This is a genomic window from Thiomicrorhabdus sp. 6S3-12 (assembly GCF_017571475.1).
GTDB lineage: Bacteria > Pseudomonadota > Gammaproteobacteria > Thiomicrospirales > Thiomicrospiraceae > Thiomicrorhabdus.
Window position 1 is genome coordinate 1 of record NZ_JAGETW010000001.1, and the last position, 57,671, is coordinate 57,671.

54 protein-coding genes (1 of these 54 running past the window's edge) are annotated in these 57,671 nt (G+C 49.8%); 29 read left to right on the forward strand and 25 right to left on the reverse strand.

Features of this window, described 5'->3' with window-relative positions; genetic code table 11:
* The 3 genes from J3999_RS00005 to trpB form a co-directional block, all read left to right on the forward strand.
* The coding region (locus tag J3999_RS00005; RefSeq protein WP_208125786.1) for an energy transducer TonB at positions 1 to 621 on the forward strand (621 nt) is incomplete at its 5' end.
* 77 nt (positions 622 to 698) lie between these two features.
* Positions 699 to 1,136, forward strand: coding sequence for a SufE family protein (locus J3999_RS00010; protein ID WP_208125787.1), 438 nt, complete (start codon positions 699 to 701; stop codon positions 1,134 to 1,136).
* 153 nt (positions 1,137 to 1,289) lie between these two features.
* The gene (trpB, locus tag J3999_RS00015; RefSeq protein WP_208125788.1) at positions 1,290 to 2,486 is read left to right on the forward strand and encodes a tryptophan synthase subunit beta; all 1,197 of its coding nucleotides are present in this window, start codon (positions 1,290 to 1,292) and stop codon (positions 2,484 to 2,486) included.
* Between the two features lie 99 nt (positions 2,487 to 2,585).
* Here the strand turns inward: trpB and J3999_RS00020 are convergent, their stop codons facing one another.
* The 5 genes from J3999_RS00020 to gatC all read right to left on the reverse strand — a co-directional run bounded on the left by J3999_RS00020 (position 2,586) and on the right by gatC (position 8,065).
* A complete protein-coding gene (locus tag J3999_RS00020; RefSeq protein ID WP_208125790.1) occupies positions 2,586 to 3,161 on the reverse strand; it encodes a DUF1294 domain-containing protein in 576 nt (191 codons plus the stop codon).
* 545 nt (positions 3,162 to 3,706) lie between these two features.
* Positions 3,707 to 4,603, reverse strand: coding sequence for a protease HtpX (gene htpX / locus J3999_RS00025; RefSeq protein ID WP_173285711.1), 897 nt, complete (start codon positions 4,601 to 4,603; stop codon positions 3,707 to 3,709).
* Positions 4,604 to 4,851: 248 nt separating this feature from the next.
* Complete coding sequence (gene gatB / locus J3999_RS00030) at positions 4,852 to 6,285, reverse strand: Asp-tRNA(Asn)/Glu-tRNA(Gln) amidotransferase subunit GatB (RefSeq protein ID WP_208125792.1); 1,434 nt, start codon at positions 6,283 to 6,285, stop codon at positions 4,852 to 4,854.
* 21 nt (positions 6,286 to 6,306) lie between these two features.
* Entirely contained in the window at positions 6,307 to 7,764 is a 1,458-nt protein-coding gene (gene gatA / locus J3999_RS00035; RefSeq protein WP_208125794.1) for an Asp-tRNA(Asn)/Glu-tRNA(Gln) amidotransferase subunit GatA, read from the reverse strand.
* Between the two features lie 13 nt (positions 7,765 to 7,777).
* Positions 7,778 to 8,065 (reverse strand): Asp-tRNA(Asn)/Glu-tRNA(Gln) amidotransferase subunit GatC, encoded by a 288-nt coding sequence (gatC, locus tag J3999_RS11940; RefSeq protein WP_208125796.1) that lies wholly within the window; start codon positions 8,063 to 8,065, stop codon positions 7,778 to 7,780.
* Between the two features lie 467 nt (positions 8,066 to 8,532).
* Between gatC and J3999_RS00045 the strand changes: the two genes are divergently transcribed.
* The 10 genes from J3999_RS00045 to J3999_RS00090 all read left to right on the forward strand — a co-directional run bounded on the left by J3999_RS00045 (position 8,533) and on the right by J3999_RS00090 (position 18,558).
* The gene (locus J3999_RS00045; RefSeq protein WP_173285719.1) at positions 8,533 to 9,579 is read left to right on the forward strand and encodes a rod shape-determining protein; all 1,047 of its coding nucleotides are present in this window, start codon (positions 8,533 to 8,535) and stop codon (positions 9,577 to 9,579) included.
* A 58-nt stretch (positions 9,580 to 9,637) separates the two neighbouring features.
* Complete coding sequence (mreC, locus tag J3999_RS00050) at positions 9,638 to 10,525, forward strand: rod shape-determining protein MreC (protein ID WP_208126467.1); 888 nt, start codon at positions 9,638 to 9,640, stop codon at positions 10,523 to 10,525.
* 37 nt (positions 10,526 to 10,562) lie between these two features.
* Entirely contained in the window at positions 10,563 to 11,069 is a 507-nt protein-coding gene (gene mreD / locus J3999_RS00055; RefSeq protein ID WP_208125797.1) for a rod shape-determining protein MreD, read from the forward strand.
* Positions 11,070 to 11,082: 13 nt separating this feature from the next.
* Positions 11,083 to 12,945 (forward strand): penicillin-binding protein 2, encoded by a 1,863-nt coding sequence (mrdA, locus tag J3999_RS00060; RefSeq protein WP_208125798.1) that lies wholly within the window; start codon positions 11,083 to 11,085, stop codon positions 12,943 to 12,945.
* Positions 12,942 to 14,066 carry a rod shape-determining protein RodA gene (gene rodA / locus J3999_RS00065; RefSeq protein ID WP_208125799.1) on the forward strand — a complete coding sequence of 375 codons (1,125 nt, stop codon included), beginning with the start codon at positions 12,942 to 12,944 and terminating at the stop codon, positions 14,064 to 14,066. Before mrdA ends, rodA begins: the two co-directional genes overlap by 4 nt.
* A gap of 172 nt (positions 14,067 to 14,238) precedes the next feature.
* Positions 14,239 to 15,450, forward strand: a complete 1,212-nt coding sequence (locus J3999_RS00070; protein WP_371811824.1) for a D-alanyl-D-alanine carboxypeptidase family protein — start codon at positions 14,239 to 14,241, stop codon at positions 15,448 to 15,450.
* A gap of 196 nt (positions 15,451 to 15,646) precedes the next feature.
* Positions 15,647 to 15,931 (forward strand): YbeD family protein, encoded by a 285-nt coding sequence (locus J3999_RS00075; protein WP_208125800.1) that lies wholly within the window; start codon positions 15,647 to 15,649, stop codon positions 15,929 to 15,931.
* 9 nt (positions 15,932 to 15,940) lie between these two features.
* Positions 15,941 to 16,582 (forward strand): lipoyl(octanoyl) transferase LipB, encoded by a 642-nt coding sequence (lipB, locus tag J3999_RS00080; protein ID WP_208125801.1) that lies wholly within the window; start codon positions 15,941 to 15,943, stop codon positions 16,580 to 16,582.
* Between the two features lie 74 nt (positions 16,583 to 16,656).
* Positions 16,657 to 17,685, forward strand: a complete 1,029-nt coding sequence (gene lipA, locus J3999_RS00085) for a lipoyl synthase (RefSeq protein ID WP_208125802.1) — start codon at positions 16,657 to 16,659, stop codon at positions 17,683 to 17,685.
* Between the two features lie 15 nt (positions 17,686 to 17,700).
* A complete protein-coding gene (locus tag J3999_RS00090; RefSeq protein WP_208125804.1) occupies positions 17,701 to 18,558 on the forward strand; it encodes an Hsp33 family molecular chaperone HslO in 858 nt (285 codons plus the stop codon).
* Between the two features lie 112 nt (positions 18,559 to 18,670).
* Here the strand turns inward: J3999_RS00090 and yaaA are convergent, their stop codons facing one another.
* From yaaA to J3999_RS00130, 8 genes are all read right to left on the reverse strand, one after another.
* Complete coding sequence (gene yaaA / locus J3999_RS00095; RefSeq protein WP_208125806.1) at positions 18,671 to 19,447, reverse strand: peroxide stress protein YaaA; 777 nt, start codon at positions 19,445 to 19,447, stop codon at positions 18,671 to 18,673.
* Between the two features lie 90 nt (positions 19,448 to 19,537).
* Positions 19,538 to 19,795, reverse strand: coding sequence for a cell division topological specificity factor MinE (gene minE, locus J3999_RS00100; protein WP_208125808.1), 258 nt, complete (start codon positions 19,793 to 19,795; stop codon positions 19,538 to 19,540).
* A 2-nt stretch (positions 19,796 to 19,797) separates the two neighbouring features.
* On the reverse strand, positions 19,798 to 20,613 hold the full coding sequence (minD, locus tag J3999_RS00105) for a septum site-determining protein MinD (RefSeq protein WP_208125811.1): 816 nt from the start codon (positions 20,611 to 20,613) through the stop codon (positions 19,798 to 19,800).
* A gap of 49 nt (positions 20,614 to 20,662) precedes the next feature.
* Positions 20,663 to 21,403 carry a septum site-determining protein MinC gene (gene minC, locus J3999_RS00110; protein ID WP_208125813.1) on the reverse strand — a complete coding sequence of 247 codons (741 nt, stop codon included), beginning with the start codon at positions 21,401 to 21,403 and terminating at the stop codon, positions 20,663 to 20,665.
* 269 nt (positions 21,404 to 21,672) lie between these two features.
* Positions 21,673 to 21,930 (reverse strand): hypothetical protein, encoded by a 258-nt coding sequence (locus J3999_RS00115; RefSeq protein WP_208125816.1) that lies wholly within the window; start codon positions 21,928 to 21,930, stop codon positions 21,673 to 21,675.
* A gap of 71 nt (positions 21,931 to 22,001) precedes the next feature.
* Positions 22,002 to 22,709 (reverse strand): pseudouridine synthase, encoded by a 708-nt coding sequence (locus J3999_RS00120; protein WP_208125818.1) that lies wholly within the window; start codon positions 22,707 to 22,709, stop codon positions 22,002 to 22,004.
* Positions 22,710 to 22,718: 9 nt separating this feature from the next.
* Complete coding sequence (gene murU, locus J3999_RS00125; protein ID WP_208125820.1) at positions 22,719 to 23,426, reverse strand: N-acetylmuramate alpha-1-phosphate uridylyltransferase MurU; 708 nt, start codon at positions 23,424 to 23,426, stop codon at positions 22,719 to 22,721.
* On the reverse strand, positions 23,423 to 24,520 hold the full coding sequence (locus J3999_RS00130) for an aminoglycoside phosphotransferase family protein (RefSeq protein ID WP_208125823.1): 1,098 nt from the start codon (positions 24,518 to 24,520) through the stop codon (positions 23,423 to 23,425). The genes murU and J3999_RS00130 overlap by 4 nt, the downstream gene beginning before the upstream one ends.
* Before the next feature lie 57 nt (positions 24,521 to 24,577).
* On the opposite strand from J3999_RS00130, the gene J3999_RS00135 reads away from it, so the two are divergent.
* From J3999_RS00135 to J3999_RS00160, 6 genes are all read left to right on the forward strand, one after another.
* A complete protein-coding gene (locus J3999_RS00135) occupies positions 24,578 to 26,935 on the forward strand; it encodes an LPS-assembly protein LptD (RefSeq protein ID WP_208125824.1) in 2,358 nt (785 codons plus the stop codon).
* 9 nt (positions 26,936 to 26,944) lie between these two features.
* Entirely contained in the window at positions 26,945 to 28,264 is a 1,320-nt protein-coding gene (locus J3999_RS00140) for a peptidylprolyl isomerase (RefSeq protein ID WP_208125825.1), read from the forward strand.
* Between the two features lie 116 nt (positions 28,265 to 28,380).
* Positions 28,381 to 29,358 (forward strand): 4-hydroxythreonine-4-phosphate dehydrogenase PdxA, encoded by a 978-nt coding sequence (gene pdxA, locus J3999_RS00145; RefSeq protein ID WP_208125826.1) that lies wholly within the window; start codon positions 28,381 to 28,383, stop codon positions 29,356 to 29,358.
* Between the two features lie 5 nt (positions 29,359 to 29,363).
* Positions 29,364 to 30,194: a 16S rRNA (adenine(1518)-N(6)/adenine(1519)-N(6))-dimethyltransferase RsmA gene (gene rsmA, locus J3999_RS00150; protein ID WP_208125827.1), complete on the forward strand. Its 831-nt coding sequence runs from the start codon at positions 29,364 to 29,366 to the stop codon at positions 30,192 to 30,194.
* An 8-nt stretch (positions 30,195 to 30,202) separates the two neighbouring features.
* Positions 30,203 to 31,078, forward strand: coding sequence for a symmetrical bis(5'-nucleosyl)-tetraphosphatase (locus J3999_RS00155; protein ID WP_208125828.1), 876 nt, complete (start codon positions 30,203 to 30,205; stop codon positions 31,076 to 31,078).
* 112 nt (positions 31,079 to 31,190) lie between these two features.
* A complete protein-coding gene (locus tag J3999_RS00160; RefSeq protein WP_208125829.1) occupies positions 31,191 to 31,826 on the forward strand; it encodes a hypothetical protein in 636 nt (211 codons plus the stop codon).
* Between the two features lie 3 nt (positions 31,827 to 31,829).
* Here J3999_RS00160 and J3999_RS00165 read toward each other — a convergent pair whose 3' ends face one another.
* A complete protein-coding gene (locus J3999_RS00165) occupies positions 31,830 to 32,132 on the reverse strand; it encodes a BolA family transcriptional regulator (RefSeq protein ID WP_208125830.1) in 303 nt (100 codons plus the stop codon).
* A gap of 167 nt (positions 32,133 to 32,299) precedes the next feature.
* On the opposite strand from J3999_RS00165, the gene J3999_RS00170 reads away from it, so the two are divergent.
* The gene (locus J3999_RS00170) at positions 32,300 to 32,818 is read left to right on the forward strand and encodes a DsrE family protein (RefSeq protein WP_208125833.1); all 519 of its coding nucleotides are present in this window, start codon (positions 32,300 to 32,302) and stop codon (positions 32,816 to 32,818) included.
* 74 nt (positions 32,819 to 32,892) lie between these two features.
* Here J3999_RS00170 and J3999_RS00175 read toward each other — a convergent pair whose 3' ends face one another.
* On the reverse strand, positions 32,893 to 33,690 hold the full coding sequence (locus J3999_RS00175) for an ion transporter (RefSeq protein ID WP_243755213.1): 798 nt from the start codon (positions 33,688 to 33,690) through the stop codon (positions 32,893 to 32,895).
* 173 nt (positions 33,691 to 33,863) lie between these two features.
* Between J3999_RS00175 and J3999_RS00180 the strand changes: the two genes are divergently transcribed.
* The gene (locus J3999_RS00180) at positions 33,864 to 34,115 is read left to right on the forward strand and encodes a 2Fe-2S iron-sulfur cluster-binding protein (RefSeq protein ID WP_208125838.1); all 252 of its coding nucleotides are present in this window, start codon (positions 33,864 to 33,866) and stop codon (positions 34,113 to 34,115) included.
* A gap of 123 nt (positions 34,116 to 34,238) precedes the next feature.
* Here the strand turns inward: J3999_RS00180 and J3999_RS00185 are convergent, their stop codons facing one another.
* Positions 34,239 to 35,201: a PstS family phosphate ABC transporter substrate-binding protein gene (locus J3999_RS00185; RefSeq protein ID WP_208125840.1), complete on the reverse strand. Its 963-nt coding sequence runs from the start codon at positions 35,199 to 35,201 to the stop codon at positions 34,239 to 34,241.
* 339 nt (positions 35,202 to 35,540) lie between these two features.
* On the opposite strand from J3999_RS00185, the gene J3999_RS00190 reads away from it, so the two are divergent.
* Positions 35,541 to 37,112 carry an inorganic phosphate transporter gene (locus tag J3999_RS00190; protein ID WP_173285771.1) on the forward strand — a complete coding sequence of 524 codons (1,572 nt, stop codon included), beginning with the start codon at positions 35,541 to 35,543 and terminating at the stop codon, positions 37,110 to 37,112.
* A gap of 135 nt (positions 37,113 to 37,247) precedes the next feature.
* Here the strand turns inward: J3999_RS00190 and phoR are convergent, their stop codons facing one another.
* The 6 genes from phoR to J3999_RS00220 all read right to left on the reverse strand — a co-directional run bounded on the left by phoR (position 37,248) and on the right by J3999_RS00220 (position 44,852).
* On the reverse strand, positions 37,248 to 38,540 hold the full coding sequence (gene phoR / locus J3999_RS00195; RefSeq protein ID WP_208125842.1) for a phosphate regulon sensor histidine kinase PhoR: 1,293 nt from the start codon (positions 38,538 to 38,540) through the stop codon (positions 37,248 to 37,250).
* A 5-nt stretch (positions 38,541 to 38,545) separates the two neighbouring features.
* Complete coding sequence (gene phoB / locus J3999_RS00200) at positions 38,546 to 39,250, reverse strand: phosphate regulon transcriptional regulator PhoB (protein ID WP_208125845.1); 705 nt, start codon at positions 39,248 to 39,250, stop codon at positions 38,546 to 38,548.
* 30 nt (positions 39,251 to 39,280) lie between these two features.
* Complete coding sequence (phoU, locus tag J3999_RS00205) at positions 39,281 to 40,012, reverse strand: phosphate signaling complex protein PhoU (RefSeq protein ID WP_208125847.1); 732 nt, start codon at positions 40,010 to 40,012, stop codon at positions 39,281 to 39,283.
* 21 nt (positions 40,013 to 40,033) lie between these two features.
* Entirely contained in the window at positions 40,034 to 40,852 is an 819-nt protein-coding gene (gene pstB / locus J3999_RS00210) for a phosphate ABC transporter ATP-binding protein PstB (protein WP_208125849.1), read from the reverse strand.
* Between the two features lie 83 nt (positions 40,853 to 40,935).
* Positions 40,936 to 42,573, reverse strand: coding sequence for a phosphate ABC transporter permease PstA (gene pstA, locus J3999_RS00215; protein WP_208125852.1), 1,638 nt, complete (start codon positions 42,571 to 42,573; stop codon positions 40,936 to 40,938).
* An 11-nt stretch (positions 42,574 to 42,584) separates the two neighbouring features.
* Positions 42,585 to 44,852 carry an ABC transporter permease subunit gene (locus J3999_RS00220; RefSeq protein ID WP_208125854.1) on the reverse strand — a complete coding sequence of 756 codons (2,268 nt, stop codon included), beginning with the start codon at positions 44,850 to 44,852 and terminating at the stop codon, positions 42,585 to 42,587.
* 405 nt (positions 44,853 to 45,257) lie between these two features.
* On the opposite strand from J3999_RS00220, the gene glnA reads away from it, so the two are divergent.
* On the forward strand, positions 45,258 to 46,664 hold the full coding sequence (gene glnA, locus J3999_RS00225; protein WP_208125855.1) for a type I glutamate--ammonia ligase: 1,407 nt from the start codon (positions 45,258 to 45,260) through the stop codon (positions 46,662 to 46,664).
* Between the two features lie 138 nt (positions 46,665 to 46,802).
* Here the strand turns inward: glnA and glnE are convergent, their stop codons facing one another.
* Both glnE and J3999_RS00235 read right to left on the reverse strand, forming a co-directional pair.
* The gene (glnE, locus tag J3999_RS00230; protein WP_208125856.1) at positions 46,803 to 49,541 is read right to left on the reverse strand and encodes a bifunctional [glutamate--ammonia ligase]-adenylyl-L-tyrosine phosphorylase/[glutamate--ammonia-ligase] adenylyltransferase; all 2,739 of its coding nucleotides are present in this window, start codon (positions 49,539 to 49,541) and stop codon (positions 46,803 to 46,805) included.
* Complete coding sequence (locus tag J3999_RS00235; protein WP_243755214.1) at positions 49,538 to 50,362, reverse strand: class I SAM-dependent methyltransferase; 825 nt, start codon at positions 50,360 to 50,362, stop codon at positions 49,538 to 49,540. The genes glnE and J3999_RS00235 overlap by 4 nt, the downstream gene beginning before the upstream one ends.
* A gap of 222 nt (positions 50,363 to 50,584) precedes the next feature.
* On the opposite strand from J3999_RS00235, the gene J3999_RS00240 reads away from it, so the two are divergent.
* The 3 genes from J3999_RS00240 (at position 50,585) to fliL (ending at position 52,844) form a co-directional block, all read left to right on the forward strand.
* Complete coding sequence (locus J3999_RS00240) at positions 50,585 to 50,923, forward strand: P-II family nitrogen regulator (protein WP_173285786.1); 339 nt, start codon at positions 50,585 to 50,587, stop codon at positions 50,921 to 50,923.
* Positions 50,924 to 50,940: 17 nt separating this feature from the next.
* The gene (locus tag J3999_RS00245; RefSeq protein ID WP_173285787.1) at positions 50,941 to 52,188 is read left to right on the forward strand and encodes an ammonium transporter; all 1,248 of its coding nucleotides are present in this window, start codon (positions 50,941 to 50,943) and stop codon (positions 52,186 to 52,188) included.
* Between the two features lie 200 nt (positions 52,189 to 52,388).
* A complete protein-coding gene (gene fliL, locus J3999_RS00250) occupies positions 52,389 to 52,844 on the forward strand; it encodes a flagellar basal body-associated protein FliL (RefSeq protein WP_208125857.1) in 456 nt (151 codons plus the stop codon).
* Positions 52,845 to 52,874: 30 nt separating this feature from the next.
* Here the strand turns inward: fliL and J3999_RS00255 are convergent, their stop codons facing one another.
* Complete coding sequence (locus J3999_RS00255) at positions 52,875 to 53,309, reverse strand: hypothetical protein (RefSeq protein ID WP_208125858.1); 435 nt, start codon at positions 53,307 to 53,309, stop codon at positions 52,875 to 52,877.
* A gap of 94 nt (positions 53,310 to 53,403) precedes the next feature.
* Between J3999_RS00255 and J3999_RS00260 the strand changes: the two genes are divergently transcribed.
* The 3 genes from J3999_RS00260 to J3999_RS00270 all read left to right on the forward strand — a co-directional run.
* A complete protein-coding gene (locus J3999_RS00260; protein WP_208125859.1) occupies positions 53,404 to 54,201 on the forward strand; it encodes a flagellin in 798 nt (265 codons plus the stop codon).
* A gap of 189 nt (positions 54,202 to 54,390) precedes the next feature.
* Positions 54,391 to 57,162, forward strand: a complete 2,772-nt coding sequence (locus J3999_RS00265; protein WP_208125868.1) for a valine--tRNA ligase — start codon at positions 54,391 to 54,393, stop codon at positions 57,160 to 57,162.
* Positions 57,140 to 57,671, forward strand: partial view of a TIGR04211 family SH3 domain-containing protein gene (locus J3999_RS00270; protein WP_208125870.1) — the 5' portion only. Its footprint extends 203 nt past the window's final position; 532 of the gene's 735 nt are visible here — the first part of the coding sequence; its start codon is at positions 57,140 to 57,142; its stop codon lies off the right edge, out of view. Before J3999_RS00265 ends, J3999_RS00270 begins: the two co-directional genes overlap by 23 nt.

Genomic DNA, 57,671 nt, shown 5'->3' on the forward strand with positions numbered 1-57,671 from the left:
CCGGAACCTAAGCCGGAACCTAAGCCGGAGCCGGAGCCTAAGCCGGAGCCTAAGCCGGAGCCTAAGCCGGAGCCTAAGCCGGAGCCTAAGCCGGAGCCTAAACCGGAGCCTAAACCGGAGCCTAAACCGGAGCCTAAACCGGAGCCTAAACCGGAGCCTAAACCGGAGCCTAAACCGGAGCAGGAGACTCAACCTCAGCCGGAACCGATTTCTGAACCTATTGAGCCAATTGAACCGCAACCGGTCACCGCTCAGACGGCAGCGCCAATTGCCACCCCTGAACCGATGCCGCCAAAGTTCAATGCGCAGCAGATCGCCTCAGCCGAAAATGTTTATTTGCAGGCGCTGCGTCAGAAAATCATGCAATACGCGCAAGACACATACCCGCGTCGCGCCAAACGTCGACACTGGGAAGGCGAAGCTCTAATCAGTTTCACTCTGTATGCAGATGGCCGCATTACCGATTTGAAGCTGGTTAACAGTTCAGGGCGAAACATACTCGACGAGGCCGCCCTATCGATCATTACCGAGAAAATGCGCTCACACTTCAAAGCCTTTCCGGAAGCGATCGGTCGCGACAGCTGGGAAATACGCGTTCCTGTCAGCTACGAGCTGCGCTAAATCAAATCAGTGCTGAATCAGCCCGGCCGTTAAAAATTTGCTAAACTATGCCTTTTTTGAATTCGCAGGAAAAAGACATGGACTTTACTGTGCCGAGCAAAAGCATTGCCGAAGTACAAGAAGATCTGGTAAAGCGTTTTACCCACTTTGCCAATCCAAAAGATCGCTATCGCTATCTGATCGACATGGGAAAAACCCTACAGGGAATGGATGAGAGCTTTCAAACCGAAGAAAATCGCATCCACGGCTGCCAGTCGCAGGTATGGATTCATATTGAAGAAAACGACGGCCGCCTGTTTATGCAAGCCAAAAGCGACGCCGCCATTGTCTCCGGCTTGATCGCCCTTCTTCTGCGCGTCTATAATGGACGAACCCCGGAAGAGGTCGCAACGGCGCCTTTGGAGTTTCTTGGCAAAATCGGCCTGTTGCAACAGCTCTCGCCAAACCGCTCTACCGGCCTCTACCATATGATCAAGCGTATTCAGTCTGAAGGCAAAAAACGCATCGCGGCTTAAACGTCGAAGCCGCAGCTCCCGGCTGCGGTCAACTTTTCCTACATTTCCGTTAAAAAAACCGCTCCCGGGCTTCATCCGCTCAGAATTTATCGGTATGCTTTTAATTCGACCTAAAAGGCATCATCAGATAATCAAAAAAGGATGGAGAATCGAATGTCCTACTTAAAAAACAGTCCGAATGCAGAAGGCTATTTTGGCGAATTTGGCGGTGCATTCCTGCCACCGGAACTTGAACCACATTTTGCTGAAATCAATAAAGCCTATCAGGAGCTGGGACGCTCAGCGGACTTTCTGAATGAACTGAAATATATCCGTAAACACTATCAGGGACGTCCGACACCGGTTTATTATGCGCATAACCTGAGCAAGGAAGTCGGCGCGCATATCTACCTGAAACGTGAAGACCTTAACCACTCTGGTGCCCACAAACTGAACCACTGCATGGCTGAAGCGCTTTTGGCCAAACATATGGGCAAAACCAAATTGATCGCCGAAACCGGCGCCGGCCAACACGGTGTGGCACTGGCGACAGCTGCGGCCTATTTCGGCATGGAGTGCGAAATCCATATGGGCGAGATCGATATCGCTAAAGAAGCTCCGAACGTCACGCGCATGAAACTGCTCGGCGCAACTGTTGTTCCGGTCTCTTTCGGCGGACGCAGTCTTAAAGAAGCTGTCGACTCCGCATTCCAATCTTACGTTCCACAGGCTGATACGGCGCTCTTCGCCATCGGCTCGGTTGTCGGTCCACATCCGTTTCCGATGATGGTTCGCAACTTCCAGTCGGTTGTCGGTCATGAGGCACGCGAGCAATATCTTGAGATGGCCGGAGAACTTCCGGATCAGGTCGGCGCTTGCGTCGGCGGCGGTTCCAACGCCATGGGAATGTTTGCCGGCTTTATCGAAGACGAAAGCGTCGGCCTGAACGGCGTCGAACCGCTAGGTAAAGGTACCAAGCTGGGTGAACATTCGGCCACCATGACCTACGGAAAACCAGGCATGATTCATGGCTTTAAGTGTCTGCTTCTATCGGATGAGGAAGGCAACCCGGCTCCGGTTCATTCGATCGCATCCGGACTGGATTATCCCGGTGTCGGCCCGGAACACTCCTATCTGAAGACCTCCGGCAAGGTCAACTACCATGCCGTAACGGATCAAGAGACTTTGGATGCCTTCTATAAACTATCACGTATGGAAGGAATTATTCCGGCACTGGAAAGCTCGCACGCGGTTGCCTGGGCAATGAAACACGGTCAGGAAAATCCGGGCAGCACCATTCTAATTAACCTGTCGGGACGCGGCGATAAAGACATCGACTATGTCGCCGACAACTTCGGAACCGGCGAATAAGTTCTTTAGCACAGGTGGCGCTTACAATCTTCTTTGTAGGCGCTTACCGCTAAGCAATATTCAATTCTTTACAGCCGGCTGAAAACAATCAATCCATTTTTATAGAATCTGATTCTGTGAAATCAGATACAGCATGCCTAAATTGAGTACAACACTCAACCAAAAGCCAATTCTAAACGATAGCTTTTTTGTCTTATGTCGATAGCGCTGCTGCGCCAGGATCGCGCCAATCCAGCCGCCCGAAAAATCGATAAGATGCAACATATTCTCAGGCAATCGCCAAGCGTTTCGCTGCGCGGCGTCTTTGTCATACCAATAAAAACTAAAAGACAAGAGACTCATCAGTACATAAACGGGCACAACCCAAATCGTCACCAGGCCACTTGCAAGGAGATAGATCATTACCAATGAAAACAGTGCGATAAAAGCAAACCAAAAATAGTTTATGGAAACGCCCTTGTTCTGCTTAAGGTAAGCACCATAAAGAATCGCATTTTGCGCGCATGGCCGCCCCTGTTTATCACGCCCGACAACAAAACTGATTTTTTGCCCCTGCATGGGACGCCAATCGAATTCGTTAATATGTATAAACAATTCTCTGCCATTGCCATCGGGCTTTACAAAACCATAACCCTTTTTCTCATTCCACTTAATAATCTTTCCGGTCAATCTCATCAACAACACCGCCTGTAGATTTCAATAAGCAAAATCTACCATTAATTCAGCCGGCAAAACGACAAAAACTACACTCAATAAAAAACCCCGCCAAGAATACACTTGCGGGGTTGTTTGCAGCCGGTTTATACCCAGCCGGCGAATCCGAATCGGTAACGATTATTGAACGCTTAGAATTGGAGCAACAATCTGGTTTACCAGAACAATTGGAGCCACCAGCAACAGAGCGCCAATAATGCCGTATTTGATCCATGAGCTATTTTTTCTTGTGTTATTTTCGATGTTGTTAGACATGTCAAAACTCGCTTGTCAGTTTAAAAAAGCGACAATATATAACATTCATTTATAAAACATTATTTGATTTACTTATTAGTTACTAAAATAATTATATACCCTGACTATCGCTACCCGTTTGACTGGATCTTTAGTCAGTAACTTTATAAAACTGGCGCAAAATTAGAAATAAAAAACCCCGCGAAGGCAGACCTTGCGGGGTTTTCCGGAAGAATCGGTTTCCACCGATCCTAATCAATCCGTATTACGGATTAAGCAACTTTAAGCTGATCCTGAGTGGTCGCTTCCAGCTTGGCGATACGGTCGTTCAAATCAGGGTGCGATTTGAACAGATCACCGAATGAAGACGGTGCCGCAGAGATACCGAATGCCGCCATCTGGTCAGGCAACTGTCCAGGCTGCATAGTCTGCAGACGACGCAGCGCCGCAATCATATTCTCTTTACCGGCCAGGTAAGCGCCGCCGTTATCGGCATGGAATTCGCGGTAACGCGAGAACCACATAGCGATAATGCTGGCCAGAATACCGAACAGGATCTGCGCCACGATATCGGTAATGATAAACGCCCAGCTATGGCCTTCTTCTTCGTTTTTAAGCACGACGCGGTCAACCACATAAGCGACGATTTTCGCGAAGAAGATAACGAAAGTGTTCAAAACACCTTGTAGAAGCGCCATAGTAACCATATCACCGTTGGCAACGTGCGCCACCTCATGACCCAGCACAGCTTCAACTTCGTTACGCTGCATAAAGCGCAACAGACCGGTAGAGACAGCAACCATGGAGTTGTTTTTGCTCATACCGGTCGCAAAGGCGTTCGGCTCAGGAGAATCGTAGATCGCAACTTCCGGGCATTTGATGCCGGCTTTTTCCGCCTGACGACGAACTGTCTCGACCAGCCACTGCTCATCAGCATTACGCGGTGTCTCGATAACTTGCGCACCGGTGGTCATTTTCGCCATCCACTTCGACATTGCCAAAGAAACAAAAGAACCGGCAAAACCGAAAATCAGGGCAAACATGAACAGGTTACCCAAATTCAGGCTGGTTCCCTGCATATAATTACCGACCCCCAAAAGGTTCAGCATAATCATTGCAACTGCGATGACCGCAATGTTTGTTAACAGAAATAAACCAATTCGCTTCATGAAATTCTCCTTAGCCGTTGGTTATGAACTCACTTATCAAGAAATATGTATGACTAATATAAGGTTTTTCTATAACCTTTCAAGCCTTTTGAACATTATTATCTGCTGATTGTACCGATTCGGCGGATTTTAGCGAGTATCAAGAGTGACAAAATCCGCTTAAACCCTGACAAAATCTTGAAGCAACAAAAAACGGGGTGACGCCAAAGCAATTCACCCCGTTTCATCGATCCGTTACGACATCTAATTTAGCTGCTCAGTTTTTCCTTCAACAGCTTATTAACCTGTCCCGGATTGGCCTGTCCGCCGGACGCTTTCATCACCTGACCGACAAAGTAACCCATCATCTTCTCCTGACCGCCTTTATAGGCTTCGACCTGAGAAGGATTATTGGCCAGCACTTCGTCAACCATGGCTTCAATCGCACCGGTATCGGTAATCTGCTTCAAACCTTTGGCTTCGATGATCTCATCGGCGCTTCCTTCGCCTTTCCACATGGCATCAAACACCTGCTTGGCGATCTTACCGGAGATGGTATCGTCCTGAATGCGGTTAATCATACCGGCCAGCATCTGTTCACTGATCGGAGAATCCGCGATATCCAGACCCGCTTTATTCAGCGCCCCCGCCAGATCAGACGTAATCCAGTTGGCACAGACTTTAGCATCCTTGCCACCGGTGTGCTCCAGCAACGCTTCGAAGTATTCCGCCATGGCACGTGACGAAGTCAGAACACCGGCATCGTACTCGCTCAGCCCCAATTCAGCCACATAACGCGCACGTTTGGCACCCGGCAGTTCCGGCATGGTCGCACGTACGGCTTCAATATCTTCGTCGGTAATACGCACCGGCAAAAGATCCGGACAAGGGAAATAACGGTAATCGTTAGCTTCTTCCTTAGTACGCATTGAACGCGTGGTATTGGTTTCCGAGTCGTACAGACGCGTTTCCTGAACAACCTTGCCGCCGCTTTCGATCAGGTCGATCTGGCGCTCGATTTCAAACTCGATCGCTTTTTCGATAAAGCGGAAAGAGTTGATGTTTTTCAGCTCGGCACGCGTACCCAACGGTTCACCCGGACGACGTACCGATACGTTGGAGTCGACACGGAAAGAACCTTCCTGCATGTTACCGTCACAAATCCCCAGGAAAGTCACCAGTTCGTGCATTTTACGCGCGTAAGCGACCGCTTCCTGCGCCGAAGACAGATCCGGTTCGGAAACAATTTCCAATAGCGGAGTACCGGCACGGTTCAAATCGATCCCCGTCATACCCGGCACGATACCATGATTCGATTTACCAGCATCTTCTTCCAAGTGCGCACGGGTCACACCGATGCGTTTGGTTTCGCCATCGATTTCAATATCCAGATACCCCTTGCCGACAATCGGATAGTCCATCTGCGTGGTTTGGTAACCTTTCGGCAAATCCGGATAGAAGTAATTCTTACGGTCAAAGACCTGTTTCTTACCCAGCTCGGCGTTCAGAGCCAACCCCAGAGCAATTCCTTTTCCGATTACCGCGTGGTTTACCACCGGCAACATACCCGGCATACCTAAATCTACCGCGCACGCCTGGCTGTTTGGAGCCGCACCGTAAGCGATTGACGCGCCTGAAAAGATTTTCGACTTGGTGGTCAACTGAGCGTGAATCTCAAGACCGATCACAACTTCCCAACTCATTTATATTCTCTCCCTGCGCGCTTATTGGTACTGTGCTGGCGTTTGCTTATGCCAGTCAGTGACTTGTTGGAATTGGTGCCCGATATTCAGCAGTTTCGCTTCCGAGAAGTAAGGCCCGACAATGTGCAAGCCTACCGGACGACCGTTGGCAAAACCGGCCGGAACCGACATGCCCGGGAAACCGCCAAGGTTAACCGGAATGGTATAAAGGTCAGCCAGATACATGCTGGTCGGATCATCGGTTTTTTCACCAATATTAAAGGCAGGCGTCGGCGCTACCGGTCCCATAATGACATCACACTGTTCGAAAGCATTCGTGAAGTCATCACGCACCATGCGACGCAGACGCTGTGCTTTCAGATAGTACGCATCGTAGTAACCCGCCGACAGCGCATAGGCACCGACCATAATACGGCGCTTAACTTCGGCACCGAAACCTTCGGCACGCGAACGTTTATAAAGATCCTGCAGATCGGTTGGGTTTTCGCAGCGGTAACCGAAACGTACGCCGTCGTAACGCGACAGGTTGGAAGAGGCTTCTGCCGGAGCCAAAACATAGTAAGAAGGTACCGCCAGATCTTTATTTGGAAGACTCACCGGAACAGTCGTCGCGCCAAGTTTTTCAATTTCAGCGATCGCGTCTTTAACGACCTTCTCAACTTCCGGATCCAGACCTTCACCGAAATATTCGGCAGGCACACCGACCTTAAGACCTTGCAGTGAATCACCTAGATTCGCGGCAAAGTCAGGGCGTTCCATATCCAAACAGGTTGAATCACGACTATCAAATTCAGACATCGCATTTAACATCCACGCCGACTCTTCCGCCGAACGTGACATAGGCCCTGCTTGGTCGAAACTGGATGCATAGGCGATAATCCCGAAACGCGACACGGTTCCGTAAGTCGGCTTAATTCCTGTAATCCCGCAGAAAGACGCTGGCTGACGAATCGAACCACCGGTATCGGTACCGGTCGCCATAGGCGCCAGATTAGCCGCAACAACCGCTGCCGCACCACCGGAAGAACCACCCGGAACCGCATTCAGATCCCAAGGATTTTTGGTCGGACCGTAATAAGAACTCTCTGACGATGAACCCATCGCGAACTCATCCATATTGGTTTTACCTAGAATAGGCATACCCGCTTTTTTCAGCAAGGTAACAACATGAGCATCGTAAGGCGCGATAAAATTATCCAGCATTTTCGACGAACAGGTCGTTTTAACGCCGTCGGTACAGAAAATATCTTTATGCGCGACCGGAATACCGGTCAGAACGCCGGCGGTACCGTTTTTCAAACGCTCATCCGCTTCGCGCGCCATTTCCAACGCCAGTTCAGGCGTAACCGTAACGTAAGCGTTCAGTTCCGGATCAAATTGAGAGATGCGGTCCAGATAGTGCTGTGTTAATTCGACACTGCTGATCTCGCCCGCATGGAGCTTTTCGCTCATCTGTTTTACGCTTAGAGTGTGTAGCATGCTTTTTCTCTTATCATTCAATTACTTGCGGAACAAGATACATATCTTGTGCAGTGGCTGGTGCAACGGACTGAAGTTTTTCGTGCTGATCCGTCTCGGTAATCTCATCCGCGCGCAGACGCTGCGCTACCTCATGTGGATGCGCCATAGGCTCTACACCGTCGGTATTGACCGCTTCCATCTGCGCAAACAGATCCAGCACCTTACTCAGTTTTGCAGAGACTTGCTCCACTTCATCGTCCGCGACATCAATCATCGCCAAACGCGAAATATATTCCACTTCGCTTTTTCCAATAGACACTTCGACACTCCCAATCTGGAAATTTGATATGGCCCGCGACACGACCTTTACGCTCAAAAGCCGTAAAAAGCCACGAAAATAAGCAGGGCCACGCCGGGCAAAAAATAACGCAATAAAATACCATAAAACCGCCTTCATATACAGTCCGAGCGAACGGACTTTATCTGAAAACCGGCTTTCTCCTGAAATGAAGTTCGCTTAAGTGCCGGGCAAACTTTCACCGGAAACGGAAACGCCTCGGGCCAAGATCGAATTCTTTTACAAAGCGCCACCAAACATAAGCATTTTATAATACAAACAACGACTAACCGAATGCCTTTGCCACTCTTATTAGTGGCGATGGTTCGCTCTCGCCTTGCGCCTTATTTTTCTCATCCGTTTTGCACAGAGAATACTTCTACCCTCAAATTAATTCAGTTAGAATAGGCCAATTGTTTAATTTTGACCGACATCAAGGATTCACCATAATGTTTCGCAAATTAATGGGGCTTTTCTCTAACGACCTTTCTATCGACCTTGGAACCGCCAACACCTTAATCTATGTCCGCGGTAAAGGCATGGTACTGAATGAGCCTTCAGTCGTCTCCATTCGCAACAATCATCGCGGGAGCGGCATGCGTTCGATCGTCGCCGTCGGCGAAAATGCCAAAATGATGTTGGGTAAAGAGAATAAAGACATCGAAACGGTCCGTCCTATGAAAGACGGCGTAATCGCCGACTTCGAAGTCACTGAAAAAATGCTGCAGTCTTTCATTCGCAAAGTACACGAAGCGAAATTTTTTCAGCCTAGCCCTCGAGTTCTGGTCTGCGTTCCTTGCGGTTCAACTCAAGTGGAACGCCGTGCGATCCGCGAATCCGCTGCAGGAGCCGGCGCACGCGAAGTGTACCTGATTGAAGAACCGATGGCCGCAGCCATCGGTGCCGGCATGCCGGTTTCCGAGCCGACCGGCTCCATGGTTGTTGATATCGGCGGCGGGACGACTGAAGTCGCAACCCTGTCCCTGAACGGGATTGTCTGGTCGGACTCAGTCAAAGTCGGTGGTGACCGTTTTGACGATGCCATTATTAAATATGTGCGCCGTAACTACGGCATGGTCATCGGTGAATCGACCGCCGAACGCATTAAGAAAACCATTGGTACCGCTTACCATGAAGTTAATCCACAAACGATGGAAGTTCACGGCAGCAATATGGCTGAATCGGTTCCGCGCCGTTTCACCTTGAACAGTAATGAAGTTCTGGAAGCTCTGCAAGAACCGTTACAGGCGATCATCAGTTCGGTTCGCACCGCTCTGGAGAACACTCCGCCGGAACTGGGTGCCGATATCGCCGAACACGGTATTGTTCTGACCGGTGGCGGCGCACTGCTGCGCAACATCCACACATTAATCTCCGAAGAAACAGGTATTCCGGTAATTATCGCCGATGATCCTTTGACCTGTGTTGCTCGTGGTGGTGGCCGTGCCCTGGAGCTGATGGACGAAAAAGGTCTTGATGTCTTCTCTTTTGACTAAAACGTCAATTCAGGAGTGACCTATCAAGCATTCGGCAACAACCCCTCAACAGGAAGCTATTCACTTTCTTGTGGCCTTCATTCTCTCCTTGAGCGTGATTGCCGCGGATCGTTACGGCGATTTCATGGGCGACTTTCGAAGCGCCCTGCTGACGCTGCTTGATCCGGTTGAGCGTATCGCTCAAGCGCCGAAGTTAATCTACGACAACCTGACCACCGACTTCACATCGTACGACGAACTGAAGCTGGAAAACGAGCGTTTGAAAGCCGAACTGCTGTTACTTAACGCAAAACAGCAGCAGCTGCTTAAGATGGAACAGGAAGTCGGACGCTTGCGCGCCCTGCTCGGCACGACAGGTCAAGTCAACAACGCCACTTTTCAGATCGCTACCGTCAACTATTTCTCCAATAATCCTCTGTCACAATTTATTACCATAAACAAAGGCAGAATGGACGGGGTTCAACCCAAACAGACGGTCATCGACGCCAAAGGGATTATCGGCCAGGTTGTTTCCATTACGCCAAGCACTTCGCGGATATTGCTGATTACCGACCCGGCACATCAAATTCCGGTACGTATTCAGCGTACGGGGCAAAGAGGCATCCTCAGCGGGAGCGGATATGACGCGACTCAGCTGAACTTTATTCCTAAAAGCAGCGAAGTCCGCGTCGGCGACTTGCTGGAAAGCTCCGGACTCGGCGGCGTTTTTCCGTCTGGCTATCCGGTCGCAGTGGTGACCAAGGTCATCAGTCAGGACAGCGCCCCTTATTATGAAATTCATGCCAGCCCGCTCGGCGAACTCCATCAGGCGCAACAGGTACTGATTCTCAAGCAGTACCGGGATTCATTGACGGAAATTAAATCGCAAGCGAGCGAGACGCCGGAGCAGGAAGAGCACAAGGAATCCAACGCCGAAACGGAACAAACCAAAGCCACCGAAAATTAAACGGGTGTCACTTCTGACAGGATAGAAAGAAACGATTATGGGTGATAATTTTATTTACATTTCCAGCCGTCAGGTGCGCTGGCTTATCGTTTTGAGCTTTGTCTTTGCACTGATTCTGGACAGCATCAATATCATCGGTCAGAACTATCTGTTCCTGCCGCCTTTCACCCTTCTGGTGCTGTTGTACTGGGCCGGTCACTTTCTCGACTATACCTATATGAGCACCGCTTTTGCGATCGGCTTGTTCGCCGATACCATCTATCAGAACACTCTGGGTGTGCATGCGCTGATCTATGTCGTTCTCACCTTTGCCATGTTGCGCCACCGCCTGCGTTTCCGCGGTTATACCATCTGGCAACAAAGCCTCAATATCGTCGGCTTCTGTTTTATTTACCAGATCATGCATCTCTTCACACTGGCTCCCAAGCTTGACGATCAGCAACAGCTTGCCTACTGGATCATGCCTCTGGTCGGTGGCGTTTTATGGGCTTTGATCGCACTGTCGCTCAACCGCTTGAGCCAGCAGAATGTGACTGAAAATTAAGTTCACCGTCACTATGCAAGAAAGACTGGAGTTCAGCACAGATCAGGAGAACCAGAGACGCAAACGTCAGTTTCGCCAGCGACTGATTGTCGCCTTTGTCTTTACCGCTTCCCTGTTTCTGTTTCTGATCGGACGCATGGCCTACCTGCAATGGTTCAACTACGAGCGTTACCACGGCCTTGCCGAAGGGAACCGTATCTCTATCGAAGTTTTGCCTCCTACACGAGGCAAGATTTACGATCGCAACCATGTATTGATTGCCGATAACCAACCGGTTTTCGCGATCAAAATGATCCGTGAAGACATGGATGACATCGATCTCTTCGAAGAGGACTTAAAGAGCATTCTCAGCGACTATCCGACGGAACGACTGGATAAATTTTTCGATAAATTCCGCAAGGGACGACGCGCTAAAACCTATACCCTGCCGTACACGCTGAACGAACAGGAAGCGGCGCGTTTTGCCGTCATCAGTCACAAGCACCCGGGCGTCACTCTGAGCAGCCGTCTAAAACGCACTTATCCATTTAAAGACATCGGCGTACATGCCATCGGCTATGTCGGTCGCATCAACCAGAAAGAGTTGCAAAAACTGGATGAGAAACGCTACCGAGGCACCGAGATCATCGGAAAATCCGGTATCGAGAAATATTACGAAGATATCCTGCACGGCTATCCCGGCGTACAGCAGGTTGAAACCAATGTCCGCGGCAGCGTATTGCGCAAACTGGAAACCACTCCTGCCGTCAGCGGGCAGGACATCCACCTGACGCTGGATATTACCCTTCAGGAATTCGCTGAAAAACTGATGGGCGAAAGACGCGGCAGTATCGTTGCAATTGATCCGCAGACCGGAGAGATTCTGGCGTATGTCAGCACGCCGACTTTCGATCCGAACCTCTTCGTTGACGGGATCGACGCCAAAACCTATAGAGAACTGCTCAACGACCCGAACCGACCGTTTATCAACCGTGCAATAAACGGCCAGTACCCGCCGGGATCGACCATCAAGCCGTTTGTCGCTTTGGGAGCCATCGAAAACGATTACATCACCCCGACTAAAAAAGTGTACGATCCGGGTTATTTTGAGTACAAAGGACACCGCTACCGTGACTGGAAACGCTGGGGCCACGGCCTGGTCGACATGCATAAAGCAATTGCCCAGTCCTGCGACACCTATTTTTACGAACTCAGCCTCGACATGGGAATCGACGCCATCCATGACGCCATGGCCCCCTTCGGTTTCGGAGAGCGCAGCGGAGTCGACATCCCCGGCGAATCCAAAGGCATTCTCCCCTCGCAGGAATGGAAACGCACGGTCAAAGGCAAGCCTTGGTATCGCGGCGAAACCATCATCTCTTCGATCGGCCAGGGGTATCACCTCTCGACGCCGCTTCAATTAGCGCGCGCCACTGCGATTCTGGCCAACCGAGGCAAACAGATTACGCCGCACCTGCTGCAAAAAATGCAGGACGAATTCGACGCCCCCATGCAGATCGAAATTAAAAAAATAGAAAACTGGGAAAAAGTCATCCAGAGTATGGTCGCAGTCATGCACGGCAAAACCGGAACCGCGCGCCGTTACGGCGCGGATCTGCCATTTACCATGGCCGGAAAAACCGGAACCGCACAGGTATTCAGTCTGAATGAAGCCGACTACGATGCCGCCAAACTGGACAAATCGCTGCATGACCACTCGCTGTTTATCGGCTTCGCGCCGGTCGAAAGACCACGCATTGCGGTAGCCGTCATTGCCGAGAATTCAGGAAGCGGCTCGAAAACGGCGGCGCCGATCGCCGTTAATGTGATAAAACGTTATTTAAGACCGGATCTGCCTCTGACGCCGATACCGGCAGAAGCAGGATATGACCGATGAAAATAGTCGATCAAAGCGAACAGATGTACCGTAGAAACCGCGGTTTCCTGAACCGTCTTCATCTCGACGGCCTTTTACTTCTGGGCATACTGCTGCTTTTGAGCACCAGTGTCGCAATCGTTTACAGCGCCTCGGGCGGCGACTGGGACGTAACCCAACGGCATATTATCCGTGTCACTTTCGCTCTCGGGTTAATGGTTCTCTTTGCGCAGATCAAACCTTCGCTGATTTTTCTATTCACCCCTTTTCTGTTTCTGTTTGCACTCGCGCTGCTGATCGCCGTGCCGCTTGTCGGGGAGATAGGTAAAGGCGCCCAGCGCTGGCTGGAATTTGGGCCGGTTCGCTTTCAGCCATCGGAACTGATGAAAGTGGTGCTGCCGATTATGGTCGCATGGATTTTTGCCCACAGCAGCTATCCGCCGAGTTACCAGCGCATCGTATCGGCTCTATTGGTGATCGCGATCAGCGCCGGACTGATCGTCATTCAGCCTGATCTCGGAACCTCCCTGCTGATTGCCATGTCCGGCCTGTTCGTTATTTTCTTTGCCGGACTGCCGTGGAAACTGATTTTCGGCGCTCTGCTGCTGGCGGCGGCCAGTGTTCCGATCGCCTGGGAATATATGCATGACTACCAGAAACAGCGTGTTTTGACCTTTCTGAACCCCGAATCCGACCCTCTTGGTGCCGGCTATCATATTATTCAGTCGAAGATCGCCATCGGCTCCGGGGGGATTGAAGGTAAAGGCTATCTGGGCAGCACTCAGGCGCACCTGGAATTTCTGCCGGAAAGTACAACCGACTTTATTTTCTCGGTGCTTTCCGAAGAGTTTGGACTGATCGGCGTCATTCTGTTGCTGGCCATGTATCTGTTCGTGATCGGTCGCGGACTCTATATCGCCGCCAGCGCCCAGGACCAATTCACCCGCCTGATCGCCGCCAGCCTGACCATGATTTTCTTCGTGTATGTCTTCGTCAATATCGGCATGGTCAGCGGACTGCTGCCGGTTGTCGGTCTGCCTCTTCCGCTGATCAGTTACGGGGGCAGCTCGCTGGTCACACTGATGATCAGCTTCGGAATCATGATGTCGATTCAAACCCACCGCAAGATGTTAACTGAGTAAGCAAATTCTACTTTTCACCCTTCAAGGGTTTTGTCATTAATGCACTGAGGTTGGGTTTAGGTTTTGCTGCAAAATATGGTAAATTAGCAAACAATTTTATTATTGATATCCGAGCCTTGGCGTCGGCTATCATTTCTTTTCTGCTTTAGAAAATCGAGAAAATCTGAATACTATGCATTACACACAAGCTTTTAGCACCTATTTGCGTCTCTTCTTTTTAAGTCTGGCGGTTTTTTTCGCGCCGCAGAGCATGGCTGCGCCGGTTGCCGACGCGCTTGCTGCACCAGTTCCGCACGTAGTGCCTTCACCGCCGGAAATCGCCGGTGATGCTTACCTGCTGATCGACTTCAACAGCGGCCGCGTTCTGGCGGAAAAGAAATCCAACGATCGTGTAGAGCCGGCCAGTCTGACCAAAATCATGACCGGCTATGTTGTGATCAATGAACTGCGCAACGGCAATATGAAAATGGACGACATGGTCACCATTTCCAAAAAAGCGTGGAAAATGCCAGGCTCGAAAATGTTTATCGAAGTCGGTAAGCAGGTTTCGGTTCGCGATCTGATCAAGGGGATGGTTATCCAATCCGGCAACGATGCCAGCGTTGCTCTGGCCGAACACATCGCCGGCAGCGAAGAAGTTTTTGCACAGTTGATGAATAAGTACGCCAAATCTCTGGGCATGACTAACACGCACTATGTTAACGCGACCGGTCTGCCGCACCCTGAGCACTACACCACTGCTCACGACCTGGCTATTCTGACTAAAGCGCTGATTCAGAACTTCCCGGACGAGTACAAATGGTACTCGGAAAAGAAATTCACTTTTAACGGCATTACACAATACAACCGCAATAAACTGTTGTGGCAAGACGAGACCGTTGACGGCCTGAAAACCGGTCATACCGAAAGCGCAGGTTTCTGTCTGGTCTCTTCCGCCAAGCGCGACGAAATGCGTCTGATCAGTGTGGTTCTGGGAACCAGCAGTGCCAACACCCGTATTCAGGAAACGCAAAAACTGCTTAACTACGGTTTCCGTTTCTTTGAAACACACAAACTGTACAACGCTTTCCAGCGTCTTAAGGACGTAACCATCTGGGAAGGAAATCGCGACCTGGTCGGGCTTGGCTTGAATAACGACCTGTATGTCACCATTCCTCGCGGGCAGTACAAAAACATCAAGATCGACACTCTAGTAGAACCGACCATCAAAGCTCCGGCCAGCGAAGGCGATGAACTAGGCTCTCTACAGATCACTCTGGGTGGTGAAGAAGTCGCTAACCGACCTCTGGTTGCGTTGGACACGGTTGAAGAAGGCTCTTTCTTCAAGAAACTGATTGACCAGCTGAAACTGACCTTCAAGTCATTATTCGGCAGCGAAGCCTGATAGCGAAGCATTCTTAAAGGATGCCGCCAATCTGAAACGGTAACGGCGCAGGCCGCCCCTTCAGAACCCGATACTGAGTCGCGATCCTTAAAAGGTCGCGACTTTTTATTTGCTGACGCTAAAATATAAGCATTGCAACCAGCCAACCAGAAGTGGACTTTCTTTATCTGAGTGGCGAAGAATACAGAGAACATCTATGACAAAAGATTTACACACTCCCGATAGCGAAACGCTGATTGAATTTCCGTGTGACTATAAACTTAAAGCGATGGGCCGCAACCATGACGAGTTTATCGATCTGGTGTACGAAATTACCTGTAAATACGCGCCCAACACTCCGCGGGACAACATCTATATCAATAACTCGAAAGGCAAAAAGTTTATTTCGGTCAACATCACTTTCTATGCCACCTGTATTGAACAGATACACGGCATTTACGGTGACCTGAAAAAGCATCCTGAAGTCCTAATGACTCTCTGATCGCTTGCCATGGACTTAATTGTCAAACAACTCGGCCAACAGGACTATCAAACTGCCTGGGAGGCGATGCAGACGTTTACCCGGCAGCGCGACGAAGACACCCCGGATGAATTGTGGATCGTAGAGCATCCTCCAGTTTACACTCAAGGCCTCAATGGCAAAGCCGAACACGTGCTACACCCGAACCCGGAAATCCCGATTGTGCAAACCGATCGCGGCGGTCAGATTACCTATCACGGCCCCGGACAACTGGTGATCTATATCCTTGTAGACCTCAAACGACGCAAACTCGGAGTGCGTGCGCTGGTCAGCATTATCGAAAATGCCATTATCGAACTGCTGGCAAGCTTTCATATCGATGCCGTCGCCCGTGCCGATGCACCCGGTGTCTATGTCAACGGGCAAAAGATTGCCTCTCTCGGTCTGAAAATCCGCAAACAGAAGAGTTATCACGGACTGGCGCTGAATGTCGATATGGATCTCGAGCCTTTTCAGGCCATCAATCCATGCGGTTTGCTCGGCATGCAAATGGCGCAACTCAGCGATTTCATCGCCGCCGAACAGCGCCCGCAAATCAGCGAGTTAGGTTCTCATCTGTGCCGTATTCTACAACAGCAACTGGATGCCGGCGCGCCCAGCAACGCTCAGTAAAACTGCGTGGATTTCTTAAAACTTTACGGATGGCTTATAATAGCTGCCTTTCTAGCGAACACGAGTGAAAACTTATGTCTCAACCACCGCAGCGACAAGAGATTTCCATTGATCAAATCGGCTCTCTAAAAGAGCGCAATGCCGCCATGCCCAAAGGACAGTACAAGACCAAATCGCTGAAGCACCGTCCGGACCCGAATGCGGAAAAGCTTAAAAAGCCGCGCTGGATCAAAGCCCAGCTTCCGAAAGCCAAAGACATTCACCGTATTCGCGAATTAAAAAACATCATGCGCGAGCAAGGCCTGCACAGTGTCTGTGAAGAAGCGTCGTGCCCGAATCTGGGCGAGTGTTTCGGACACGGCACCGCGACCTTTATGATTATGGGTGACATCTGTACCCGCAAATGCCCTTTCTGCGATGTCACACATGGCCGTCCGAAAGCGCTTAATCAGGAAGAGCCGGCCCATCTGGCGCGCACCGTTAAAGCGATGGGCCTGAACTATATCGTTATTACTTCGGTTGACCGCGACGATCTGCGTGACGGCGGCGCGCAGCATTTTGTCGACTGTGTCCGTGAGCTCAGAGAACAGTCGCCAAACACCAAAATCGAAACACTGGTACCGGATTTCCGCGGCCGTCTCAGCGTGGCACTGGAAACTCTGTCCAAACAGCCGCCGGATGTTCTCAACCACAATCTGGAAACCATTCCTCGCCTATACGAAGAGGCGCGTCCGGGTGCCGACTACCAGTCGTCACTGGACTTGCTCAAACGCTTCAAGGAAATGCATCCGGAAGTGAAAACCAAATCCGGTCTGATGGTCGGCCTGGGTGAAAGCATGGAAGAGCTGTTGCAGGTCATGCGTGATTTGCGCGCTCACAATGTTGAAATGCTGACCGTCGGCCAATATTTACAACCGAGCAGTTATCATCTGGCGGTCAAAAAATACTGGACGCCGCAAGAGTTCAAACAGGTTGAAGAAGCCGGCTACGAAATGGGCTTCGAGAACGTTGCTTCCGGCCCGATGGTCAGATCGTCCTACCACGCCGATCTGCAGGCCAAAAGCGATAACGGCAAACAAGATATTCAATTTAATGCGCTTTAATTTTGGAACAAAGTCATGGCACAAGATGTAATTCAGCGTTTTCTATTTAAAGAACACAATATCCGCGGGCAGGTAATCCAGCTTGACGAAGCCTGGCAGAAAATGACCCGTGATCGCCATTATCCGGAGGTGATCAGCCGACTGTTGGGCGAACTGACCGCCGTCAGTGTCATTCTGGCCAGCGGCCTGAAACACAGCGGCAAGATCACCCTGCAGATTCAGGGCAAAGGCCCGGTCAATCTACTGGTGGTTGAAGTAACCCATGATTTCAAACTGCGCGGTGTGGCCAAGACCTCTCAGCCAATCGAGAATCAGAAAACAATGGATGAGCTTCTCGGTAACGGACAAATACTGGTCACATTGGAAAATACCCAGACCAACAGACACTTCCAGAGTTATGTCCCTCGCGAAGGGGACACTGTAGCGCAATGTTTTGAGACCTTCTTCCAACAATCCGAACAGCTGCCTTCCAGATTGTGGCTGGCCGCTGACGAAAATCAGCTTGGAGGTCTGCTGCTGCAAAAGATGCCGGATACCGACAACAAGGATGCTGACGCATGGGATCGCGTCAGCCATCTGGCGGAAACGGTCAAGGATGACGAATTAATGCAATTACCGAGTGAGGAATTGCTACATCGCTTGTTCCATGAAGAAACCGTCGAACTTTTCGAAGGCAATGCGGTTATTTATGAATGTCCGCAAGACAAATCGCGCGTCGATGACATGCTGCGTAAGCTCGGAGAAGATGAAGTTCGCGAAATGCTCGAAGAGCAGGGAGAGATCGTCATTCACAATGAGATCTGTAACTATCATATCCGCTACAACGCCGACGATATCGACGCTCTGTTTGAAAAACAAGAAACACTGCAATAACAGAACATGCCCTGAAACGATTCAGAGCAATGTAAATAAAAAACCGCCGCAGGATGGATTTTCCCGCGGCGGTTTTTTATTACCTGAACCAAGTCTCGGCAAAGCGGTGAATTTACTCTTCCAGTTTACGCGTAAAGACCCAGTCGGTTTCATTCGACATTTCCGGCTCAAATCCATAGCCCTGATAATCGAAGTATTTCAGCCCTTCGGCTTCTTCCAGTTTGTGATCCGCTGCATAACGAGCCATCAGACCACGCGCTTTTTTCGCATGGAAACTGATAATCTTATATTTACCGCCTTTCCAATCCTTGAAAATCGGCGTAATGATCCGCCCGTTCAGCGCTTTTTTATCAATCGCTTTGAAATACTCGTTCGATGCCAGATTTACGATTGTTTTGCTGCCCTGCGCTTGCAGATCCCGGTTCAGAGACTCGCTTAATTTCGCCCCCCAGAACTGATACAGATCCTTGCCTTTATGGTTGGCGAACTTGGTGCCCATTTCCAGGCGGTATGGCAACATCAGATCACATGGTTTTAAGAGTCCGTAAAGCCCGGAAAGAATACGCAGATGCTTCTGCAGATAATCAATCGACTCCTGATCCAGACTGTACGCATCCAGCCCCTGATAAACATCCCCTTTGAACAACCATGCAGACTGCTTTGCTCTGTCTTCGGCAAACGGGTAAGTCCACTCCTGAAATCGCTGGTAATTCAACTCGGAAAGTTTTTCACTGATGCTCATCAGCTGGCCGATCTCCACCGGTCCAAGCTGCTGCAGCTGCTCAATCAGTTCCTTGGCTTCCTCAGCAAACTGAAACTGAGTCGCGGTCGCAGTCTGAACCGGCGTCTTTTCATCCAGCGACTTGGCTGGAGAAACAAGCATTAACATGGTGAACTCCTGAAAAAATTAACGGGGGTAGAAAAATTCGCTGATAAAAAACCCAGCACAAGGCCGGGTTCGCTAGAAACAGGCAACGGTTTACTTATCTTCCGGAAGAACCAGGTTCAGCTCCAGAACCTCGAAGCCGTTCTCTTCATCAATTGAAATCTTCAACTGATCCTGATCAATCTCGACGTATTTAGCAATCACCTGCAAAATTTCATCACGCATTTTCGGCAAGTAGTCCGGCGCTTTTGCTTCCGTTCTTTCATGCGCTAAAAGGATCTGCAAGCGATCCTTTGCCAGATTTGCAGACTTCTTTTTTCGTTGCCCGAGTAGATAGTCTAGTAAAGCCATAATTATTTTTTCCCGAATAGTTTATTAAGGAAGCCTTTCTTCTCTTCAGTCAGGAAACGGTGCTCCTTCTCTTCACCCAAGAAACGCTCAACAATATCCAGGTACGCCTGAGCCGCATCGGAGTTGTCGTTCAAAACAACCGGCTCACCCGAGTTGGAGGCATTCAAAACTTCCTGTGATTCAGGTACCACACCCAATAGCTTGATGCTCAATAGGTCGATAACATCATCATGCGACAACATTTCACCGGCATTGACTCGGCTAGGGTTATAACGGGTCAGCACCAGATGTTCGACAACCGGATCTTCGCCTTTCTCGGCGCGGCGGGATTTAGCCTGTAGAATCCCCAGGATACGATCGGAATCGCGTACCGAAGAAACCTCAGGGTTGGTCACGACAATTGCCTCGTCCGCGAAATACAGCGCCAGCTGAGCCCCTTTTTCGATCCCGGCCGGAGAGTCACAGATAATGTAGTCAAAGCCGTCCGCTTTAAGTTCCTCGATGACTTTCTCAACGCCTTCCAGTGTCAAAGCGTCTTTATCACGGGTCTGTGACGCCGCCAGAATATACAGACCTTCAACACGTTTATCTTTAATCAATGCCTGTTTAAGCGTCGCTTCACCCTGCACCACATTGACGAAATCATAAACTACGCGGCGCTCGACGCCCATAATCAGATCCAGATTACGCAGACCCACATCAAAATCGATAACCGCAACCTTGTTGCCTTTCAGCGCCAGCGCCGTTGAAATGCTCGCGCTCGTCGTGGTTTTACCGACTCCGCCCTTTCCAGAAGTGACCACTATGACTCTTGACACTCTAAACTCTCCTAATCTCTGATTAATCTTAATAATCAACTATTTAAAATTAAATATGGTTTATCACCAATTGTTCTTGTTGTAATTTGACTTCAACCAGACCGTTGCCTTTGAACTCTTCGGCAATATCGTCTGCCAGCTGATAAACGCCGGCGATGCAGACCAACTCCGGATCCAGCTGCTTGGCAAAAATTTTTGCTTCCATTTCGCCGGATGAACCGGCGATGGCTTTGCCCTGCATTTTACCGAAAACGGTGATATTACCGTCGGCAATAATCTCCGCTCCCGGATTGACCGATCCCAGAATAATCAGATCGCGGTCTTTGGCATACACCTGCTGTCCGGAACGCACCGCACGCTCAATCACCAGCGCGGATTTCAATCCGCCTTCATCCAGCACCACAGGCGCATAATTCTGCGGCTCTTCCGCCCCCTGTTTGTCAGCGGACTGCTCGTCTTTTTTCTCTTTGGTCGTCGGACGACGCGTATCTTCCGGGAAAATGGCCAGACCGGCGAAATTCGCCTGACTCTGAATCATCGGATCCTGCGAGCGCAGTCCGATCGGAATCATCTGCAACTGATGCAGGTATTCAACCAGCAAAGCAAGGAAAGTCGGATCGCTGATTTCAATTTTAGGCTCAAGAATGATCGGAATTCCGACAAAGAAACTCGGTGCCTGCTCGATCTTTCTGGCCAGAGCCGCTTTGGTTTCATTAATATCCGCTGAATGGAGATGCAGAACGGTGAGAGAGAGAACCGAACCTTTTAATTCTATGACTTTTTCAGACATTCGTTATGACTTTATCGTTTTTGTTTGTATGTGTTTTTATATGCACTGGTTCTGCCGCCGGAAAACAGCTTTGCTGGATCCGGTCAGCCAGCCCTGACGCCGCCGCAAGCGACTTGTTCGATGTTTTTCTAGCGGGCAAATCGCTCACGAATCGAGGTTACGAGATTCGCTGTAAAACCTTGCGAAACATCTCGCACTGATTTTAGATTTTAATTGCCGCAAATACTACCTTATGGCGGAAATAAGCGACGATTTTCGCACAAAATATATTAAGGGGTAATCCCCGCGCCTTCCAGAAAATGTTTCAGACGGGTGACATCCCCTTTATCACTCAACTCATGTCCGTGATGCGGCAGACTGATAATCAACTCGGCATGGCCAATGCGAATGCGTGCTTTACTCGCAGTCGTGTAGTCAATTTCGGCACCGTAATGCTCCAGAGTCGCAGCCAGCTTTTTCCAATCCAGATTGGTCGCTATCGGATGCGCAAAAACCTTACGCAGCATATTTTTATGTTTCTGACTCATCTCCGTCTCCTTAAGATCTCCACTGGCGTCGCCACACGCTCAACGCTCTGATAGTTTCCATCATAGTCGATCTATCGCAAATTACGTTGCAGCAGGTCAATTTCCTTCTCACTCAGGTGACGCCACTGGCCCTGAGCCAGACCGCTTAGCGGCAAACCGGCGAACTCGACGCGCTGCAGACGCAAAACCTGTAACCCGACCTGTCGGCACATTCGTCGAATCTGTCGATGCAGTCCCTGCTGCAATACGATCTGCAGAACATTCGGAGCCAGCGTGGATACACTGCAAGGCAAGGTTTTCTGTTCTCCTAACAGCATGCCGCCCGCCAACAGGCGCCGCTGCTCGTCGCTGGCGGCTTTATCCACCGTGACCAGATAGATTTTGTCCTTGCCCTGACGCTTGTGCAGCAGAGCATCGGCAAACTGGCCCTGATTAGTCAAAAGCAGCAAGCCTTCCGAATCCTTATCCAGGCGCCCGATCGGGAGCCAGTGCGACGGCAGCGCAAGCCCGACATCGATTAAAGCCTGCGTCAAATTATTCTCGACTTCAAGCGCTTTGCTACAGACTACGCCTCTGGGCTTGTGATAGAGCACAAACCATCTTTCCGGGAGAAGATTAGTGATCGACCGGCCTGCGATACGAATATGATCCGCTTCGGAAACCTGCATCCCCAACTCGGCCGGAAAACCGTTTACTTCGACTTTACCGGCGCGGATCAAGCGGTCGGCGGCACGACGGGAGCAGACTCCGTAACGACTGAGGTATTGATTAAGGCGCAAAACCGCTCCTTAGGCGTCAGGACATAAATGCTGCTGAGCTTCCTGCAGCCGATCCAGCGTACCGATATCCGACCAATAGCCATGAAACACTTCGCCGTCGAGCAGCTGCTTGTTCATTGCCGCCCTAAGAATCGGTGCCAGCGCAATAAAATCGACTTTCATCCCGGAAAACAACTGCGGCTTCAACACGCTCAGTCCGGCAAACGTAAATTCGCCCTGTTCACTCACTAGCCCGTCATGCAGGCCAAAATCCCCCTTGGCATTGAACGCCGGGCTCGGTACAAGCGTTAAATGCCCCATTTTTCCGGAAGACTGTTGCAGTTGGCGTGCGGACTGCACCAAGCAGTTAAAGTCATAGTCACAGTAAACATCGCCGTTAATCAACAAAAACGGCTCTTCGCCCAGTTTCGGCAATGCATTAATAATCCCGCCGGCTGTTTCCAGCCCGCCTTCGGGTTCGGGCGAATAATCGATTTCCAGTCCCCAACGCTCCCCGCTTCCCAAGCCCTCTTCAATCTGCTTGCCGAGCCAGGCATGATTGATCACCACTTTACGGATTCCCGCGGCCGCCAATTTTCGCAGATGGTACTCAATCAAAGGCACGCCACACAGCGGTACCAGCGGTTTGGGAATTTTATCGGTCAAGGGACGCAGACGGTTGCCGCGTCCGGCGGCCAGAATCATCGCGCGCGGGACAAACTCTCCTGCACCGCTCATGAGGCCGCCTTGGATGAAGAGGCCGTTTGAAACTCGGCATTCAGTTTTTCCACTTGCGGAAGCCACTGGTCTTCGATCCAGCCGACCAGAGGGCGCATTTCCTTATAATCCGATCCGATGGAAGCGATATATTGCAAGGTCTGCGGAATATCGTGCAGATAACCTTCCTTTCCGTCTCGATGCCAGAGACGGGCAAAAATTCCGGAAGCCTTCAGGTGTCGCTGAATCCCCATCAAATCGAAAGCGCGCTGAAAATCGTTCCATTGCCCCTTATCCAGAACCTGGTGTTGACACAATTCCAGAAAGTAGGCTCGCAGCCACTCTTCAACCTGCTCCTGAGGCCAGGCGATGTAGCAGTCGCGCAACAAAGAGACGGCGTCGTAGGATAAAGGGCCCTTAACCGCATCCTGAAAATCGAGAATGCCCGGATTGCGTCCAGGCGCCAGCATCAGGTTGCGACTGTGATAGTCTCTATGCACATAAGTTTGCGGCTGCTGCAACGCAGAATCGATCAGACACTGCTTCATCTCCTGCCACTGCGCTTTCTGCAGTTTATCGAATTCGCGGGTCAGGTGTTTTTCGCCCAGCCAATCCGGAAACAGGTCCATTTCGCGGTTCAGCAGCGCGCTATCATAGCTCGGTAAATGCACTGCCTGCTGGCAAGTACGGCTCTGAAGCTGCACCAGAGCACTTAACGCCTGACGATAGAGCTCATCAACTCGGCTTTCATCAACATTTTGCAGTTCGTTCAGGTAAGTGGTTGACCCGAGATCGGTCAATAGCAGAAAGCCCTGTTGCAGATCCTGATCCAACACCTTAGGTACATTCAGACCGATTTCTTGCAGCGTCCGCGCCACATCGATAAAAGGCCGGCAGTCTTCATGCTGCGGCGGCGCATCCATAATAATCAGGCGATCATTGTGATATCCGAGTTCTTCGGAACTCGGCTCAGTAAAAGGCGCGGCCAACTCAATTCTGAAATAGCGTCGAAAACTTGCATCACTTGAAGCCGGTACCGGCTCGCTGAAAGTTCGTCCCTGTAAAATCGGCAACTGCTCAAGCCAATCACAAATCTGTTGAAATCTTTCGTCCATTAGTCGTTAATCCAGTTAAAATAGGCGATTCACGAATAATTCATTATTGTCTGCGTAATGTCAAATATCGGGCCTCATTTCCAACTGCATTCTATACCGCATTTAAAACGTAAAACGCTGGTCTGTACGCTCGCAGCCCTCGGCTTTGTCGGCGCAGCGCCCGTATATTCAGTAGAAGAATTCGCGGACAAAACGGAATTAACTGCGGAGCAGAAAGCCTGTCTGCCTGCGCTGATCACCCCGCGTCCGGAAGTCTGGCCGAAATCCGATCTGAGCGAGAAAGTCGGTCCGATGCAGGAAGACGAGGCTCTATTGAATCAACCGATCCGCATTCGCGCCGACGATCTACAGCAACAGGGCAAACAGTCTCTAAGCTTATCCGGCGATGTCGAACTCGAACATCCAAAAATCCGTATCTACTCCGATGATTTGCAAGTCGATCTTGAAAACAAGCGTGCACAGATGCAAGGCAATATCCGCCTGTTGCAGGAGCAGTTCAGCCTGACGGCACAACAGCTTGATATCGACGAGCAAAACCTGAAAATCGGCCCTAACCGCTATCAGATCATTCCCAGCCGGGCTTACGGTGAATCCGATGCCATAGAGGTCAACCAACAGAAACAGCGAGCCGAACTGAAATCGGCCAGTCTGACGACCTGTAAGCTGAACAGCAAAGGGAAAAAAGACTGGGATCTGCAAGCAAGGGAAATCGTGGTCGATCAGCAAAAGCAGCGGGTTATCGCCAGAGACGCGACCCTGAAGGTCAGGGAAATCCCGATTTTCTACAGCCCATACTTCGACTACCCTTTGAACGATCGTGCCAGCGGATTACTCTTCCCGGAAATCGGCTCTTACAAAGCGCTGAATAACGATGAACGCACCCAATACATCAAAATTCCGTACTATTTCGCGCTGGCGCCGAACTACGACGACACCGTGAATATCATCCCCATGTCGCAACAGGGACTGGCGCTGGACAATGAATTCCGCTACCTCGGAAACTTAAGCGGCAGCCGCCAGCGCTGGGAAGTCGAAACCAGCCTGTACCGCAGTGATGAAAGTTTGAGCGAAGCTGAAAACCCGCGCTGGCGTATGGTGGTCAATAATCAGCAGCAATGGGGCGAACATGTCAATGCCAGAATCAACTGGCACCAGACTTCGGACGCCAATGTCTACAATGACGCGCCGATCGATAAGGATTACACCAATGCGACCCGCGCCCCGCAGGAAATGCAGCTGAACTATCAAAGCGAACGTTTTTCCGCCCACGCACTCTACAGCGGTTACGAAAAGCTGATCAATTTTCAGAACAACTATGAGAAACGCCCGGAAGTCGGCATGCAATACCGGCAACCGCTTAATGCTTTGACGAACTCCGCTCTGCCGGGCGACCTGGACTGGTATTTCAACAGTCAGGTCACCGACTTCCGCCTCAAGGAAACCGATACCTCGCGTGCGGAAGGGATGCGCTGGCACAATCAGAGCGGATTACGCTACCAGCAAAGAAAAACTTACGGCCAGTTCAATGCCCAGCTTAACGCCTATTACAGCGATTACCAACTGGACAACAGCGTCGTGGAAAGTGAAGAACGCTTTATTCCGCAAGCGGTAATCGACGGCGGACTGATTTTTGACCGACCTGTTTCGGTCGCCGGGAAGACCTATACCCAGACGCTGGAACCGCAGATCCAATATCTGTACACCGCTTACCGCGAACAGAATCAGCTGCCGCTTTTCGATTCCGCGCTGCGCAGCCCTGATTTCAGCAACCTCTTCGCGCTGAACCCTTACGTGGGTTCCGATCGCATTGCCGACACCCATCAGGTCAGTGTTGCATTGAGCAGCCATTTTATCGACGCCAGCGGCAAGGAACGCCTGAATCTCGGTATCGGTCAACTGTACCGTTTCACAGAATCCAAAGTGCTTGCCGAGGATGGTTTCAACGGCGACAGCGGAGCGTCGGATATTTATACCAAAGCGCAGCTGAATCTGGATGCCTTGCGCCTGCACTCGACGCTGGTGTTCGACCCGCAGCAAAAAGAGTTTACCGCCAGCAGCAACCGCGTTTTCTGGCAAGTCAACGAGCGTAACGAGCTGTTTATCAACCACATTAAAATGGATCAGACCTCCTCGCAGGCAAACGAAAGCCTGATGCTGGGCGGTTATTCCAAGCTGAATCAGAACTGGCAGATGAGTCTGGTCACGAATTATGACCTGGATTTAAACCAGACTGTTGAGTCACAATTGAGTCTGCGATTCGACAGCTGCTGTTGGGCGGTTTCTGCAACAGCGGAACGCACACAACTGGCAAATGATTTGTATAATGACAGCATTCAATTTCAGTTCGAATTCAAAGGACTCAGTAATAACGACCAGTCTTTGAAGAAGAACTTGAGCAACCTATTTAACTTTTAGTGATACATGATGAAATCAAAACTTAATTCCACCCTGCTTTCCCTATTGACGCTGTTTGCCATCGGCGGCCCTGTCAGTGCGGTTCACGCTGCCGAAACACCGGTAAACTCTCAGGACGCATTGGTCGACAGCATCGTTGCGGTGGTCAATGACCGCATTATTCTCAAAAGCGAACTGAACGCCAAATTACTGGAACAAGCAGAACAGCTGAAAAGCCAGAATATTTCGGTACAGGATGTTGACGCCCTGCGTGAGCAAGTTCTGGATAGTTTGATTTTACAAGCCGTACAGCTAAGCCGCGCCGAACAGATCGGCCTGAAGATTTCCGATCAGGAACTCAACCAGCAGATGGAAAAAGTCGCCGCGCAAAACAATCTATCGCTACTCGAATTGCGCAACCGCCTGAATCTGGAAGCGGACAACGGCTTCAACCGTATTCGCGACAAAATCCGCAACCAGATGATTATCCAGAAACTGCGCCAGAAAGAAGTGGTCAGCCGCGCTCAGGTGACCGAGAGCGAAATCAACAACTATCTAAAACGAATGACGCTGGCGAACAAGTATCGTGAAATCGAACTGCAGCACATCCTGATCGCCCTGCCGGAATCGGCAACCCAGCAGCAACGCCGCGACGCACTGCAAAAAATAACGCAACTGCGTCAACGTATTGTTCAGGGTGAAGATTTTGCTCAGTTGGCGGTACGCTATTCAAACGGCGCCAAGGCGCTCGATGGCGGGAACCTCGGCTGGATGAAAGACAGCGAAGTGCCGACCTTTTTCGCAAAACCGGTCGAACAGTTGTCTCTGGGCCAGGTCAGTCAGGTAATTCAAAGTCCGAGCGGCTTCCACCTGATTAAAATCGCCGATGAACGTCAGGCGGGAACCCAAAAAGTGGACGAATACCACCTGTACCGCTTCCTGATCCTGAGTGACGATGCCATGCAACAATCCGAAGCGCCGCAATCTCTACAGAGCGTCGTCGCCAACATCAAGAGCCTTGAAGATTTCGAAGCCCTGAACCAGACCTATTCCGATATTCCGGAAGAGGTCAACGCCGACAGCGATATGGGCTGGCGGGCACAAGAGGAACTCGCCCCCGAACTGCAGAGTATTGTTGCCACACTGGATATCGGCCAGGCAACCCAGCCGATCGCCACCGATCGCGGCTGGCTGATCTATTATCTGGATGCGGTACGCTCGGTCAGTGAAGATGCTGCGGACAAGAAAGAACAGGCCGCCCGTGCGGTGCGTATGCGTAAGGCCAACGAGATGTTTGATCTTTGGTTACGCCGTCTGAGAGACGAAGCGTTCGTACGCATTAATTTATAATTCAGTACATACGCTTGATCAATCCAAGACCAGAGCGCGCAACCGCGCTTTGGTCTTTGTTTTTTATTCAGGCGCATGAAAACAAATTTCAATAAAATTTTGAACAGGATAATTGAGTGACTGCACGATTTGTCATTACTTCAGGGGAACCGGCCGGAATCGGTCCGGATTTGGTACTGCAACTGGCGCAACAGGACTGGCCGATCGAACTGGTTGTTCTCGCCGACAAATCCCTGCTCCAGCAAAGATCGGCCATGCTTGGCTTGGAAGTGAAAATAATCGATTACGATCCCGAGCAACCTGCACAGCCAAGCCGCGCAGGTACCTTGCTGATCGAACAGATCGACCTGCCGCAGGCTGTCGAAACCGGCAAGCTGAACCCGATCAATGCCCGCTATGTCATTCAAATGCTCAAGCGTGCAATCAACGGCTGCATGAATAAAGAGTTTGCCGCCATGGTCACCGGACCGATTCACAAAGGCGTAATTAACGATGCCGGCCTGAAATTCAGCGGCCACACCGAAATGCTTGCCGAAGTCAGCGGTACCAAACAGGTCGTAATGATGCTGGCGACTCCGGGATTGCGCGTTGCGCTGGTTACAACCCACCTGCCGCTCAAGGACGTGCCGGAAGCGATCACGCAACCTTTGCTGACCGATATTCTGAGTATCACCCATGATTCCCTGAAGAATCAATTTGCCATCGACGACCCGCGCATCCTGGTTACCGGCCTGAACCCGCACGCCGGCGAAGACGGTCATATGGGCCGCGAGGAAATCGACGTCATTAAACCGGTTCTGCACAAACTTGGCGAGAGCATGAACGTCCAGGGACCTTACCCGGCGGACACCCTGTTTACACCGAAATATCTGCAACAGGCCGATGCGGTAGTGGCCATGTATCACGATCAGGGACTGCCGGTATTGAAGCACATGGGCTTCGGCAACGCGGTCAACATCACTTTGGGTCTGCCGTTTGTGCGCACCTCGGTTGACCACGGCACCGCGCTGGATCTGGCCGGAACCGGTAAAGCGGATATCGGCAGTTTCCACTACGCGATCGAAGTCGCCATGCAGATGACTCAGCAGGTTTAAATATTATGGCTAAAGCCCCAAACAAGCGTCGCGAAGCCGGCAGCGGACACAAACATAAAAAGCAGTTCGGGCAAAACTTCCTGAATAACAGTCGTATTATCGACCGGATCGTCGCGGCAATCCGTCCGCAGGCACAGGATCATATGGTTGAAATCGGCCCCGGCGAAGCGGCCTTGACCGAACCTTTGATCAAGACGGTTTCCCATCTGGACATTATCGAAATCGATAATGATCTGATCGGCCCGCTAAAAATCCGTTTCGCCTGCGAACCGGCGTTTCATCTGCATCACACCGATGCATTGACGTTCAATTATTCGACGCTGCTTAAGGCGGCCGACGAACAACTGCGAGTTGTCGGAAATCTGCCTTACAACATCTCCAGCCCGCTGATGTTCCACCTTCTTAGCTATGCCGACAACATCCGCGACATGCACTTTATGCTGCAAAAAGAAGTGGTCGACCGGATTTGCGCCCAGCCGGGAAGCAAAACCTTTGGCCGCCTCAGCGTGATGATGCAGTACTACTGCAAAACCGAACATCTATTCGATGTCGGACCGGAAAACTTCACTCCGCCGCCGAAGGTCGATTCGGCGATTGTGCGCCTACTGCCATACAAAGAAAAGCCTCTGCTGGCAGACGACGAAACCCTATTCGAAAAATTCGTTAAGCAGTGCTTCGCCCTCAAACGCAAAACCTTGCGCAACAACCTTAAAGGCTGGCTGGAGAGTGAACAGATTGAGTCCTGTGGCATCAACCCTTCGGCTCGCGCCGAGACACTGCAATTAGCGGATTTTGTTACCCTGTGTAACTATTACCGAAAAACCCTGAACACATAATCTGATCCATGAAAAACACCTATATCATCGGCGACCTGCAAGGCTGTTTTGACGAGCTGCAACAGCTACTCGGAAAAATCAATTACCGACCGGAAGAAGACTGCCTGTGGTTTGTCGGCGATCTGATTAACCGTGGACCGAAATCGCTGGAGTGCCTGCGTTTCGTCAAAGCGCTCGAAGAACAGGGGAAAGCGAAAACCGTACTCGGCAACCATGATTTTCACCTGCTGGCGGTCTATTCCGGGCTGGTAACTTTCCTGAGTAAATCCGATACCATTCAGCCGATACTGGATGCGCCGGACGCCGATGAACTCGTAGACTGGCTGCGCAAACAACCGTTAATGATTCGCCACCCGCAACACAACGCGGTCATGGTTCACGCCGGAATTCCGCCGCAGTGGAGTATTGAAGAGGCGCTGCAGTTCGCTGCCGAAGCACAGGTTCCGCTGCTCGGTGATGACTGGCAGACATTCGTACGCGAAGAACTGTTTGGCTCGGAAGACACGTCCTGGGATCCGCAGATGTCCGGCTGGCCGCGAATCCGTTACATTATCAATGCCTTTGCCCGCATGCGCTATTGCGATAAAAAAGGCACGCTCAACTTTAAACTCAAAGGCAGCCCGAAAAAAGTTAAAAAACTCAAACAGAGTGAGCCAGACCTTAAGGGAATCAAACCCTGGTTCAAATTCAAAAAACGTAAAAGTCTGGGAACGGAGATATTTTTCGGACACTGGTCGACGCTCGGCGAAGTGGACAAACACGATGTCCACTCGACTGATACCGGCTGCCTGTGGGGAGGCAGCCTAACCGCTTACCACCTTGAAAGCGGTCAAAGACTCTGCATCGACTGTCAGCAGCAGATGGCGCCAAAAGGATCAAATTAAGCGATTTTACAGGCAAACCGTTACAGAAAACGCCGATTAAGGTATTCTTATTGCTTAAAGAAAACTCAGAAAATTCTTACCAGGGCAATATTTACGAGGACAGCGATTAACTATGCCGCAGAAGAAAATGGCTACGGATGCCAAGGCCGCTTATAAGCAGACCGCCGAACAAGAGACGAATTCGCAACCGCTTCCCGACCCGAACGAGTTACTGGATCGCCTTCAGGCGGTGAATTGCGAACAGTACGATGTTGATAAGCTGGCCGAACTCTATAAAGGACAGAAAGTCTGGTACTCGGCGCTGGCGATTCCGGTCAGTACACTGGTTCTGACCGTGTTTACGCTGATCGGCGCTTTCGTATTCGACCAGCCGATTATCAGCTTTATTGTCGCGGCCGCCCTTTTATACTGGATCGCCAGCATGATCGACGGCCAGCAGAAGCATATCCCGCTACAGGCCCGCAACGAGATCATCCAGCGAATTGCCGCGACCGAAGGTGAACAGGGACTGGTTCCGCACTTTAAAGATTTTCTTCCGAAACGTTATCGCCATCTGTGGCAATCCCTGCGAAAAGGCAACTATATTTATATCGACCAATATGTTCAGGCGGTGATGCTACTTCAGAAGCAGATCGAACGGGATAAATTCATTAAATTCTGGTACCTCAAATACCCGCACACAGCGCCGGAGGCAGAGGAAGAAGAACATCCTTTCGCGGACATTATCGGCAACCAGAATCCTTCCTGAGACTTAATGCCCGCCGCCGCATTTTGGCGAGGCGGGAATTGCTTCCCCCTTAGCCATCCACTCTTCAGGCGTATAGGTATGCAACGCCAAAGCATGGAATTGCGGCATCAGGTCTGACAAAACCTTATACACCGCCTGTTGACGTTTTACGCGTGTCAAATCGACAAAATCCTCGCTGACCAGCGTCAGTTTGAAGTGCGACTCACTCGCCGGCCCGGCATGCATATGGCTCTCGTTATCCAGCTGCATAAAGCTGATCGCAAAATTCTCTTCAATGGCTGTTTCGATTTGTTGCTGCAAAGACATAAATCCTTCCCAAGTAATATAAAAATCAATTCAAAAAGAGATTATAAAGAATCGAAGCGTGAATGGGTCAGCCTATGTTCATAGATAGACACTGCATAATCCCGCTTCAACTCAGTATAATAACGAACACCTAATTCAAAACATAACTGCCTTTATTTGGAGTCAATATGTCCCTCTCCCACAAATTCATGGCCCTTGGACTTGCATTAAGCCTTAGCTTCCCTGCACTGGCGAGCGACGTCCCTGCCGCTAAAAGCACCTTTCAATTAAAACCGGTTCCGGAACTTCAGGATCCGCCAAGCGACCGTTTTCCCGGAGACCCGGCCGAGCACAAAGCGGTCTATATGTGGAATAAAGCAGATCAGGACTATCAGATCGGCATCCTAAACTCGATTCAGGCAATGATTAAAAAATACGGTGACAATGTCGAGATCGCCGTCGTCGCCATCGGACCTGGGCTGCATGTATTGGCTAAAGAGCCGCAACGTAAAGTCGACCAGCTGATTTATGATCGTGTCGAAGGTTTCGCCAAAGACTATAACGTACGCTGGATTGCCTGCGGGAATACCATGAATACTATCCACTGGGAGCACTCCGATATGCGTCAGTTCGCCGAATATTCCGAGGTCGGTGCGGCAGCCTTAATGGAGTTGCAGGAAGAAGGTTACAAACTCCTAGTCTGGTAACGCCTAGAAACGCAAAAGAGCACAAAGCCGGTTAGGATTTAACCGTAATGTGCTCTTTTTTATTTCGGAACCGGCTATTTTTTCTCTGACTGCATAGCCATCAGCTGATCCAGCTTCGTATGCAGCGACTGCATCTCGTCCTGAACGCGTTTTTCAAACGATTCGTGCTCCTCAAGCGTCAGCCCCATCTTTTCCGCTTCCATTTTTTTGTGTTCTTCAGCCAAGACATCGACTACGATTCCGATCATCATATTCAGGAACACGAACGCTGAGAAGAAAATAAACGAAATGTAATACATCCAGCTCAGACTGTACACCGCCATGGTTTCGTACATAACATCGGTCCAATCCTCGAAAGTCGCAACGCGGAACAGTGTCAGCAGCGAAATCCCCAAATCACCCCACAGGCCCGGATTGATCTGCGAGAACAGCAGGTTGCCGATTACGGCATACAGATAAAAGATAATGAACATCAGTAAGGCGACATAGCCCATTCGCGGTAAGGCCGTAATCAACGCCGTCACCAGCACGCGCAATTCCGGTATAAAAGAGATCAAACGCATGACACGGAAAAGACGCAGCATTCGTGCTATCAGTGCATATTCCGTCGAGTCCATCGGAATCAAACTGACCACGACAATCACGAAGTCAAAGACATTCCAACCTTTCTTGAAAAAGTTCAGCAACCGATCCTCGGCCGCCATTCGGATCATAATCTCAACCAGAAAAAACAGCGTAACGGCATAGTCCAGTGTTAAAAGAATCGACTCATACAGCGGGTCAAGCTGATAAGTTCGAATACCGATCATCAGCGATGAAAAGATAATCACCGTAATAACAAAAATCTCGAAAAGTTTGTTATCACGAACCATTTGAAATCGTCGTTGAAAACCGTTCCAGGTCATATTCATGCTCACTATAAAAACTGATAAATTAAACTTATAGGCTAATCAGGCGGTATTTTACTGCAAATATTGCCCAGGTGTTCACCTTTGAAATTGCTAGAATAACTATTTCGAATACGATCAGAATGGAGTAACAAACTATGTCAAAAATTACAGTCATCGGACAGGGAGAGTGCGAATTTGACGGGCAATTTTCAATGCTGGAAGCATTGGACGAAAACGGCTTTGACATGCCGTACAGCTGTCGCGGCGGAAACTGCGGTGCCTGTCGCGTCAAACTGGTTTCCGGAGAGGTAGAAGAGATCCAAACGCCAATCTACGAAACCGGGGAAGGCGAAATTCTGACCTGTAGCGTGATTCCGCTAAACGATGTTGTTATCGAACTGCTGTAGTCGGCAAATAGAACTCCGACACGCTTGAACAGAAAAGATAAAACCCCGCCGGAAATCCTTTTCCGACGGGGTTTATCTGTTTCAGCGGCCGGATAAAAATCCGGCCTGCAACTTGATTAAATCTTACTTGATTTTAGCCAGCTGCTTCTCTAGAACAGTTTTTGGAAGTGCAATGTAACCGTCTTTTTCTACATCTTCCTGACCTTTCTTAGAAAGAACCAGCTTCAAGAATTCCTTAACTACCGGCTCAAGCTCTTTGTTAGGCGCTTTGTTTACATAAACATAAAGTAGACGAGACAGAGGATAAGTACCGTTTACCGCATTTTCAGGCGTCGCTGCTACAAAAGGCTTACCGTCTTTCTTCGCTAGAGGAACCGCTTTAACACCCGCTGTTTTGTAACCGATACCAGAGTAACCGATACCGTTGATTGATGCTGAAACCGACTGAACAACAGAAGCAGAACCAGGCTGTTCGTTTACAGAAGATTTGTAGTCACCTTTACAAAGTGCTTTCTTCTTGTAGTAACCGTAAGTACCGGAAACCGAGTTACGACCGTAAAGCTGGATAGACTTGGCAGCCAGATCCCCTTCAACACCCGCCTGACCCCAAGTAGCGATATCTTCTTTCGCGCCACACTTACGTGTAGAAGAGAAGATTGCATCAACCTGAGGAATCGTCAAACCTTTGATTGGGTTATCTTTGTGTACGTAAACCGCTAGTGCATCGATCGCAACCGCAACTGGAGTTGGCTTATAACCATGCTTCTCTTCGAACATCGCGATTTCTTTGTCTTTCATCTTACGGCTCATTGGACCGATGTTTGACGTGCTTTCAGTCAGAGCTGGAGGCGCAGTAGAAGAACCCGCCGCCTGAATCTGAATGTTAACGTTCGGATAAGTACGTTTGAACTCTTCCGCCCATAGCGTCATCAGATTCGCAAGGGTATCGGAACCGACAGAAGAAAGGTTACCGGAAATACCAGAAACTTTCTGATACTCAGGTAGATCATCTACAGCGTAAGCGCTCGCTGGAACAAAAGAAGCAGCAGCAATACCCATTGCTAGAAGAAGGCTTGATTTTTTCATTGGAAACTCCAGGTAAGTGAAATCAATTTGCTTAAAAAGTGATCCAAATTATAGGTAGGCTCTGTAACCCCCTCTTGACATAAATATGACATTCACATGACAAACAAAAAGGAAACATTCTTGACCCAAACCCTATAAATCCGTGCGTTCAAACGCTCCCTTGTTCTTTCCGGCCGGATCAGAGCGCCGTTTCATAGCGCTAATGGAAAATCGCTCAATGACAAATTTTGCCCTGCTAAGCTATTCAGCTTCAATTTTCTGTAACATTTCTTCTTAATTGGAAGAAAAATTCTATACAATTCCCCAGACTGATAAACACATAAAAAATCGGAAGGCCTTATGGATTTTCGCGATATACATGACTTGGAAAACGCCACAACCAAAAGCCGAAAAGAGATGTTCCGTTTCGGAACGGCGATGCTCTTTATCGTCTTAATCATTCTTTTCACCTCAAACATGCAAATCGGAACCGGTACGGTCAGCACCGAACTGGTCATTGCCGCCATGATCGGCGGATATATGGCATTGAATATCGGTGCCAATGACGTCGCCAACAATGTCGGCCCGGCCGTCGGCTCGAAAGCGCTGACATTGACCGGAGCAATCATTATCGCCGCGATTTTCGAATCGGCGGGCGCGTTGATTGCCGGCGGGGATGTCGTCAGCACCATTAAAAAAGGCATTATCGACCCGGCATTGATCGGTGACGCCGATACCTTTATCTGGCTAATGATGTCCGCACTGCTTGCCGGAGCCGTCTGGCTAAACCTGGCAACCGCGCTCGGCGCTCCGGTTTCTACCACCCACTCGATTGTCGGCGGTGTTCTCGGTGCGGGGATTGCAGCCGCCGGTTGGAATATCGCCAACTGGGATCAAATGAGTGCCATCGCCGCCAGCTGGGTGATTTCCCCGGTTATCGGCGGCTTGATCGCCGCGGCCTTCCTTATGTGGATAAAAAAATCCATTACCTATAAAGAAGACATGCTCGAGGCCGCCAAAAGGGTGGTGCCGATTTTAATCGCGATCATGGCCTGGGCATTTTCAACCTACCTGATTTTAAAAGGTCTGAAAAAGGTCTGGAAAACCGACTTTATCACCGCCCTGCTTATCGGCCTTGCCATCGCCAGTGTCGTCTACCTGATGGTTAAACCGATGATCGCCCGTCAGGCCAGATTCCTCGACAGCAGCAAAGCAAGCATTAACCAGTTGTTCACCATGCCGTTGATCTTTGCCGCAGCTCTACTGAGCTTTGCGCACGGCGCCAACGACGTCGCTAACGCGGTCGGTCCGCTGGCGGCGATCAACGATGCCCTGCAAAGTCACGAAGTCTCCACCAAAGCCGAAATCCCTCTATGGGTCATGGTAATCGGTGCCTTGGGGATCTCACTGGGACTAATGCTTTTCGGCCCGAAACTGATCCGTACCGTCGGATCGGAGATCACTGAACTGGATCAGATGCGAGCCTTTTCGATCGCTATGGCGGCCGCCATTACCGTAATCGTTGCCTCCCAGCTCGGATTACCGGTAAGTTCGACGCACATCGCCGTTGGTGCCATTTTCGGTGTCGGTTTCCTGCGTGAATATCTGAAGCGCAGCTATGCCAAAGCGATTCAGGAGATCAAGGATCACCATCAGGGTGAAGATGAGCAGGAAGTCAACGAATTCATCAACCGCTTCTCTAAAGCTTCGGTTCCGGAGAAAAAGGTGATGCTGGCTCAATTAAAAGAGAAGAAAGCTGAAGTTGAATTAAGCAAAAAAGAACGCAAATCGCTGAACAAGGTATATCAGAAAGAGTTGGTTAAACGCTCGGCCTTTTTGAAAATCGTTGCCGCTTGGGTGATTACCGTTCCGGCCTCTGCCCTGCTGGCCGCTTTCCTTTTCTTTGCTATCCGCGGAATGATGCTGCCGTAAGACAAATGATTTCGACCGGATAAAATAAAACCCGCTTAATGCGGGTTTTATTTTGTCTGTTGATGATTCCTGCCGGAGTTTCAACACCCCTGGTGATGCCTCTGGCGGCTGCACCAGACTCTCAGGCAGATTTCGTCAGGCATCCTTCTGCCCCTGAATCACCCGATTAAGTGCAAAACTGCAACCGAAAGTACTGCCAACACCCGGCATACTGCTCACCTCCAGGTGAGAGTCGTGCTTATCCAGAACATGCTTAACAATCGCCAATCCCAGCCCTGTACCACCGGTCACCCGCGAGCGGTCTTTATCAACACGGTAAAAACGCTCGGTCAGACGTGGAATATGTTCCGGAGAAATCCCCAACCCCTGATCGGAGACACTGAAGTGCGCACCCTCGTCATCGACATACCAGCGCACGCTTACCTCCCCGCCATCCGGCGAGTAGCGGATCGCATTTGACAGCAGATTCATAAATACGCTTTTCAACGGCTCCGGCATACCTTTTATCATCAACCCCGGAGTAATTTCGAATTTCAGCTTATGTCCGGCCGACGCCAACTGATCGACTTCGGCTTTTAGCTGCTCGAGAATTTTCGGCACATCGACTTCTTCCTGTTTGGCATTAATCGATCCCGCTTCGATTGAAGAAAGCGTCAAAAGATCCTCGATGATTGCACGCATCCGAACGGTCTGATTACTCATATGTTCTAAAGGTGTATCCCACTGCGGGTCGTGCGGCATATCGGTTAACAACTCCAGATAACCGTGTAATACGGTCAAAGGCGTGCGCAATTCATGCGAAGCATTCGCCACAAAATCACGGCGAATCTGCGCCAACTGATAGAGCTCGGTAATATCCGTAGCGATCAACAAACGGTGATTTTCAAAATAATTGATGATCTTGACTTCAAAAATCCGCGACTGATCCAGGGTCAGAGTAATGGCCCGACGGTAGTCGCCGGATTTCAGATATTCGAGAAAATCCGGCTGGCGAAGAATCGCTTCAATCCGGCGCCCGACATCCTGGCGAAGCAGTCCAAGCATTCGCGTTGCAGGCTCGTTAAGCCATTCGATATAGTGATTCTGGTCGATCGAAACCACCGCCGAGGGCAGTAACATCGAAGCCGCCTTGAACTGCTCGGATTTATAGAAGTTCAGATCCGCATGTTTTTCCAGAGCGCGCTGCTTCTTCGAAACCTGGTAGGAGACTTCGCTCCACAAGCCGGTCAACGGCGGATGCGCATCGATACTGGTGCCTTGAATCCATTTTTCGAAACGCCGGACGCTCCATAAATGACGACCGATATACAAAACGACAAAACCGGCTGAGGTTAAATACCACCAGCCGGTCAGCCAGGCAAAGCCGAAAGCGAGCCAGAGCGCCCCGATAACCCAGGTCAGCTCGCGTTTAATTCCACTTGATAACAATCAGCTTATTCCTCAACAACTGAAAAACGATATCCCGAACCACGAATGGTCTGAATGTAATTATCGACTCCGACGGGCTCCAGAAGCTTGCGCAGGCGACGAATATGCACATCGACGGTACGCTCTTCGACCACGACATTCAGTCCCCAGACCTGATCTAGCAACTGAGTTCGAGAAAACACCCGGTTCGCATGCGACATAAAAAAGTTAATCAACTTAAATTCGGTCGGCCCCAACTTAAGTTCTTCGCCATCGACATAGAAACGGTGACTTTCAATATCCATACACATACGACCGGCAATAATCTGCTGCCCGTCGTTCGCACCGACAGCACCATGCTGGCGGCGGAGAATAGCGTTCACACGCGCAACCAAGGCACGCGGAGAGAAAGGTTTGACGACATAATCATCCACTCCGGCATCAAATCCCTGAACCTGAGCTTCTTCCTCGCCCCGTGCAGTCAGCATGATAATCGGCATATCGCGCGTCTGTTCATTCTGACGCAGTTTCTGCGCCATGGTGACTCCGGAAATCCCCGGCAACATCCAATCCAACAGAATCAAATCCGGCGTTTTGTCCAAAGCCAGGCGCATACCTTGCTCAGCATTGTCCGCTTCTTCTACCCAAAAGCCCGACGAACTTAAAGTAAATTTAAGCATATCGCGAATTGCGGCTTCATCTTCGACGATGAGAATAGTTTTTTGACTCAAACCTCTTCTCCAAACAGTAATATAACGTCTCTATTTTTGAGACAAAAGTTTCGCCATCGCCTCTTCGTCAAGATTTCGTATATCCTGACCCTTAACCAGATAAGCGACGCTTTCACCAATATTCAAGGCATGATCGGTAATACGCTCGGCGGCACGAACGGCCATCAGCATACGCAACTGCAAATCGACCTTATCGGCACTGTCGGAAACAAGCAATTCACTTTTGATCGACTCAACCGCCTGATTCAAAACTTCATCCATACGCTCCTCTTCGTGATAGATCGACATCACATCGGACGTGTCCAAACGAGAGAAGCCATTCAATGCGGTCTTGATCATCTGGCTGCTTGCCAGCATCAGCTGGCGCAGAAAATTATAAGCCGGCATAGTGGTACAGTCACCACCAATAGTACATTGTTCCAGCGCCATTTTAGCAATTTTAACCGCTTCGTCGCCCATACGCTCCAGATCCATAGCAATGCGAATCGCCATTACAATCAGTCGTAAATCAGACGCGGTCGGCTGCTGTCGAGCCAGAACCGTCGAGCAGAGACGATCGATCTCCATCTCGCCACGGTTAATGTTTTCATCCTGTTTAATGGCATCTTTCGCCAATTCAACATCGTTGCTTTCCAATGCACGATTCAAATCCGCCAGCTGCTGTTCAACCAGGCCGCCCATTTCCAGAACTTCATTAAACAGAGCTTCAATATTGCGGTTCATCTGCTCTGAAATATGCTTGTTAAATTCATCACGATTCATAGGTTTCTCCTCCCGCTAAAATTAACCGTAACGGCCGGTAATGTAATCTTCGGTACGCTTCACCTGCGGATTGGTAAACAGTGTATCCGTATCAGTATATTCAATCAGTTCGCCCATATACATAAAGGCCGTGTAATCCGACACACGAGCCGCCTGTTGCATATTGTGGGTAACGATCAGAATAGTAAAATCTTTCTTCAGCTCGAAAATCAGCTCTTCAATCGCCAGCGTTGAAATCGGATCCAGCGCCGAAGTCGGTTCGTCCAGAAGCAGAACTTCCGGCTTGATCGCGATCGCGCGGGCGATACACAGACGCTGCTGCTGACCACCGGACATCCCCAGTGCATTATCATTCAGGCGATCCTTGACCTCTTCCCACAATCCGGCACCCTTAAGCGCCCACTCGACGCTTTCATCCAGCACGCGCTTATCTTTAATACCCTGCAGACGTAAACCGTAACAGACGTTCTCATAGATCGACTTCGGAAAAGGATTCGGCTTCTGGAACACCATACCGACACGACGGCGCAAAGCGGCAACATCCATCCCTTTGGCATACATATCGTCGCCATGCAGAGTCATTTCCCCTTCCACACGGACAATATCGATCAGATCGTTCATGCGGTTAAAACAGCGCAACAAGGTTGACTTACCGCACCCGGAAGGGCCGATAAATGCGGTTACGCGGTTTTCCGGCAATTTCATCGATACATTGGATAATGCCTGCTTATTACCGTAGTACAGGTTCCAGTCATTGACTTCAATCGCAACCTTTTCGTCCTCCAAACGAAGATTACGGCTGTCGCGATCCATTGTAATGCTGACGTTATTTTCACTCATAATTTAACCCTTCTAGCCAACTCCGTTGGCAAATTTAAATCTGTATTTACTTTAAATATGCTCAATTTACCCACTGAATTGGCTTAATTATCCAGTGCCTTATATTTCTCACGCAGGCGGTTACGAATTGAAATCGCCCCTAAGTTCAAACCGACAATAATCAGCACCAGCAATAGCGAAGTGGCGTAAACCAAGGGCTGAGACGCTTCGACGTTCGGGCTTTGGAAGCCGACATCATAAATATGGAAACCCAGGTGCATAAATTTACGGTCCAGATGCACAAACGGCGCAATGGTATCAACCGGCAGTTCCGGAGCCAGCTTCACCACACCGACCAGCATCAGCGGCGCAACCTCACCGGCCGCACGCGCAACCGCCAGAATCAGACCGGTCATAATCGCCGGAAGCGCCATCGGAAGAACAATCTTGCTGATCACCTCAATCTTGGTTGCCCCCAGCGCCAATCCGCCCTCACGCAACGCACGCGGGATTCGGGAAAGTCCTTCTTCAGTCGAAACGATCACCACCGGAAGCGTCAACAGCGCCATAGTCAGTGAAGCCCACAGCAGACCCGGCGTTCCGAAAGTCGGACTCGGCAAAGCATAACCGTAGAACAGCTCGTCAATCGAGCCCCCCAGGATATAGACAAAGAAACCAAGACCGAAAATACCGAATACGATCGAAGGAACCCCCGCCAAGTTGTTAATCGAGATTCGCACCATACGCAGAACCGGGCCGTCTTTGGCGTATTCACGCATATAAACCGCTGCGACCACACCCATAGGCGTAACCAGAATGGTCATAATCAACACCATCGTAATGGTACCGATCATCGCCGGGAAAATACCGCCTTCGGTATTGGCTTCACGCGGATCCTCGGTCAGGAAACGCTTGATACCGTGGAAAAAGAAGCCCAGCTTATCGGCCAGATTCATTTCGTTCGGCTGCCAGTATTCAACGATATTTTTCACCGGAACATTCAGCGTCTGACCGCCACTGACGGTCATCGTCAATTCACCCAGTGTTTTCTGCAGCTGATAAAGCTCTTGCGTCTGTGCCTGGTACTCGCGGAACTGCTGATCCAAGGCCGCGCGTTCATCTTTCATAAGCTGCGCTTTTGCATCTGTCCAGTCGCCGTCGGCTTGCAGACGTTTTTCTTCAAGTCGCAGTTGTTCGATTTTATAATTGATCAAACCGATATCGCCCTTTTCGATCGACTTGATCTCGTCATGCAGGCGTTTGCCCTCTGCAACCTGTTTGGCAAGCGCTGCCTGCAAGTCCGAACCGCTGAAGGTTTCGTCCGCGACTTTCAGGCTCTGATACCAGCCATAAACATTACCGTACTCATAGCGCTCGATGACCACCGCATCCTGAGCAATTTTCGGCTCGTCGCTGACCAGTTCGTCACTGCTTAACCAACGAAAATCAATACCATACAGATCACGGTTACCGACCTTGATCAGAAGCTGAGGAATTTCCTGAGGGGCCTGACCTTCTCCGGCAGAAACCTCTTTCATTTTGCTGTCGCGCAACTCACCGACAACTCGCTCGATCTCTTTTCCGTTTTGCAACTGATATTCATACACCTCATGCGGCCAGAAATGCACCAGCCCCTTATAGGTGATCATTGAAAACAACCCGAATACCAGCACGACGCTCAACGCCACCATAGCGGAGCTCATCCAGATCCAGTGTTCGCCTTTTTTGAACCATTCTCTCATTATGAAAATCCTTATAGTGAACCGTACTTGCGGCGCATACGCTGGCGAACCACTTCGGCAAGCGTGTTAAAGAAGAAAGTAAAGATAAACAGAACCAGTCCGGACAGGAACAAGACGCGATAATGCGAACTGGCCACCTCCGCTTCCGGCATTTCAACCGCCAGGTTCGCAGATAGCGTACGCATCCCTTCAAACAGGTTGGCGTTCATCAGCGGCGTGTTACCCGAAGCCATCAGTACGATCATCGTCTCACCGACACCACGACCGAAGCCAAGCATGATCGCCGAGAAAATCCCCGGGGATGCGGTCGGGATCACGACACCGACCAGAGTCTGCCAGCCGGAAGCACCCAGCGCCAAAGAACCGTTGACCAAATAGGAAGGCACGTTATAAATCGCATCTTCAGCAACCGAGAAAATCGTCGGAATCAACGCGAACCCCATAGCAAAACCGATTACCATCGCGTTACGCTGATCAAAATCGATGCCCGCAGAATAGGTTAACCAGTGACGCATATCACCGTTGAAGAAAGCGTTCTCCAGCGGCGAGCTCAACTGCAGCGCAAACCAGCCAAGGAAGATAATGACCGGGATCATCAATACCGCTCGACGACCGACCGGTACTTTCTGGCGAATCGCTTTCGGCAGTTTGGTCCAACCATAGCCAAACAGAATAATACCCAACGGTAAGACGACAAATATCGCAAAGAACCCGGGAAGATTCGCTTCCATATGCGGAGCCAACCACAGACCGGCCAGGAACCCGAGAATAACTGTCGGCAAGGCCTCGATCATTTCCACCGAAGGCTTGACCCATTGACGGGTCTGGCGATCCATAAAGAATGCAGTGTAGATCGCCGCCAGAATCGCAATCGGCACGGCAAACAGCATTGAATACAGCGCGGCTTTGATCGTGCCCCAGGTAAGCGGCATCAAGGAAAACTTCGGCTCAAAATCCGAGCTGGCCGATGATGACTGCCACGTATAAGACGGCTCTTCATAACCTTCATACCAGACCTTACCCCACAGACTTTCAAGCGAAACGTCCGGGTGTTCGTTCTCGATCATATAATGAACAAGGTCGCCCTTAGCCGTCTCGACCAATGCGCCGTTAGCGCGCGGAGCCATAACGACGCGAGTCAGAGAGACGTCCGCCGCCTGCTCGGTTCCCAAATAACGATGGGCCGTCGAGTGCAGCAGGTGGAACTGACCGTCGGCATCCGTCACCGCAAAACCTTTACGCGCTTTTTCGATACCGATCGAGGTGATCGCCGATTGGCTGACATCGAACTCGCGGATACGCTGAAGTTTGAAACTGTTATCCGCCTGACGAACCGGGAACCATTGATAGACCTTCCCTTTCTCGGTTCCGACCATAATCGAATAATCGCCCAGCAGGAAGCGAACGACGCTTGGTTTATCATCCTGCAGCAGTTCGACCTGCTCGATAACCTGCGGCGTACTGACGTCACTCAAATCGATGTACTCGACTTTTCCATCCGCATCGATGTTGTATAAATTACGCCCCAGGCTGTCGAGTAGAAGCCACTGGGTCGGCAGCGAAGCCATCAGTGAACCGTCTGTATCCTCTTCCAGCTGAACACTGTCCGACAGCATGGATTCAACCTTACTGAAAAGCATGACTTTGATTTCGGCGGAATCTTTAATCTGATAAACAATACGTACTTCAGAATCGGATTCACGTACCGCAAGATGCTCAATTACGCCATCGGCCAATTTGATCGGCTCTTCCCCAAATGGATAGGTTACTTTTGGGGTAATGGTTTTGACATTATTCGGATAGGTAACGGAATAGCCGTATTGCGCAACCAGGATTTCACCTGTTGAAAGCCCGAAAGCTATAATGCTTTTCAACTCATTCACAACGGTAAAGCTGGTGATCTGTGCTCCATTCAGGGGCAGCATTTCTTGCGAAGTCGCGCCCCCTTTAACCAAGTCAAAACCGTAGGCATTCCCGGACTGGGTAAATCTGAGACCGGAAGTCTGATATTCATCAACACCGTAATACAAAGTGGTCTCATTCGCACCGCCCGGCAAAGCAAATGTCTGATGCTTTTCTATATGCGCCGGCACAAACAATGGCAGAACCACATAGAAAAGGAAGAACATAATCAGCATCACAGCACCGATAATGCCTAAACCACCGACAGAGATACCGATTTTCGAAAGGTAATCGCGAAGATTACGACGTTTGATACGCTTTTCAAAAGCTGGCCCAGAGAGCGCTTTATCCAAGGCATTATCTACGGAATGACTCATAATGTTTAACCTATCCAAACTAATATTTATTGGTGTAATCACAGACGGTAAACAGCAAAAACTGTCATCACCTGAATTCTGTTTTTCTACCTATATAACTTAAGCCTGAATACTAGAGATTGAATGTGACATTCAAATAACATTTTGCGCCCTTTTTCATGTTTTTGTAACATAACTGTCACATTAAAAAAACAGCATTTTGCACCACATTTAAACGCCAATTGACCCAAATTAAAACAACACTTCACAAGAGTGTCCATCTTTGGAAGAATCCGGGCAATTCAATCCACAATCAAATCAACCATTTAGTGCATAAAGAAAAAAAAGGTGCAATCTGGCACGATTCCAGCTAACATCAATTCTGTTTTTTATTTCAAATAACCCAGTCATATAGGATTATTAACAATGCCACAAGCAATCTTAGACTTAATCAAAGAAAACGACGTTAAATGGGCGGATCTGCGCTTTACCGATACCCATGGTAAAGAACAGCACGTAACCATTCCTGCTTCTCGTGTAGACGAAGACTTCTTTACTGACGGTGAAACTTTCGACGGCTCCTCTATTCAGGGCTGGAAAGGCATCAACCAGTCAGACATGATCCTTATGCCTCAGACTGACGGTTACTACATGGACCCGTTCACCAACGATCCGACAATCGTTATTCGCATGATGATCGTAGAACCATCAACAATGGAAGCTTACGAAAAAGATCCTCGTGGTATTGCCAAGAAAGCAGAAGCTTACCTTAAATCAACCGGTATTGCGGACACTGCATTCTTCGGTCCGGAACCAGAATTCTTCATTTTTGACGATGTTCGCTGGGGTGCGGACATGTCCGGTTCATTTGTTAAAATCAATGCAGGTGAATCGACTTGGGAAGCCGAACGCGTTGTCGAAGGCGGAAACCTAGCTCACCGTCCACGCGTTAAAGGCGGTTACTTCCCGGTTCCTCCTGTTGACCAGCTACATGAAGTTCGTGCGGACATCTGCGCAATGTCTGAAGCAATGGGCCTTAAACTTGAAGCTCACCACCACGAAGTGGCTGGTGCAGGTCAATGTGAGCTTGCGGTTGCAGGTAACACTTTGACAGCAAAAGCGGACGAAGTTCAGATTCTTAAATATGCGGTTCACAACACCTGTCAGGCACTTGGTAAAACGGCAACATTCATGCCTAAGCCGATTGTTGGTGATAACGGTACCGGTATGCACATTAACCAGTCACTATCTAAAGACGGTAAAAACATCTTTGCAGGTGACATCTACTCAGGTCTTTCTCAAGAAGCTCTTTGGTATCTTGGTGGTCTGATGAAGCACGCACGCGCACTGAATGCGTTCTGTAACCCTGGTACAAACTCGTACAAGCGTCTGGTTCCAGGCTTTGAAGCACCAATTCTTATCGCTTACTCTGGTTCAAACCGTTCTGCTTCGATCCGTATCCCATACGCGCCTTCAGAAAGATCTCGTCGCGTAGAACTACGTTTCCCTGATCCAACAGCAAACCCATACCTAGCGTTCTCAGCATGTCTGATGGCTGGTCTTGACGGTATCATGAACAAGATCGATCCAGGCGCGCCTTCAGAAAAAGATCTATATGACCTTGAGCCTGAAGAAGAAGCAGGTTACGAGTCTCTATGTGCATCTCTGGAAGAAGCTCTGGACGCACTGGACAAAGACCGTGACTTCTTGACTGCCGGCGGTGTATTCACTGATGAAGCCATTGATTCTTACATCAAACTGAAAATGGAAGACGTTACTCGCCTTCGCGCGACAACTCACCCAATCGAGTTTGACATGTACTACTCAAGCTAATCCTTCGGATACAGCTCGCCTTCTGCCTGCCCTTAACAAACAGGCAGAAACAAAAAAAGCCTCGAAATTTTCGAGGCTTTTTTATTTCCGCCGACAAGAACTGAACTTTAAACGCAACTCAAGCGTCCATCCATTCACTCAATCAACCATTAACTGCTGCCAGATTGCAGCGACATTTTCACGCTGTTGCGGATAACAACTATTCGGCACCATCGCTTTCTCGTTCTGCAATGAAAGACGGTGATATTTGGAACGATACACTTGATAAGCCTCCATCAGAGCTTCAACCTGCCCGGTCTCAAGCAACTGATGCTCAGCAACCTTTTCCAGAATCCGCATATTATCGCTAAATTCCGTCAGATCCGGATACTGACAGGCATAGCCGAGCACCAGATACTGCATCATGAATTCAATATCAACAATCCCGCCACGCCCCTGCTTAAGATCAAACACATCTTGATTCGACTTATCCAGCGAGTCCTGCATCTTCTGACGCATTTCCACCACTTCTTCGCGCAATTTGGACAATTGGCGCCCTCGAGCAATAAACCCCTGTTTAAAGCCGTTAAAGCTCTGTACAGCCTCGTCACTGCCAGCTACCGCGCGCACTCTGACCAGAGCCTGATGTTCCCATGTCCAGGCTTTATTCTCGATATAGTTACAGAACTCCTCAAAACTGACGACCATCATTCCCGAAGCACCATTCGGACGTAGACGAGTATCCAATTCATAGAGAACGCCGGCCGGCATCAGCGTGGTAATCAGTGAAACCACTTTTTGCCCCATGCGCACAAAATACAGAGAATTATCCAGCGGCCGACCGCTCGGCGAAACCGATTGAGCCCCCGGATCCACACCATGATAAAGCATCACAACATCCAGATCCGATCCGTAGCCAAGTTCGATTCCGCCCAATTTTCCGTAACCCAGAACCAGCATCGGATTAGGATCTGACTCACCCAGTCCACCAGGCAGCCCGCTTTTGTGCTTCATTAGGCGCCAGGCAAATTCGACCGTGACCTTGAGCACCGCTTCAGCAATCCAGGTCAAATAATCGCTGACCTTCATAATATGAACATTGCCGGTCACATCCGCAGCGGCAACTTTGAATACCTGAGCATGGCGCCACTGACGCAAATCCTGCATAAAACGTTCTTCATCAAGGTCACACTGCTCCATCAGCATCCAGGCTTCCTTCACCAAGGATTCGGCATCCAATGGTGCATAAAGACTGCGCTCGTCGATCAACTGATCCAACAACGCCGGATACTTGACCAACATATCACTCAACCAGGCGCTGACATGACATAACTGCAACAGATTCTTAAGCGCCTGAGGATTCTCCTTCAACAACACCAGATAGACACTGCGGCGCGCAATCGCTTCAATGACCGCCAGGGCACGTCCGAGCGCCACCTCGTCATATTCAGGCTTCAGAGCTTCATGCAATAACAGCGGCATAACCACATCCAGACGGTCCCGGCCATCTTTACTCAACATCTGCAAAGTTCTGGAGCTTTTCAAGCCCTTAAGCAAAGAAAGCACTTCCGCCCTACGCCCTTCTGACAAGTCAAACTCGGCAAGCATCTCAGACTCATCTAGCTCGCTCTGCCAAAGCTGATCCATCGAATCGCGCTCACCGACTACATCCTGCTCGGCAAACACTTGGGAGAACTGATCCTGAACAAACTGACGATGATCGCTCAAAGCATCAATAAAGCGCTCATAGGAGGCAAAACCCATTGATTCAGCCAAAGATTGCTGCTGCTCCGGATTTTGAGGTAAATCATGCGTCTGCATGTCATTCCACATTTGCAAACGGTTCTCGGCCCGGCGCAAAAAGCTGTACGCCTGACGCAGTTTTTCGGCGACTTCCGCATCAAAAAACCCACGTTCTTCCAACAACGCCAGCATCGGCAGAAGCTGACGCCCCTGCAGAGCACGATCGCGACCGCCATGCACCAACTGGAACGCCTGCACAATAAACTCTACCTCGCGAATACCGCCGGGACCGAGTTTGATATTATCCAGCATCCCCTTTTTATTGACCTGATCGCGAATCATGCGCTTAAGATCGCGTAGAGAGTCCATGGCGGTAAAATCGACATAACGGCGATAGACAAACGGACGCAAAACTTCAAACAACTCGGCAGCCTGCTCCGACTCTCCAGCCATCACCCGCGCCTTGACCAAAGCATAACGCTCCCAGGCGCGCCCGTGCACTTCATAGTAATGCTCCAAAGCCGCAAAACTGACCGCCAGAGTGCCCGAATCACCAAAAGGACGCAGGCGCATATCAACACGGTAAACAAAGCCGTCATCCGTCACTTCAACCAGAGATTTATTCATCGCCTGACCAAGACGCACAAAAAACTCCTCATTCGAAACTTTTCGCGCACCGTTAGTCTCGCCACGCTCAGGATAAGCAAAAATCAAATCAATGTCGGATGAGAAGTTCAGCTCCTGACCGCCCAGCTTGCCCATACCGATTACCAGCATTTTCTGCGGTTCACCGGATTCTTCCCCTATCGGCAGACCATAGCGTTCGGACAATTTAGCGTAATGCCAATCCAAGGCTGCATTTACCAAAGCATCCGCCAAATCGGACACTTCACGCATCGATTCCTCGAGAGCCGCCAGGCCACTTAAATCACGCACTGCAATGCGAGCCATCATCTGATTGCGCTCCAGCCGCAGACGCTGTTTCAAAGTCGCCTCGTCGCCACTGGCAACAACATTTTCATACACCTGACGATACAAAGCCCCCTGCTCAAGAGCTTTTTCCCACGGCCGCACTTCCAACAGCTCCGGATAGCGACGTAAATTCCGTTCGATAAACGGACTCCACTTTTGGACCTGCGCTAAATCATATTTCATTCAACTTCACCTTTGATTCCGGCTGTTCCTTGATTACTCTGGCTCCCCATTTTAAAGCCAGACATCTTATAGATATAAAATTGTGTTTGACGCCGGTCATCTAATGACCAGATTTCACTCGGCTCCACACCGGGAACCGCAAAGCTGTTGCTGACAAAAACCGCTTCGCTCGGCAGCTCGCTGAGCAACTTTTCCCACAGGCGCGGCATCGGTTGAGGAGAGAGAAAAGCATACACAAAATCATACTTGGAAAGGTCCGTCTTCCAGATATCTTGCGCCAAAACGGTGCCACCCGACACGGCCACTCGCAACTTGGCTAAAAGCACCGAAAGCAGTGCCGTCTCTACACCGTCAGAAACCTTGATCTCCGGCTGTTTTGACATAAAAGCGACGTTCGCACCGAAACCACACCCCAAATCGATAAAGCGCGTAAGCTCAGCTTCTCTAGCCAACAGAGCCAGGGCCTGTCGCGCGGTTTTATTACTCAAGTACAAAGGAACACTTTCCGTAAAGGCGTTCTTGAACAGCAGCCAGACCATCAACGCCAGGAGCAAGCCAAACCATGGATTGATACCGCTTAATACGGCAAGATATAACAGATAAGGAAACAGTAATTGAATCCACACCCACCAGCGAGGAAGGCCGAACAGGCGACTAAAAAACACGGCTAAAGCCGCCTGCCCGGTAAGCAGCATCCAATCCTCATAGGGCGGTTCGATAAAATGTGTCGCCACCAATACCGCCAACGCCAAAAAAACCAACGCCAACAACTGGGCGGCAAAAGCAAGAAAAATCCTCGGCACCCTGTTAAACAAATGCAACAAACTTTCCTTCTGCACCAAACAAAAACACCCCTTTTGCACCAATTACAAACACAATTGCACCATACAAAAACAATTCATCGACATAAAATCGGACAATTTTCAAAAAAAAACCCAAAAAACTAATTATCTAATTGATATGAAAGGAATTTTTGAAACTATGGCACGTTAAATGTTTATTGAAATTCGAACTTTACATTCAAATACATCAGAGAGGTTAGTATGAAACTGGTTGTTGCAATTATCAAACCTTTTAAACTCGATGACGTACGTGAAGCCCTGCATAACATTGATGTTCACGGGATGACCGTTACCGAGTCTAAAGGTTTTGGCCGCCAAAAAGGCCACACTGAAATCTATCGCGGCGCCGAGTATGCGATTGAATTCTTACCAAAGCTACGCGTTGAAATCGCGGTCGCAGACGATCAAGTCGAAGGCGTGATCGAAGCGGTAAGTGAATCAGCCAAAACCGGGAAAATCGGCGACGGAAAAATTTTCGTTATGCCGCTTGAACAGGCGATCCGTATCCGTACTGAAGAATCCGGCGATATTGCACTGTAAAAGATAGGGGAAAAACAATGGAACAAGTATTACAACTCAGTTATGCCCTCGACACATTTTATTTCTTAATGTCTGGGGCACTCGTTATGTGGATGGCAGCTGGTTTTGCCATGCTGGAAGCCGGTATGGTCCGCGCCAAAAACACAACGGAAATTCTTGCTAAAAACGTCGGGCTTTTTGCTATCGCCTGTATTATGTATATGCTGGTTGGTTACAACATCATGTACCCTGGTGAAGCAGTATCAAGCTTCTTCCCTGGCATCAGCTTCCTTCTAGGTGGTGACAATGCGGTTGCAGATGTTATTGCCGGTGGCGATGACGCTCCTTATTACTCAGGTATGTCAGACTTCTTCTTCCAGGTTGTTTTCGTTGCAACAGCAATGTCAGTAGTCTCTGGTGCGGTTGCTGAGCGTATGAAACTGATGGCGTTCTTCACTTTCGCAATCGTTTTCACTGCCTTCATCTACCCAATGCAAGGTTTCTGGAAATGGGGCGGCGGTTTCCTTGACGGTCTAGGATTCCTTGACTTCGCAGGTTCTGGTGTTGTTCACATGGCTGGTGCTTCTGCAGCTCTAGCAGGTGTTATCCTACTAGGTGCCCGTAAAGGTAAATACTCTGCTGAAGGCGAGTCTCGCGCTATCCCTGGTGCAAACCTGCCTCTTGCAACTCTAGGTACTTTCATCCTTTGGTTGGGTTGGTTCGGTTTCAACGGTGGTTCAGAGCTTAAAATCTCTAACGTTGACGAAGCGAACGCAGTTGCAATGATCTTTGTTAACACGCTAATGGCTGCTGCCGGTGGTGTTATCGGTGCCCTGGTTATGTCTAAGATCAAGTTCGGTAAAGCGGATCTGACTATGATGCTAAACGGTGCTCTTGCTGGTCTAGTTGCAATCACAGCTGAACCTTTGACACCTAGCGCTCTATCTGCAACCCTGATCGGTTTCGCAGGCGGTATCATCGTAGTGTTCTCAATCCTGATCGTTGACCGTACCTTCAAAATCGATGATCCAGTTGGTGCGATCTCAGTTCACGGTGTTGTCGGTATCTTCGGTCTGATCGCAGTAACTTTCACTAACTCTGACGCTTCACTTGTTGCTCAGCTTACTGGTATCGCAGTAATCTTTGCATGGGTATTCATCACAAGCTTGATCGTCTGGGCGATTATCAAAGCGGTCATGGGCATCCGTATCTCTGAAGAAGACGAGTACGAAGGTGCTGACCAATCAGAATGTGGTATGGAAGCTTATCCAGAATTCACCAAGTAATTCGCAAGCTTACCACTAAAAGAACCTTACCAAACTCCTCGGTAACGTTTCACCCCGCTTCGGCGGGGTTTTTTTATGCCTGATAAAAACAGGCTTTTTTGATAACGGACAACTTAAACACCGTTTGCCTTTTCAATACTCAGGCTTCCGCAACGGTTACGGGTAAAATCTAAATTGCCAGAACCAACCAGGAACCTGCAATGAATCGAAAGCTACTCACACTCCTAATTGCGACACTGCTCAGCGTGCCGACCGCCCTTCCTGCAAATGCCGAAGAACAGGAAACACTCAGTTACTCACCTAAATACAAACAGTTCGATGCGCCGGAAGAAAAAATTCCCAAGTATTTTTCGATGGAGAAAAATGTGGTGAACTTTCGCGGAGAAGGCAAAGCGAAGTTCCTTGCCGTAGATTTGAAATTCATGTCCTATTATCCGCAACTGGTAGAAGTTGAGATGGAACACCTGCGCCCGATATTGAAAAACGACGTGGATCGTGTTCTGCGAGGCCAGACGTACAGCGACCTGAAAACCCCAGACGGCCCGGATCAACTGCGCGAAGAGTTGTTGAATACCGCCCGTTCGATTCTGGAAAAACACAATCTGTATCCGGGACTGCTGGAAGACGTCTATCTGGAACGCTTTGTAATGCAATAAGCCAAACAAGGCTCTGAAAAACTTTGTCGGTTAACGCCCGAGATTGCGCATTTTATAGAGAAAGCTCAACCAGCGCTCTTTCAACGTCAGTTTTTTCTCAACCAGATGCCCGTACACCATCAGTACAGGCGTTTCGCTTGGATTGTGCAACGGGTGCCGATACCAATTAATCAGCTCTTCATAGTCCACGCCGCTGTCGTGCGCAACCAACTGCCAAGGGATAACCTCATCCGAAGCAGTCGGTTTCAGCTCGCCGGGTAAAACCTGAAGCGGAATCTTACGATCAATGACCACGGTTTTGGTCTTGCCGGACTCCATCCAGATACGAACGACCTCCCCCTGTTGCAGCAGGGTGCCATATGGAAGAAACTGATATTTTGCTTGCAGGTTACTGACCGGATCATCCACAATCGGCGGCCCTTCCGGAAACTTAAACTGACAGTAACCTCCTGAACAACAAGACATTTTACCCGGGCTCCTATTCGATAATTTCTTTAATATGATCGCTAAAAAGCGTAAACTTATTCTATAAGGAATTCAGTTTTGCGGAGATCATATCATGGCTATTAACGGTTACAATGTCTTAAATATACCGTCATACGCGCTGAACAATGAAATCAGCCGTACCAATCAATCCATGACCAGCGGATCGCAAATCAATCAATCGGCAGACAATGCCAGTGGTCAGGCGATTGTTACCGCACTCAGTACTCAGATTTCTACTCAGGATATTGCCGGTCGCAACACTCTGGACGGCATGTCTCTTTTGCAGACCGCGGACGGAGCCAGCGCAACGATCGCCGAACGCTTGCAGCGCATGACCGAACTGACGGTACAGGCATTGAACGGCACCATGAGCGTTTCGCAGAGAAGCATGCTTGATCAGGAGTTCCAGCAGAATCTCGCCGGCATCAACGAAGTCGCCCAAAACACCAGTTTCAACCAGCAAAACCTGCTGAACGGTAGCACCGGTTCCATTGACATTGCTATGGGCGACACAAGCACAAGCCTGAACCTTCCCGACTTGACGACCAACGGTCTAGGGCTATCCGGACTGTCAATCGACAACCCGGCCAACGCTTCGACTGTTCTCGACGGTTTGAGCAGCGCAATGGAATCGCTCAGCCTGACTCGAAGTGGATTCGGTGCGCAGCAACAGGGCTTGATGACGTCTTATAACAACCTCCAGACACAAAACGAAAGTGCTCAAGCAGCGCGCAGTCGAATTAACGACACCAATATGGCTCAGGCTTCAACCGATCAGGCAAGACAAAACATGCTACTGGATGCGCGCATCACCATGCAGGCGCAAAGCAACCAACAACAGGCTTCCGTCCTGCAACTGCTGAACAGTTAAGCTCTCCGTCTCTCTCCATTGACAGATAATTAAAGCGGCGCAAGTCGCTTTATTTTTGCCTCGAACATTCTTCCCCTTCTGGAAGCAACAAACAACGATTTACTGACTTAGCTATGACAAGCCTATGCTGGATTGCTATAATCTCACGATTATTTTTCACAATATTTTAATGAGTTGATTAAGAGTTCCATGGATAAGCATTTCGACCCTAACGCAATTGAAACCAAGTGGTATCAGACTTGGGAAAACCAAGGTTATTTCAAACCGAGCTACCAAGATTCCGCAGACCCGTACTGCATTATGATTCCGCCGCCGAACGTCACCGGTTCTCTGCATATGGGTCACGCTTTCCAAGACACCATTATGGATACCTTAATCCGCTTTAACCGTATGCGCGGTAAAAACACCCTATGGCAACCGGGGACAGACCACGCCGGCATCGCCACGCAAATGGTTGTTGAACGACGCTTGGCCGCCGAAGGCCTAAGCCGCCATGACGTTGGTCGCGAAAAATTCATCGAAAAAATCTGGGAATGGAAAGAAGAATCCGGCGGCACCATCACCAAACAGCTTCGCCGCATGGGCGCCTCTCCAGACTGGAGTCGTGAGCGTTTCACTATGGATGACGGTCTTTCCGAGGCGGTTAAAGAAGTTTTCGTTCGCCTGTACGAAGAAGACCTGATCTACCGCGGCAAGCGACTGGTCAACTGGGATCCGGTTCTGCACACCGCAGTTTCCGACCTTGAAGTTATCTCTGAAGAAGAACAAGGTAACCTGTGGCACTTTAACTATCCGCTGACCGACGGTTCCGGGCATCTGACTGTGGCCACCACGCGTCCGGAAACCATGCTCGGAGACCAGGCCGTTGCGGTTCACCCGGAAGACGAACGTTATAAAGATCTGGTTGGTAAAACCATTACCCTGCCACTGGTCGGTCGCGAAATTCCGATTATCGCCGATGATTATGTCGATATGGAATTCGGAACCGGTTGTGTGAAAATCACACCGGCGCACGATTTTAATGACTACGAAATGGGGAAACGCCATAACCTGCCAATGCTGAACATCCTAACCGTGGATGCGGCGATCAACGACGAAGCGCCGGAAAAATACCGTGGCATGGATCGTTTTGAAGCACGTAAAACCATCGTTGCCGACCTGGACGAACTAGGCCTGCTGGATAGCATTAAACCGCATACACTAATGGTTCCACGCGGCGACCGTTCGCACTCGGTTATCGAACCATTCCTGACCGACCAGTGGTATGTGGCGGTTGAATCTTTGGCAAAACCAGCGATTGATGCGGTCAAAAACGGCGATATCGAGTTTGTACCTAAAAACTGGGAAAACACCTATTTCGAATGGATGAACAATATCCAGGACTGGTGTATTTCGCGCCAAATCTGGTGGGGACACCGAATCCCGGCCTGGTACGATGCTGACGGTAAGGTTTATGTTGGCCGTACCGAAAACGAAGTGCGTGAAAAATACAACATCTCAGCTGAGATTGAACTGAAGCAGGATGATGACGTTCTGGATACCTGGTTCTCATCAGCGCTTTGGACCTTCTCGACACTTGGCTGGCCGGAAAAAACACCTGAACTGGAAACTTTCCATCCGACGTCTGTATTGGTTACCGGGTTCGACATCATCTTCTTCTGGGTGGCCCGTATGATTATGATGGGTCTGAAATTCACCGGTCAGGTTCCATTCAAACAGGTTTATGTACACGGTCTGGTTCGTGACGGCGAAGGTCAGAAAATGTCCAAGTCTAAAGGTAACGTACTGGATCCTATCGACCTGATCGACGGTATCGACCTTGAATCACTGGTCGGCAAACGCACCTACGGTATGATGCAACCGGAAAAAGCGGCGAAAATCGAAAAAGCGACCCGCCGCCAATTCCCGGACGGCATCGAGCCTTACGGTACTGATGCCATTCGCTTTACGTTTGCCTCTCTGGCATCAACCGGTCGCGATATCCGTTTCGATCTACAGCGTGCCGAAGGTTACCGCAACTTCTGTAACAAACTATGGAACGCAACCCGTTACGTGCTGATGAATACCGAAGGTTTCGATACCGGCGTTGATGAATCGCAGCCTTGCGAACTTTCTCTGGCTGACCGCTGGATTACATCTCGTCTGCAACAGGTTGAAGCGGAAGTTCAGAAGCATTTCGACAGCTACCGCTTTGACTTGGCAGCCAACGCGCTATACGAATTCACCTGGAATGAATACTGCGACTGGTATCTGGAGCTTGCGAAGCCGATTCTAAACAAAGACTCTTCAAATGAAGCGAAACGCGGTACCCGTAAAACACTGGTTCGTGTACTGGAAGCCCTACTTCGTCTAATGCACCCGGTTATGCCGTTTATTACTGAAGAAGCGTGGCAGGCGGTTGCGCCTCTTGCTGGCAAGGACGGCAATACCATTATGACTCAGCCCTACCCTCAGGCCGATGAAAATAAAATCGACGCCGGCGCTATGGCTGAGCTGGAATGGGTAAAACAATTCATCGTCGGTGTGCGCAAGATCCGCTCCGAGATGGATATCGCACCAAGCAAGCCGCTACCGGTGCTATTGGCAGGCCTGAACGCTCAAGACCAGAGTTGGCTAAACAATAACCAGCTGTTCTTGCAAACCCTGGCAAAACTTGAAAACATCACTGTTCTGGACAATGAAGCCGAAGCTCCGGAATCCGCAGTTGCTCTGGTTGGCGAAATGAAGGTATTAATCCCAATGGCCGGCCTGATCGACAAGGATGCCGAACTGGCACGCCTTGACAAAGAGATCAAGAAACTGCAAGGTGAGATCAAACGTCTAAGCGGCAAATTGAATAACGAAAGTTTTGTCGCTAAAGCACCGGAAGCGGTCGTTGCCAAAGAACGTGAAAAACTGGCCGACAGTGAAACCGCCCTAACCAATCTAGAGGGACAGTATGAAAAAATCTCTAAACTCTAATTCCGTCTTTTCCCACGCCAAGCCGCTTGCCTTGGCGACACTATTGGGTGCATCGTTTTTACTGAGCACCCACAGTACTCCTGTTCAGGCGGCGGTAAGTGGCTACACCAATTATGTCACCGATTCGATTGATGTTCCGGTGCGTCGCGGTGCGGGTTACAAATACAAGATCTCGCAGATGCTGAAATCCGGTACTCCGGTTAAGATCCTTGAAGTCAATAACGACGGCTGGGCCAATGTCCAGTACAGCAAAGGTTCAAAAACCCATACCGGCTGGATGCCGTCGAGCATGCTGCAAAACCAGCCGATTGCCAAAATCCGACTGCAGGAGCAGATTGAAAAGACCAATAAAGTCGAAGAGAAATTCAATACATTAACGTTGGAACTGAACACGCTTAAAGAACGTTTTGAAGCGGCCAGTAACGAACTGAGCACCATCAAGCAGGAAAAGTTCGAACAAAGTCAGGAACTTGAACACCTTAAATCCATCTCCAGTAACGCCGTGGCTA

Excerpts from the sequence above, each read along its gene's own strand:
- rodA (WP_208125799.1), top strand. The coding sequence starts at position 12,942 with ATGAAAATAGTCGATCAAAGCGAACAGATGTACCGTAGAAACCGCGGT.
- gatA (WP_208125794.1), bottom strand. The coding sequence starts at position 7,764 with ATGCTACACACTCTAAGCGTAAAACAGATGAGCGAAAAGCTCCATGCG.
- murU (WP_208125820.1), bottom strand. The coding sequence starts at position 23,426 with ATGAGCGGTGCAGGAGAGTTTGTCCCGCGCGCGATGATTCTGGCCGCC.
- pstB (WP_208125849.1), bottom strand. The coding sequence starts at position 40,852 with ATGAGTGAAAATAACGTCAGCATTACAATGGATCGCGACAGCCGTAAT.
- J3999_RS00185 (WP_208125840.1), bottom strand. The coding sequence starts at position 35,201 with ATGAAAAAATCAAGCCTTCTTCTAGCAATGGGTATTGCTGCTGCTTCT.
- J3999_RS00115 (WP_208125816.1), bottom strand. The coding sequence starts at position 21,930 with ATGAGTCAGAAACATAAAAATATGCTGCGTAAGGTTTTTGCGCATCCG.
- J3999_RS00255 (WP_208125858.1), bottom strand. The coding sequence starts at position 53,309 with ATGTCTTGTTGTTCAGGAGGTTACTGTCAGTTTAAGTTTCCGGAAGGG.
- J3999_RS00020 (WP_208125790.1), bottom strand. The coding sequence starts at position 3,161 with ATGAGATTGACCGGAAAGATTATTAAGTGGAATGAGAAAAAGGGTTAT.
- glnE (WP_208125856.1), bottom strand. The coding sequence starts at position 49,541 with ATGAAATATGATTTAGCGCAGGTCCAAAAGTGGAGTCCGTTTATCGAA.
- J3999_RS00190 (WP_173285771.1), top strand. The coding sequence starts at position 35,541 with ATGGATTTTCGCGATATACATGACTTGGAAAACGCCACAACCAAAAGC.
- J3999_RS00175 (WP_243755213.1), bottom strand. The coding sequence starts at position 33,690 with ATGGTTCGTGATAACAAACTTTTCGAGATTTTTGTTATTACGGTGATT.
- J3999_RS00140 (WP_208125825.1), top strand. The coding sequence starts at position 26,945 with ATGAAATCAAAACTTAATTCCACCCTGCTTTCCCTATTGACGCTGTTT.
- trpB (WP_208125788.1), top strand. The coding sequence starts at position 1,290 with ATGTCCTACTTAAAAAACAGTCCGAATGCAGAAGGCTATTTTGGCGAA.
- J3999_RS00265 (WP_208125868.1), top strand. The coding sequence starts at position 54,391 with ATGGATAAGCATTTCGACCCTAACGCAATTGAAACCAAGTGGTATCAG.
- J3999_RS00240 (WP_173285786.1), top strand. The coding sequence starts at position 50,585 with ATGAAACTGGTTGTTGCAATTATCAAACCTTTTAAACTCGATGACGTA.
- fliL (WP_208125857.1), top strand. The coding sequence starts at position 52,389 with ATGAATCGAAAGCTACTCACACTCCTAATTGCGACACTGCTCAGCGTG.
- lipB (WP_208125801.1), top strand. The coding sequence starts at position 15,941 with ATGGACTTAATTGTCAAACAACTCGGCCAACAGGACTATCAAACTGCC.
- J3999_RS00160 (WP_208125829.1), top strand. The coding sequence starts at position 31,191 with ATGCCGCAGAAGAAAATGGCTACGGATGCCAAGGCCGCTTATAAGCAG.
- J3999_RS00075 (WP_208125800.1), top strand. The coding sequence starts at position 15,647 with ATGACAAAAGATTTACACACTCCCGATAGCGAAACGCTGATTGAATTT.
- phoU (WP_208125847.1), bottom strand. The coding sequence starts at position 40,012 with ATGAATCGTGATGAATTTAACAAGCATATTTCAGAGCAGATGAACCGC.
- J3999_RS00010 (WP_208125787.1), top strand. The coding sequence starts at position 699 with ATGGACTTTACTGTGCCGAGCAAAAGCATTGCCGAAGTACAAGAAGAT.
- mrdA (WP_208125798.1), top strand. The coding sequence starts at position 11,083 with ATGCAAGAAAGACTGGAGTTCAGCACAGATCAGGAGAACCAGAGACGC.
- J3999_RS00045 (WP_173285719.1), top strand. The coding sequence starts at position 8,533 with ATGTTTCGCAAATTAATGGGGCTTTTCTCTAACGACCTTTCTATCGAC.
- J3999_RS00155 (WP_208125828.1), top strand. The coding sequence starts at position 30,203 with ATGAAAAACACCTATATCATCGGCGACCTGCAAGGCTGTTTTGACGAG.
- J3999_RS00070 (WP_371811824.1), top strand. The coding sequence starts at position 14,239 with ATGCATTACACACAAGCTTTTAGCACCTATTTGCGTCTCTTCTTTTTA.
- J3999_RS00220 (WP_208125854.1), bottom strand. The coding sequence starts at position 44,852 with ATGAGTCATTCCGTAGATAATGCCTTGGATAAAGCGCTCTCTGGGCCA.
- glnA (WP_208125855.1), top strand. The coding sequence starts at position 45,258 with ATGCCACAAGCAATCTTAGACTTAATCAAAGAAAACGACGTTAAATGG.
- J3999_RS00090 (WP_208125804.1), top strand. The coding sequence starts at position 17,701 with ATGGCACAAGATGTAATTCAGCGTTTTCTATTTAAAGAACACAATATC.
- J3999_RS00180 (WP_208125838.1), top strand. The coding sequence starts at position 33,864 with ATGTCAAAAATTACAGTCATCGGACAGGGAGAGTGCGAATTTGACGGG.
- J3999_RS00130 (WP_208125823.1), bottom strand. The coding sequence starts at position 24,520 with ATGGACGAAAGATTTCAACAGATTTGTGATTGGCTTGAGCAGTTGCCG.
- pstA (WP_208125852.1), bottom strand. The coding sequence starts at position 42,573 with ATGAGAGAATGGTTCAAAAAAGGCGAACACTGGATCTGGATGAGCTCC.
- J3999_RS00245 (WP_173285787.1), top strand. The coding sequence starts at position 50,941 with ATGGAACAAGTATTACAACTCAGTTATGCCCTCGACACATTTTATTTC.
- rsmA (WP_208125827.1), top strand. The coding sequence starts at position 29,364 with ATGGCTAAAGCCCCAAACAAGCGTCGCGAAGCCGGCAGCGGACACAAA.
- J3999_RS00165 (WP_208125830.1), bottom strand. The coding sequence starts at position 32,132 with ATGTCTTTGCAGCAACAAATCGAAACAGCCATTGAAGAGAATTTTGCG.
- gatB (WP_208125792.1), bottom strand. The coding sequence starts at position 6,285 with ATGAGTTGGGAAGTTGTGATCGGTCTTGAGATTCACGCTCAGTTGACC.
- minE (WP_208125808.1), bottom strand. The coding sequence starts at position 19,795 with ATGGCTTTACTAGACTATCTACTCGGGCAACGAAAAAAGAAGTCTGCA.
- J3999_RS00260 (WP_208125859.1), top strand. The coding sequence starts at position 53,404 with ATGGCTATTAACGGTTACAATGTCTTAAATATACCGTCATACGCGCTG.
- mreD (WP_208125797.1), top strand. The coding sequence starts at position 10,563 with ATGGGTGATAATTTTATTTACATTTCCAGCCGTCAGGTGCGCTGGCTT.
- J3999_RS00170 (WP_208125833.1), top strand. The coding sequence starts at position 32,300 with ATGTCCCTCTCCCACAAATTCATGGCCCTTGGACTTGCATTAAGCCTT.
- lipA (WP_208125802.1), top strand. The coding sequence starts at position 16,657 with ATGTCTCAACCACCGCAGCGACAAGAGATTTCCATTGATCAAATCGGC.
- J3999_RS00135 (WP_208125824.1), top strand. The coding sequence starts at position 24,578 with ATGTCAAATATCGGGCCTCATTTCCAACTGCATTCTATACCGCATTTA.
- minC (WP_208125813.1), bottom strand. The coding sequence starts at position 21,403 with ATGTCTGAAAAAGTCATAGAATTAAAAGGTTCGGTTCTCTCTCTCACC.
- yaaA (WP_208125806.1), bottom strand. The coding sequence starts at position 19,447 with ATGTTAATGCTTGTTTCTCCAGCCAAGTCGCTGGATGAAAAGACGCCG.
- htpX (WP_173285711.1), bottom strand. The coding sequence starts at position 4,603 with ATGAAGCGAATTGGTTTATTTCTGTTAACAAACATTGCGGTCATCGCA.